Here is a 55113-nt window from a genome sequence, read left to right as displayed (position 1 = left end):
GTGTCGGTGCAGCAGGGGGAAGGCCCAGCCAAGGCCGCTGCCCAGCCGGCCACCGCACAGGAGAAGGCGTTCGGTTTCAATGCCCTGAGCCTGCCCAACCTGTTTGCGGCCCTGTTCAACGGCGACAAGCAGGCGGAGCTCAAGACGCTGGCCAGCAACCTCAAGCAGAACCTGACGGCCGATCTGCTCAACATGAAGGAGCAGACCTTCGACTTCCTGCGCAACAGTGGTCACCTGCAGGGGGATGGCGACATGCACGTCTCCCTTGGCAACTACAACTTCAACTGGGGGGGAGACGGCAAGGATCTGGGGGCTTACCTCGGCGACAACAACAACTTCTGGGGTGGTCGCGGGGACGATGTCTTCTATGCCACCGGTACCTCCAACATCTTCACCGGCGGTGCCGGTCAGGACACTGGCATCATGATGGGACGGGAGAACATGATGTTTGGCGGGCAGGGTGACGATGTCGCCGTGCTGGCCGGCCGTGTCAACCGCGCCTTCATGGGCGAGGGCAACGATCAGGCCTTCATCTTCGGTGAAGAGGGGATAGTGGAAGGGGGCGCTGGCCAGGATTATCTGGTCACCTCCGGCAACTACAACCAGATCGATGCCGGCGCGGATCAGGACTTTGCGGTGACCATAGGCCATCACAACCAGATCCGGCTGGGTGAGGGGGATGACGTTGCCATTGTGTTCGGCAACCACAACCGCCTGCTGGCGGAGCATGGCAACAATCAGGTCAAGCTGATGGGTTATCACGCCAGCATCCGGGGTGGTGACGGCCGGGATCGGCTGATCGCCGACCGGGTCGCCAAGTTCAGCCAGCTTGATGGCGGGGACGGCGATGATCTGCTGGTGCTGGGGGGTTATCAGAACCGCTTCAGTGGCGGCACCGGCGTCGACAGCTTCGTGTTCAGTGGCGAGGTGATAGAGAACCTGGTGCAGGACATCGGCAAGGAGGACTTCATCGTCTTCAACGACGTCAGCTGGCGGGATCTCTGGTTCAAGCGCAGCGGCTACGACTTGCAACTGCTGGTTAACCGTCACACCGACGGGGCGAGCGAGCAGGGCAAGTTCGAGCAGCTGGGCAGCGCCACCTTCAGCAACTACTTTGCCGACAACCGGGCCCAACTGGTCATAGGTCTTGGCGAGCAGCAGGCAGAGGGCGAACGCGCCTACACTGCGCTCTCTCACCATGCGGTCGACAGCCTGATCCAGGCCATGAGCAGCTTCGCCCCCGAAGCGGGCGACATGGGACTGATCAATCGCCTCGACAGTCAGGCCAACAGCCTAGTGCAGTCTGCCTGGGGGGATGTGATACAGGGTCGGGCGCACGTTGCCTGATCGACCTGAAACCAACCCAATGACATGCAAAACCTGCTCTTCGGAGCAGGTTTTTTTTAATGAGAAAACGCTGTGGTCATCTTGCTTGCTGCCTCTGCTCCTTCTCCTGGAGAAGAGCTGGTGATGCGTGACCATAGATGCAAACATACCCGTCAGTTAGCATTATGTTCATTCTCTTGGCTGTCACGACCTAACTCGTCACCAAATATCAGCCAAGTGGTGATGAACAAGGCGGCAATAATTGGTCCCAAGACAAAACCATTGATGCCAAATACAATGATGCCGCCTAGCGTTGATAGCAGGATTAAATAATCAGGCATTTTTGTGTCTCTGCCAACCAATATGGGTCTAAGTATATTGTCAACCAAACCAATGACTAGCGCACCAAAGGTAGTAAGAATGACTGCATCAATGATATTGCCAGAGGCAAATAGATAAATTGCTACAGGCCCCCAAATCAAACCTGCGCCTACGACAGGGATCATGGATAGCAATGTCATCACAACACCCCATATAATGGGACCTTGAATGCCTAAAGCGGCAAAAATTCCTCCACCCAGCACCCCTTGTAACACTGCGACTGCAAAGTTACCCTTTATCGTTGCTCTGGCCACTTCGGAGAATTTGGCAAGCATCAGCCTTTCTCGATTGTTACCTAGTGGCAGGGCATCAATAATGCGTTCCACTAAATGCTGACCATCTCTTATCATGAAAAATGCGACATAAAGCATGACACAAATATCAAGAACAAATGTGAATGCTCCTTGCCCTACAGTGAGTGCATGTTGTGCTATGTAGCGAGTTATAAAAACGGCAGCATTGGTTAACTGGTTTCTTACTTCATCATAGTCTATCCCCAGCGAGCTCATAATGTTTTGTAATGCAGGAAAGGACGACTTGATGGTATCCAGATACTCACCAAAGTTTATTTTTCCATCTTGCATTGTTTGATAAAGACTATTGATTTCGTTAACAAACGACCAGCCGATAAAAAGTACGGGTACGACAAGCCCAATGACACACAGGAGAAGGGTTAGCAGCGATGCCCAATTTTTTCCTAGTTTAAGTTTTTTACTGATTATCTCTTTTATTGGCAAGAACATCACGCCAATGATACAGGCCCAAAAGATAGCAGAAAAAAATGGTAGTAACATCCATACAAAAAAGCCACTAATAATGGCAAGTGTAAGTATGAATGATCTGTTTTCTAGTGATGCAATCATTTATGAATCCCTATTATTGCAAGCTAAAGACGAGCAGTAACGTACCTAAAGCTAAACGATAAGCAACAAATGGCAGCATACCTACACTCTCTATTACTTTCAAAAAATAATGAATGCAAAGATATGCTGAAACAAAACTTATCATAATGCCAATCAATAGCTCCCCCATTTCTATTTGGATTGGACTCATCAATAGCTGCCATCCTAAATACAAACCAGCAAGTGTAATTATTGGAATTGATAAGAGAAATGAAAATGTAGCAGCTGTTCTACGGTCAAAGCCCAGTAATAACGCCATTGTCATGGTAATTCCAGAACGGGATGTGCCTGGTATCAAGGCAACTGATTGTGCTAAACCAATCTTCAGTGCATCCTTGATGCTAATATCCTTTGTTTCTTTAGATAAAGTAGACTTACGATCCGCGTACCATAGCAGTAATCCGAAAATAATCGTGGTTATTGATATCACCAGAGTGGAGCGCGCACTGCTTTCAATCACCCCCTTTCCTAAAAGACCAATGAGTGCAGCCGGAATGGTTGCTAAAATTAATAGCCAGGCAAGACGGCCTTGCTCCGTTTTCTTGCCGGTCAATGACAGTCGCCAGCCAAGCAGGATGGCACTAATGTCGGTGCGAAAATAAATTACAACCGCAGACAGAGTACCCACATGCACCGCGACATCAAATGCCAACCCTTGATCTTGCCATCCGAAAATTTTGGCTGGCAATATTAAGTGAGCTGAACTGGAGATAGGTAGAAACTCTGTTAGCCCTTGAATCAAGGCAAGAAATGCTGATTGTAAAAAGTCCATTATATAAATATACCTCTATTTTTATGGCAAAATTTATCACTCTTCCCGCATGAATGCCAAGGCAACTTTTCTTGAAACAACCCATATTGTTCATGTTACATTCATATAGTGCCTGGGGGCGCTTCAGGGCAATCGGCACCCTCAATTAAACAAAAATTAAAAAAATAATATAAATCAAAGCAACCCATTGAAATAAAGGTGTTTTTTGCTCTGCTGGGTACTTAAATACCCATTGCATTTTGGCCCTGAAAGTCGTTAAAATCTTGTCAATTCAAACCATGCAAGGTCAATTTCAGTTTTATGAGTTTACTTATAGCATTTGCTGTATTGTCTATTGGTGTTTCCTTTATATGCTCCATCTTGGAGGCAGCACTCCTCTCGATCACCCCTAGTTACATAGCCCAACTGAAGCTATCAAATCCCAAGCTCTATGAGCGTATGCGCCTGTTAAAGGATAGGATAGATCAGCCATTGGCTGCGATTTTGACTCTTAATACAGTTGCTCACACCGTTGGCGCCACAGGCGTTGGTGCTCAAGTGACGATTGTCTTTGGGGATGGCTATCTGGGGATCGCATCTGCTGTTATGACTGTGTTGATTCTTGTGCTATCAGAAATAATGCCTAAGTCCATTGGTGCTCGCCATTGGCGCGCATTGGCGCCGGTATTGCCTGGATTGTTGAATGGGATGATTTTCTTGCTGAAACCCTTTATCTGGGTTTCTGATCAGATTATGAAAGTGTTTGGTGGTCACACCCCGGAACATGACATACGACAAGAGATCAAGGCGCTTTCTATTCTTGGTCGTGAGCTGAATAAACTTGATGAAGATGAGCAGCGTACTATTGCAAATATCCTGGACCTTCATGAAACCAGTGTACGGGACATTATGACTCCGCGCACTGTGTGCCAGATTGTTACTCCAGAGATGACAGTTGCTGATTTTGCCAATCATGCTCATGCCAGTCGCTTTTCTCGTTATCCTGTGATTGATAAAGATGAAAATCCGTTGGGATTGGTATTCCGTTATGATGTGATAAATGCAGACCACACAGAGACGGTATCAAGTCTAATGAAGCCGGTCACGATCGTGACCGACAAGGTCAATGTGGAAAGCGTCATGAGTCAGTTTATGCAAGAGAGACAGCACATGTTTCTTGTATATGACGAATACGGTACCTGGCTGGGATTGGTTACTATGGAAGATGTCATCGAAACTATTATTGGCAAGCCAATTATGGATGAAACCGATGAAATCCCCAACATGAGACGGTTTGCCAAGCGTCGCTGGCAACACAGAATGAAGAATATCACGGAAGATTAATGGTTTTTTGAAAGCCCAGAATATCTCACCAACTTGTATCATTTCATAGGTTATATGTTTTTTATGGAAAGAGTTTTTGAAAAACTGATGTATTCTTCACGTTGGATCATGGCACCGATTTACCTTGGTTTGAGTTTGGTGTTGCTGGCATTGGGTGTGAAATTTTTTCAGGAAATATTACACGTTCTGCCAAATATTTTGGAAATCCGTGAAGTTGACCTTGTGCTGGTGACCTTGTCGCTTATTGATATCGCATTGGTAGGCGGATTGATCGTAATGGTCATGTTCTCAGGATATGAAAACTTTGTTTCTCGACTGGATGTTGGTGACAGTGATGACAAGTTGGGATGGCTTGGGAAACTGGATGCTGGCTCCCTGAAAAACAAGGTTGCCGCCTCTATTGTGGCCATATCATCTATTCATCTTTTGAAGGTGTTCATGAATACCGAGAACATTCCAAATGATAAAATTAAATGGTATTTACTTATTCATATTACCTTTGTGTTGTCAGCATTTGCCATGGGGTACTTGGATAAAATAACCCGAGGAAAATAATGGTTGCTGCTGGGGGGATGAGATTTTGCACCCTTGTCGGGCCTGTTTTTGATCACTCATAGTTGGCTCGAGTGGATAAACAAAAAGCCAGTCAGGGTCACTGACTGGCTTTTTTATTGGCGCCTGCCGGGCAGGTGCCATCACGGACTGCGGACTTAGTCTATCAGGCTGGCCCAGAGGTCGTATTCGTCCGCTTCATCGATGCGGACCTTGACCAGATCGCCGGGCTTCAGATCGGTTTCACCATTCAGGTAGACCAGACCGTCAATCTCGGGGGCATCGGCGAAGGAGCGGCCGGTGGCACCCTCTTCGTCCACCTCGTCGATCAGCACCGTCATCTCTTTGCCGACCCGGCGAGCCAGCTTGCGGATGGAGACCTGCTGCTGCAGCTCCATGAAACGCTGGAAGCGCTCTTCCTGAACCTCTTCCGGTACCGGATCCGGCAGCTCGTTGGCTTTGGCGCCTTCGACCGGGCTGTATTTGAAGCAGCCGACCCTGTCCAGCTCCGCCTTGTCGATGAAGTCCAGCAGCATCTGGAACTCTTCTTCGGTCTCGCCAGGGAAGCCGACGATGAAGGTGGAGCGCAGGGTGATCTCGGGGCAGATCTCGCGCCACTTCTGGATCCGCTCCAAGGTGCGCTCAACGGTACCCGGGCGCTTCATCAACTTGAGGATGCGCGGGCTGGCGTGTTGCAACGGTATGTCGAGGTAGGGCAGCACCTTGCCATCGCGCATCAGCGGTATGACGTCATCCACGTGCGGGTAGGGGTAGACATAGTGCAGGCGTACCCAGATGTCGAGCTTGGCCAGCTCCTCGCACAGGGCGACCATGCTGGTCTTGACCGGCATGCCGTCGTAGAAACCGGTGCGGTGCTTGACGTCGACGCCGTAGGCGGAGGTGTCCTGGGAGATCACCAGTATCTCTTTGACGCCGGCTTCTTTAAGGCGCTTGGCCTCTGCCAGCACCTCGCCGATGGGGCGGCTCACCAGATCCCCGCGCATGGAGGGGATGATGCAGAAGGTGCAGCGGTGGTTGCAGCCTTCGGAAATCTTCAGATAGGCGTAGTGGCGTGGAGTCAGTTTGACGCCGTGGGCCGGCACCAGGCTGGTGAAGGGGTTATGGGTCGGTTTGGCCACGTATTTGTGGACGTGGCCCAGCACCTCTTCATAGGCGTGGGGGCCAGTGATCTCGAGCACCTTGGGGTGGATCTCGCGGATCTGGTTCTCTTTGGCGCCAAGGCAGCCGGTGACGATCACCTTGCCGTTTTCGGCGAGGGCTTCGCCGATCGCTTCCAGCGACTCTTGCACCGCGCTGTCGATAAAGCCGCAGGTGTTGACCACCACCAGCTCCGCATCGTCATAGCTGGGCACCACATCGTACCCTTCGGTACGCAGCTGGGTCAGGATGCGCTCGGAATCGACTAGGTTTTTGGGGCAACCCAAGGAGACGAATCCTACTTTGGGGGCCTGTTTTGTGTTGGACATCGCTCAATCACTCTTAGGTGGCTCTCTTATAAGGGCGCGGATTTTACCGGAATGGCTAACCAAAAACTATACAGCCAGCACGGTAGAACGGAACAATATCTCTGGCAGAGGCAGATTCCCCTATACAGTACCCAAGTACTGCGCCAGCCAGGCTACCCCTTTTGGGTACGTCTCGGCAGGGCCAGCCGAATCGTCGACCCGCTCACATCTTGTTGAGTTTTCAGTTAACGAGATGGGGGGCTGCTGATGGGCGTCACTATACTCCCAACAGGCACACCAGCAGGGAGGACGGGATGGAAAGCTCATTTGGCGAGAGAATGCAGCATGTGCATGCCACGCTCAGGCAGCGCTTTGACAAGTTGAGCCGGGTGGCCATCGCTATCTATGACCCGCATACGGACAGGCTCAAGACCTTTGCCCACAGCACAGAGGGGAGCTCTCCTCTGGTGCAGTACGAGGTCAAACTGAGCGAGGTGCCCTCCCTGCGCTATCTGGCGGAACATAAACAGCCCAGGGTGCTCGACAGTCTGGACTCCCTGCTGGGGTCGAGCTCGGAGCACAGCCGCAAGCTGCTGGCGGCGGGGTATGAGTCCAGCTACACGGAGCCGCTGCTGTTCAACAGCAAGTTGTTCGGTTTTCTGTTTTGCGATGCCAGGGAGCCCGGTTATTTCGATGCACCCATTCGCACCGAGCTGGCGACCTATGCCCAGATGCTGGCAGCCATCATAGCCGTTGAGTTTTTCTCCATTCAGACCCTGAGTGGCGCCCTCACCACGGCGCGGGAGTTCAGCCGTTATCGGGATGAGGAGACCGCCAACCACCTGCGCCGGATGTCGGCCTACTCCCGGCTGATCGCCCGCTCTGTGGCGACGCGCCATTCGCTGAGTGACGAGGAGGTGGAGTTTATCTACCTCTTCTCCGAGCTGCACGACATCGGCAAGATTGCGGTGCCCGATGCCATTCTGCTCAAGCCGGGCAAGCTGACACCTGAGGAGTTCGAAATCATGAAGATCCACCCCGGCAAGGGGCGGGAGATGATTGCCCTGATGATCAGCGAGTTTGGCCTCGATGGCATTCATCACACCGACATGTTGAAAAACATCATCGCCTGCCATCATGAGCGTTTTGACGGCACAGGTTATCCACAAGGGCTGGTGGGGGAAGACATTGCTCTGGAAGCCCGCATCGTTGCGGTGGCGGATGTGTTCGATGCCCTTACCAGCGAGCGTCCTTACAAACAGGCCTGGACGTTCGAGGCGGCTTTTCTCTACCTCGAAGATCATGCCGGCAGCCAGTTTGACCCCGTCTGTGTGGAAGCTGCGCTTCGCAACAAGGAGGCGTTTCGCACCATACATCAGCAGTATCAGGAGCCCGCAAACAGCCCGGTCGGCAGCGATCTTTCGAGACCTGGCCGCGGTTCAAGCCACTGATGTCAGTAATTTGCCCCAGTCTCGCCGGTTCTCACATTTCTTATTTGGGCCCTGGTTCGCTTATCTGGTAAAGGTGATCGGCGCAGGCGCTCGCGCAGCCACAGGGACGCACCGCTTTATCCGCGCGCTTTTGCGCCAGCCTGTACTGGCGCCACCAGAGCAGGCAGCCCATGGCGACGATCAGCACAAAGGCGGCCAGTATGGTGATCAGCAGCAGTGACATGAGTTTGCCTCCTTGGTGTTGTGGCACCCTGTGTTCCCTTCGCCGCAGCAGCCTCCCTGACAAGGGGGACGCTCAGCGCCGTCATGGCCATCGCGTTTGATGGCGTGGATGACGGGTTTGCCAGCATGGCGCTGTGACCTGCGGCCCTGGCTTGGCTCGGTCAGAGGTTGCAAATTGCCTTCAGCCAGCAGTGCCGGCCACGGCAGTCGCGCCGAGCGACACTGCACCACCTGCATGCCGCCGGTCAACAAGCGTCCCAGCATCCGCTCACCGATATTGCGTACTACTACCTGGTTGACCTGATGAGCCTTGAGGGTGACCAGCAGCGCCTGTTTGCCGCCACAACCCTCACCGGCTGCCGGGTTGGGCAGGGTGGCGAGCACAGTGCCCTCGGGGCTGACTATTTGCAGCTGTTCGGCGCGGGTAAAGTGACTGGCCAGTTGGCCCCGGGTCAGCATGACGGCGCGGTTGGCTGCTGGCGCCATCATCAGGCCATGTTCTGTATTCATAGGGATATGTCTCCACTGGTATCGGGGTCGCTCGCCTGCATCATCAAGGCTTTGCCCTGGCTCAGACAGTCCACCACCTTGTAGCGGGCTTTTTTAAGGATGTTGGCCAGGGTCTGACGAGAGACCCCCATCACGACGGCGGCCTCCTGTTGCTGCATGCCTTCCAGGTCCACCAGGCGCAGTGCCTCGAATTCGTCGGCAGCGAGGGCGACCTGTTCCAGCTGGTGCATGGGGCGGCCATTGGGTTTGAAGCAACTGTTGGCGGGGCGGCCACAGATCTGGCGGGCAATCTTGGGTCTGGGCATAAGCACTCCTATTTGGCATATGCCACTTATACGCCGGACAATCAGGGTATGCAAATGAATAAAACATGTGTTTTCATTGCATATCAGGGATGAAGGCCCTGTTACAGTGCGCTGGTCGCAAGATGGTTGGGTCTGGCTGTGCAACGATTCGTGCTCGTTCCCGGGAGGGACGAGCTGCTTGTCTCACGCATGTTAATCGTACGTATCTTGCTGAAATAATGAGTTATTGATGAAAATTCAAGGTGAATGACATGAACAAGGCGATGGCCACCAAGGTGTTTGAATCCCTCTCCTCCGGTATTCGGCTCGATGTCTGGCGTCTGCTGGTGAAAGCGGGCCTGGAGGGACGAGTGGCCGGGGAGCTTTCCAGCAGTCTCGATATCGCCCCCAACACGCTGTCATTTCACCTCAAGGCCATGTTGCACGCCGGCTTGCTGTCGGTGGAGCAAGAGGGTCGCTTCCTGCGTTATCGCGCCAACATCCCTCTCATGCTGGCATTGATAGGCTACCTTACGGAGGAGTGCTGCGCCGGTCACCCCGAGGCATGCGGCATGATGCGTGCCGAGTCCAGTTGTTCCCCTCATGTTCTGCCTGCCAACGCCTGCTGCGACAAAGGATAACGCCAGCGCCGTCATGGGGGAACTGACCCTTTCAACCAGGCTTGCCGGGCATCGCGGATACCGGATTGGGTGCTCAGGTGTTCATATGAGGTCAGGCCGTGCGTCATCCACTGACTGGTGTTGTGGGCCTCACACTTATCCGGCGGTCCCTTATTCTGCTACTGTGAGGGTCAGCTCATCACAGATGGTGGAGAACCCATGAAGATTCGATTCTTGGTATTGGCAACGACATTGGCGCTGGCCTCGACCCCCATCCTGGCCGATTGGGCCAAGGTAAAGGAGGCCGCCGCCGACCTCGGCACGGCTGTGAGCGACACCAGCAAGGAGGCGTGGCGGAGCGTGACCGATTTCTCCAAGGCGACCTGGGCGTCTGTCTCCCAGTGGGGGGCGGAGGCGTTCAATATTGCAGGGGCCTGGACCGACAAGAGCATAGCAACCGGCAAGGAGTGGCTGGTGGTAGCCGACAAGAAGCTCGACGAGATGCGTGAGCCCAAGACGGCGTCAGAAGCGCGACTCGCCCTCGATACCATGGCCGACACAGCCCTGGTGAGGCTGTTCAACGAACAACCCTCAGCCAAGTTGCTGTTTGACCAGGCGTATGGCTATGCGGTGTTCGATTCACGCAAGTTCTCCCTGATGTTGCAAACCAATCAGGGGGCTGGGGTGGCGATCAATCGCGGCAGCGACCAGCACACCTACATGAAAATGCTGGGCGCTGGCCTCTCGGCCGGCCTTGGCGGCAAGTTCTACCAGCAGGTGATCCTGTTTGAAGACAAGGCCAGGTTCGATGCCTTCGTGACCAAGGGCTGGGAGGCGACCTCAGAGGTGGGGGCGGTAGCGGGCAAGGAGAGCGCCGGGCTCACCGCCAAGTACAATGGCGGCATGGCCATCTATCAGATCGGCGAGACGGGGCTGCTGCTCGATGCCAGCATCTCGGGATCCAAGTACTGGGTGGACAAGGATCTGACTGAAAAAAGCCGATAATCGAGTCGTTATCAGCTGGTCACAGCAGGTAATGGTTTTGCCATGACCTATTCATGAAGGCCCGCATAGTGGGCCTTTTTCCGCTCTCTGGATTAGAGGGCCTGATAGACCCGTTTGCCTTTGAACATGGTCCACAGCACTTTGGTCTCCTTGATCTGTTCGCTCGCCACCTGCTCCAGATTGCGATCCAGCAATACCAGATCAGCACTCTTGCCTACGCTGATCGATCCTGTCTGTTTCTCCTGTCCAATCACCTTGGCGGCGTTGAGCGTGTAAGCCTGCAAGATAGCCTGGCGGCTGATCTGCTCGCTGGCGGGGGGCAGCAAGCCAAGTTCGCCCTGGCGGGTGATCGCGGTATATATCGCAAGGAAGGGGTTGGGGCTGGATACCGGCCAGTCACTGGCACCGGCGAGAATGGCGCCGCTTTGCAGCAGGCTGCCTGCCGGATAGAGACGGGACAGCAGGGCAGGGGGCACTTTCCCCTCCAGCAGCATGGTGGTCGCCACGTTTTTCCCGGCCCACAACAGTTGCATTGAGGCGGCCACATTGAGTGGTTTGAAGCGGGCAATGCTGGCCGGGCTCACCACTTCCAGATGGGTGATGCTGTGCAGCAGGTGGCGATCTTCATTGTGGGCCCGTGCATAGGCGATGGCATCGAGGGATTCACGGACGGCGCGATCGCCGATGGCGTGGAAATGAGCGATCAGTTGATGGGCGTCCGCCGTGCGGATCAGCTCGTTGAAGCGCTGCTTGTCCAGATCGTCTTTGCCGCTGTAACCGGGGCGGTTGAGATAAGGCTCGCTCAACTTGGCTGTCTGGGATGGAAACTCGATGACTCCATCTTGCAGGATCTTGATCCCCACCAGTTTGACATCTGGGGCATCTTGGAACTGCCGCTGGAGCGCCAGGACGTCATCAATGATGGCGGGCGATGCGTGGATCCCCACCAGTGCCAGCGCGGATACATGCCCGGTCAGCTTGCCTTCCCGGGAGAGCATGCTGTATGCCGGCAACAGGCCGGTGTCACGGCGATCCGGCTCGGCGTTGAAGATGGGCGCGAGGGGGCGAATATTGCTGATAGGGTCCATCCAGGCGGTAATGCCCACCTGATTAAGTTGCTTGGCAGCAGTCATGATGGCATTGGCAATCGTCTCGTCGCTGACGGGGGGCAGCGCCTTGAGGATGGCATCCCAGCCGCCTTCCGAGGCAAAGCCATTCAGCTTGCCGGATGGGGTGAGGTCAAAATTGCCTTTCAATGGGGCATAGCGACCGGCAAGGGACTCGCCATCAATGCCTGCTTTGCGCAGCATGGCCTGATTGGCCCAACCTGTGTGGGCATCCGATCCGGCCAACACTACGGGGATTTGCCGGTATTGCGGGCCATTGAACACCTGATCGAGCAGGGGTAACTGATGCCAGTAATCGAGCGAGACATTGCTGTATAGCTGCACGTCACCGAGTGTCAGACGGGGGTCATCCTGGCTGCTGGTCAGAAATTGTTGCAGTTGCTTAACCTGACTCATGGCATCGGGAAAGTTAACCGTCATGGCCTGAAATCCGGCAAAGGCCGCATGCACATGACTGTCGATGAGTCCCGGCATCAGATACTTTCCTTTCAGATCAATCTGGTTGGCATGGCTGCCGAGCCGGGCACTGACCTCCTGGTAACTGCCGACCGCCACGATCTTTTTACCTTCAATACCGACCGCCTCCGGGTGAGGGTTCGCCGGATCGCCGCTGTAGATGGTGCCGCCAAAGATCAGGGTCTGGCTCTGTGACTGGGCATTGGCTGCCATCGGAAGGCTCACCAGCAGGCTGGCAAGAAACAGCGTTTTGACATTCATGGGCATGACTCCGTCGCTTCGGCGCCCGAAGGCACCGAAGAGGGTGAATGGAAATGGGGTATCGGCTTATGGGTTGATAAGCGGGATACAGATATCAAACACGTAATGATCCCGGTCGGGGTCAGTGCCCGCATGGTATTGCTCGTAACACGGACGGTCGTCGCAGCTCAGCCCTTTGCTCACCAGCCAGCCAAACGCCATCTCCCAAGTGGTGACCAGTTGATCGCCGCGAGCGATAAACTGGCATACCGCATAGGGGCCAGCGGCGATGGTCTGGGTGGTTAACTGGCGCCCTGCGTGGATCTCGGGATCCAGCTCAATGCAGACGTCAGTACGGCAGCGCGTCTCATCGGTGATGTCAGGAATATCCCAATAGAGACTCAAGGTGCCTGCCGGTGTCATCGCCTCGTCTGACGCGAACAGTGCGAGTAAATCCCGATGGGCTTGCTCGCAGGTCTCCTTGCCATAAGGACCCATGCGGCGCATGTATGCAACGCGCCGGGCGGGCATCTGCTTGACGCTCGCCCCCTGCAGCAGACCCTGGTGTTCAGTGACCGGGTGCATGACCAGGCCATCATAGGTTTCAAAGGGAAGGGGATCGTTTCCAATCTTGCTTTTCCAGTTTCCCCCTTGTTGCTGGCGGTATTCCGAGGGGCTCATGGCGAAGTGCAGGCGAAAGGCTTTGGCGAAATTCTGGGAGCTGGAGAACCCGGCTGCGATCGCAAGGGTGGTGATATCGCTCTGCGGTGCGGCCAGCAAGCGACGGGCCGCACGTTCCATGCGCAGGCGCCGGGTAAAGCCGGCGATAGTCTCTCCGACCATCGTCTTGAAAATACGGTGAAAGTGAAAGGTGGAGATGGCGGCCGCCGTTGCGACCTCATCCAGACTGGGATTGTCATCCAGATGCTGGCTTATGTAGTCCATCGCCTTGAACACAGGTTTGCGATAATCCAGAGATGACTCCTTGCCAACCATCAAAAGTGGGCGTCAACACCGGATTTAATCAGAGCCATCAGTCCTTGTCGAATCCGCCCGCTCTGGTCTGGCCACGCATCCTCACGCCACTCCTAACGCATTGGCACTCTAATTGCTTGTTGGATGCCAGCGTCAATGATTTGTCTGGGGATGAGATATGGAAATTAGTGCAAGCAGCCTGATGCAAGAGATGCAGGCTCTCAAGGTTGAAGCTGGCGCCACGCCGCTGACTCAGCCCGGTCGTCAGGTCACCTCTGACTTTGGTCAGTTGCTGCAGCAGGCGCTCGGCAACGTCAACGAACTGCAAGGCGCCGCCAATGATCTGCGCACCCGTTTCGATATGGGTGACAAGTCAGTGGATCTGTCCGATGTGATGATCGCCGGCCAGAAATCCTCTATCGCCTTCGAGGCAACGGTGCAGGTGCGCAACAAGATGGTCGATGCCTACAAGACCATCATGAACATGCCGGTATAAGAGATTACTGAATATCATGCACATGTCAGCAATAAGGACATAAATCGTGGCTACTGACCAAAATGGCGAACTGCTGATCAACGAGGAGAGCTCCGCTGCCCTCGATGAGAACGAGCAAAAGAGTTCAGCTCTCGGCTTCCTGTCCAACACGGATGTGCTGCGGCAAATTACCCTGATCCTGGGGCTGGCCATCTGTCTGGCGATCGCCGTTTTCATCCTGTTGTGGGGCAAGGAGCCGGACATGCGTCCCCTTGGCACCTATAGCACCCAGGAGCTGGTCAAGACCCTTGACTACCTTGACGCCCAGAAGATCCCCTATGAGGTGGATGGCAAGAGCGTGCTGGTCAGCGCCGAAAAATATGCCGATATCCGCCTGCGCCTGACCCGCGCCGGCCTTGCCACCAATACCGATGCCAGCAACGATGGCGAGTCCATCCTGCTCAAGGATTCCAGCTTTGGCGTCAGCCAGCGGATGGAGACGGAGCGCCTCAAGTTAAGCCGCGAGCGCCAGCTGGCGAGCGCCATCGAGCAGTTCCAGAACGTGGCCAAGGCCCAGGTGCTGCTGGCCATTCCCAAGGACAACGTATTTGCCCGCAACGAGCGCAAACCCAGTGCGACCGTGGTGCTGAGCCTCAAGGGCAATGCCCTTGGTCAGGGGGAAGTGGATTCCATCGTCGACATGGTCGCCTCCGCCGTACATGGCCTGGAGCCGACCCGTGTCACTGTGACCGATCAGAACGGTCGCCTGCTCAATTCCGGTTCGCAAGATCCTGTCTCTGCCCAGACCCGCAAGGAGTTTGCGATGCAGCAGAAGCAGGAAGTGGAATACAAACAAAAAATTGACGCCATCCTGATACCCGTACTGGGCGCCGACAATTATACGGCGGAGGTTGACCTCTCTCTTGACTTCTCCCAGCAGGAGCAGACACGCAAGACCTATAACCCGGACCTGCCAGCCGTGCGTTCCGAGATGACGCTGGAAGAGAACAGTGCCAGCGGCAGCAACGGCGGTGTGCCGGGTGCTCTCACCAATCAGCCACCCGCAGCCTCGAATATTCCCGAGGAAGCCGCAGGCGGGGATGGCGGAGCCGCCTCTTCCTCCGGTCGTTCCCGCAAGGAAGCAACCCGCAACTTCGAACTGGATACCACCGTCAGTCATATTCGTCGCCAGATGGGGGGCATTCGCCGCATGACAGTCTCGGTAGCCGTGGATTACAAGTCCATCGCCGGTGCCGATGGCGCCGTCACCCGTGAGGCCCGTTCCCAGGCCGAACTCGATACCCTGCGTCGTCTGTTGAGCGGCGGGCTTGGCTTTGATGTGACCCGCGGTGATACTCTGGAAGTGGTCGCCATTCCGTTCAACCGGCCCGAGCTTGAAAATGTGGCCGACGCGCCCATCTACGAGCAACCCTGGTTCTGGCGTGCGGTGCGCATAGCAGCGTCAGTGCTGGTGATTATCGTATTGATTGTCACAGTGGTACGCCCCATGCTCAAGCGTCTGCTTTACCCGGATGCACGACCGGAAGGGGACCTGGATCTGGACAACAGCATAGTGCTGGGTGGGGATGACGAGCTCAGTCTGCTGGCCGCTCAGGCCGAGTCCGAGCCGGTATTCGGGGTACGTGACGGCCATTTGAAACTGCCGGATCTGCACCGTGACGAGGATTTGCTCAAGGCGGTACGTGCGCTGGTGGCGAACGAACCGGATCTGGCCGCACAGGTCATTAAAGAATGGGTAAGCAACAAAGATGCCTGAAGAAATTAAGACCCAAGTCACCGGTAATGACATTACCGAGGGACAGCGCCTGATCCTGGATCAGATGAGCGGGATGGAGATGGCGGCCGTATTGATGCTGAGCCTCAATGAAGAGGATGCTGCCCAGATCTTCCGTCACCTCGAGCCCAAGCAGGTACAGCGACTCGGTATGTCGATGGCCTCTATGTCTGACTTCAGCCACGATCGGGTGGCGGCGGTGCATCGTCAATTCATCGACGATATCCAGAAGTACACCAACATCGGCATCGGCAGCGAAGACTTCGTGCGCAAGGCGCTGGTGGCGGCACTTGGCGAAGACAAAGCCAGCAACCTGGTGGATCAAATCATATTGGGTTCAGGCTCCCGCGGCCTCGACTCCCTCAAGTGGATGGATGCACGCCAGGTGGCCAGCATCATCCTGAACGAACACCCGCAGATCCAGACAATCGTATTGTCCTATCTGGAGCCTGAGCAGTCGGCCGAGATCCTGAGCCAGTTCCCGGAGCAGGTGCGCCTGGATCTGGTGATGCGGATCGCCAACCTGGAAGAGGTGCAACCGGCGGCGTTGCAAGAGTTGAACGACATCATGGAGAAACAGTTCGCCGGTGCGGCGGGTGCCCAGGCAGCCAAGATGGGCGGCCTGAAGGCGGCAGCCAACATCATGAACTACCTGGATACCAACATCGAAGGCCAGCTAATGGACTCCATCCGCGAGTCGGACGAAGAGATGAGCCAGCAGATCCAGGATTTGATGTTCGTGTTCGAGAACCTCATCGATGTGGACGACCGCGGCATTCAGACCATGCTGCGGGAAGTGCCGGGCGAGCTGCTGCAACGGGCGCTCAAGGGCTCGGACGATCAGATGCGCGAGAAGATTTTCAAGAACATGTCCAAGCGGGCTGCCGAGATGTTGGCGGACGATCTGGAGGCCATGGGGCCAATCCGGGTCTCCGAGGTGGAAGCTGCCCAGAAAGAGATCCTCTCCATCGCCCGCCGTCTGGCGGATGCAGGCGAGATCATGCTGGGTGCCGGTGGTGGCGAGGAGTTCCTCTAAACCATGAACCATCAAGTGTTCGGTTTCGTTGGCCCGTATCTGACCGTGGCGAGGGGCGCATTTAAAGCATGAACAACAAGCTGCGTGGTTATGTTCGCCCTGACGGGGATGATACCCGGGTCGAGGCATGGGGTTGGCCGGAGATGGAAGTCGAGGCTGCGGTCGAGACCAATGCACTGGGTTATTCTCCCGACTGGTATCAGCAGGAAGAAGAAGTGCCGGTGGAAGAACCGGTTCCCGAACCCACCCCCAGCATAACGGCAGAAGAGCTGGAAGCCATCCGCCAGGCCGCCTGGGATGAAGGCATGGCCGAAGGTCAGGCCACCGGATTCGCCAAGGGACTGGAGGAGGGCAAGCTGGAAGGCTTGCAACAAGGCCACCAGGCCGGGCTCGAGCAGGGCAAGGAGGAGGGGCTGGCTCTGGCCCGCGAGCAGGTGGAACAGCAGATGGCCCATTGGCAGTCGCTGATCGACCGCCTTGCCAATCCTCTCCATGAGCTGGATCAGGCGGTGGAGCAGCAGCTCATCTCGCTGGTGATGCAACTGGCCCGCACCCTCATGCGGCATGAGGCAGAGACTTCGCCCCGTATCCTGCTGGAAGCGCTCAAGCAGGGGCTGGCCTTGTTGCCTGCCGCCGAGCAGGGCGTCACCCTGATGCTGCATCCCGATGACATTGCCCGGGTCGAGCAGGCGTTCGGGGTGGAAGAGTGCGCCAAGCGTCACTGGCGGTTGCAAAGCGATCCCACTCTCTCCCCCGGTGATCTGCAACTGGCGAACGAGCTTTCCAGCGTCGATTTGACCCTGCAGGGGCGTATCGATCAGCTGCTGCGCAGCTTCTTGCGAGACAATGCGTCTCGGGACTTGCCGAATAATTGACACCGGGCTGGCGCTAGCGGGCCCGGTTGACTTTTTCTCTCTCAGGAGGCCAGATGAGCGGCTCGTTACTCACTCGGTTGCAAGGGTATCGGGTCCGCGATACCGCGCCCAAGCCGCCCGTCGCCGGTAAATTGACCCGGGTGGTGGGACTCACGCTGGAGGCCATTGGCTGCCGCGCGGCCATCGGCGCCCTCTGTCGCATCGATACCCAGGATGGCGAGTTGGAGGCCGAGGTGGTGGGCTTTTCCGGCGACCGCCTGTTCCTGATGCCAAGTGAACAGCTCAAGGGAGTCATTCCTGGCGCCCGTGTGGTGCCCATGACCGAAGAGCACGGCATTCCGGTCGGCATGAACCTGCTCGGGCGGGTCATCGACGGCATAGGCCAGCCGCTGGACGGGCTTGGTCCCATCCTCTCGTCCCAGACGGTGCAATTTGCCCAGCACCGTATCAACCCGCTCTCCCGTCGCCCCATCCATCAGCCGATGGACGTAGGGGTGCGCGCCATCAATGCCGTGCTGACGGTAGGGCAGGGCCAGCGGATGGGACTGTTTGCCGGTTCCGGCGTCGGTAAATCCGTGTTGCTCGGCATGATGACACGCGGCTCGGTGGCGGATGTGGTGGTGGTGGGCCTCATCGGTGAACGGGGCCGGGAAGTGAAAGAGTTTATCGAAGACATATTGGGGGAGGAGGGGCGCGCCCGCTCCGTGGTGGTGGCGGCGCCTGCCGATGCCTCGCCCCTGATGCGTCTCAAGGGGTGCGAGACGGCGCTCGCCATCGCCGAGTATTTTCGCGATCAGGGCCTCAATGTGCTGCTGCTAATGGATTCGCTTACCCGTTACGCCCAGGCCCAGCGGGAAATCGCACTGGCGGTGGGCGAGCCGCCGGCGACCAAGGGCTATCCGCCATCGGTCTTTGCCAAATTACCGGCGCTGGTGGAGCGAGCGGGCAATGGTAGCGACGGTCAGGGCTCCATTACGGCGTTTTTCACCGTCTTGACCGAGGGGGATGACTTGCAGGATCCCATCGCCGATGCGGCGCGGGCCATCCTCGATGGCCACATAGTCCTGTCGCGGGAGCTGGCCGATGCAGGCCACTATCCGGCCATCGATATCGAAAAATCCATCAGTCGTGTCATGCCCATGGTCACCTCACCCGAACACATGGATTTGGCGCGCACCCTCAAGCAGTTTTACTCCCTCTATCAGCAGAACCGGGATCTCATCACCATAGGTGCTTACAGCCAGGGTTCTGATCCTCGCATCGACCGTGCCATCGTTCACAAACCCTATCTGGATCAGTTCTTGCAACAGGGTATGCGCGAGGTCATTCACTATGATGAGGGCCTGCAATCCCTGCAACTGGTGGCCATGCCACTGATGCGTTGACGATGTAGTAAGGGTGGAGCGCGCTCATGAGTAAAGGGTTGGTGATGTTGTCCGAGCGGTTGCTTGAGGCCGAACAGCAGGCAGGGTTGGCACTGGCCAAGGCCCAGCAGGATCTGAAAATCTTCATGGAGCAGCAGGAAGCGCTCAATCAGTACCGCCAGATTTACCATCAACAGTGGACCGACCGTGGCTTGCAGGGCATAGGCGCCCAGCAGAATGCCCAGTATCACGCTTTTATCAGCAAGCTCGAACAGGCGGCCACCCAGCAGTATGAAGGGGTGAGGCAAGTGCGTCAGGCGCTGGAGCTGCGACGGCAAGAGTGGCTGTCAGCCCAGCAGAGGCGAAAGGCGGTAGAGTTGTTGCTGGCCAAGCAGGCCGGGCGTGAGCAGCAGAAGGCTCAGCGTCAGGAGCAGAAGATGCTGGATGAGTACGCCATGCTGCGCCGTTTTCATCATTCTGGCCTGTAACTTGCTTTATTCTGACCATCCAGTGTGCGCCTCACCCCTCTCTTTCGCGTGAGGGCTGCACCCGAACCCGATTGCCGTCAGGGACCTTCATCATGATGCAGACACTGTTAACCAATACCCTCTCCGCTTCGGCTGCGCCCTCTGCCGATAAAAACGCGCCGCTCATCTCATCGTCCGATAAAGGTGATCAGTCCTCGCAGAGCGATCTGAAGGGGGGCTTTTCCGATGAGATGGTCAAGGCTCGGCAGGCGGATAAGGCAACAGGTGCCAGGCAGGGCAGCAAAGTGGCTGCCGGTGAGCAAGTCGCCTCCGATCCGCTCGTCAAGGAGACTGTCGTCACTGACAAGGGGGAAGGTCGCAAGCATGGTGATGCCAAATCTTTGGCGGATACCACAGGGGAGACGGCCGCCACGGACGACAAGGAGAAAAAAATGGATGAGGCTGAGAGCAGTGCCTCTCCCATTGATTTCTTGCAGCGTCTGCAAGACGCCCTCAAGCAGGATACCAGTCTCGTCTCCCCCGCCGTTCTCAACCTTGCCCCGGCTGTGGAAGGTGACGGCAATATGTTGCCGCAAGAAGATGAGGCCACCGTATCTGCCGATGCGCTGGCGCTTGACGGCAAACAAGGTGATGGCAAGCAGGCCGCGGCCGGTGAGGCCGCCTTGCTGGCGCAACAGGCAGCCAGCCTGCTCAAGGGGGCGGATGCAGGGGCCGCGCCTGCAAACGATGAAACGCCTGCTACCGAAACCGTGGATGGGGATACGTCCGCTGCCATGGGGGTTGAGCTGAAGGGTGATGAAAAGGGCAAAGACACGGCGAGTGCCGACAAGGGCGGCAAGGCCGCACTTTCCGATGCTGAACGGACCGCCTTGCTGAGCAAGGTGTTGCCGACCGAAGCGGTGGATAAAGCCCCTAAAGGCGAGGGGAACAATCCTGTCGAAGCTGATGGCAACCCCAAACCCGCCATCCCCCCTATGGGTCACAAGGAGGGGGCTGAAAAGCCATCTCCTCTGCACACCATGAATCAGGCCGTGCCTGCTCAGGCGGGCGCCACCAGGTCGTTTGAAGAGGGATTGGGCCGGGCCGACAGTGGCACCACAACCTCGACCGATGCCGCACAGACCCAGGCTGTCACTGAAGAGGGTGAGCAAGCCAAGGCTGCCCCTGCTGCCAAATCAGATAGCCAGGCTGTTGCATCCAGCATGGCGACAGCCGCTCAGACGACACCGGTTGCACACGCTGCCGAGCCCGTATTGACGGCGCCGCAACAGGCGCTGGCCAGCAGTGAATCACAAGGGCCGCAAGCATCATTGAACGCCTTGTCGGCCGGTCTCAAGCAGATGGAAGCCAGTGATGCGCCCAAGACCAAGGCGGATGTCAAACTGGATGTGAAGCAGAAGGTGGCCGAGCTTGGCAGAAACAGCACTCTGGGCACAGAGTCCACTACCCAGGACAACAACCACAGCCAGCAGGTGCAGCAGAACAGTCAGCCCCAGGCCGTGAACAATGACAGCAAGCCGACCACCGACATATCGGCGCGGCGGGATCCCCAGCATTTGGCTCACCTCAAGCTGGCCAGTCCGGAGACCCCTGTCCAGTTGCATCAGAAGGTCAACCTGATGCTGACGGACAAGTTGCAGCAGGCGGAGATCCAGCTCGATCCTCTGGGGCTTGGCAAGATGAAAATCCAGATCCAGATGGGGGCCGACAACCAAGCCAACGTGCACTTTGTGGTGCAGCATGGGCAGACCCGCGAAATGCTGGAGCAAGCCATGCCCCGCCTGCGTGATATGCTGGCCGGACAGGGCATCCAGCTTGGTCAGACTTTGGTACAACAACAGCCACAGCAGCAGTCTCAGGGACAGTCCGCTTTTTCCGGCCAGGGCCAGTCAGGTCAAAATGGCAGCGGATCGTTTTCCGAAACAGGCCAAACTGAGGCGGAGGTCACGGCGGCAGGCAGTCGTTTGTCGATGGAATCGACAAACGACGCCGGAATTGATTTCTATGCTTGATGCCAGCCTGAGTAAGTTTATGATATCGAACAAGTTTGAGACTAGGGTGGACAAGGGATGGCAGATGACAACGAACTGACGCTTAAAGATCCGGCGGCAGGCAAGAAAAAGAAGCTGATCATAATCATCGCCCTGGCCGTGATAGTGCTGGCGGGCGGCGGTGCTGGTGCTTGGTTCATGCTTTCCGGCTCCGACAAGCCGGTGGCTGACGCTGCGGCCGAAGGGGCAGATGCCAAGCCGAAAGACGCGGCACCGAAACCTTCGCTCTATGTGGGCATGCCGCGTCCCTTCGTGTTCAACGTCTCGGGCGCACAGCGGGATCGACTGGTGCAGATCAAGGTGCAGTTGATGGTGCGTGGCACCGCCGACGAGAACCTGGCCAAGCAAAATATCCCCTTGATTGAAGGCACCTTGCTGCGGATCTTCAGTGCCGCCACCAGCGAGCAGCTGATGACTTTCGAAGGCAAGGAGAAGCTGCGCAAGGATTCACTGGAAGAGTGCCGTCGGGTGCTGGGTGACCTGGTCTCTTCCCCCGTTATCGAACAAGTGCTGTTTACCGGCTTTGTAATGCAATAAGGGTGAAGCGTGAGCGATCTGTTAAGTCAGGACGAAATTGATGCCCTCTTGCACGGTGTCGATGATGTCGAAGAGGAAGAGATAGGCGCAGCGGGGGATCCCGGTGTTGCCCAGTTTGACTTCTCCTCCCAGGACCGCATCGTCCGTGGCCGCATGCCGACCCTGGAGCTGGTGAACGAGCGCTTTGCCCGTCACATGCGGATCAGCCTGTTCAACATGATGCGCCGCACCGCCGAGGTTTCCATCAACGGCGTGCAGATGCTCAAATTCGGCGAATATGTACATACACTGTTCGTACCGACCAGCCTGAACATGGTGCGTTTCCGTCCGCTCAAGGGCACGGCACTCATCACCATGGAGGCCCGACTGGTCTTCATCCTGGTGGAAAACTTCTTTGGCGGCGATGGTCGCTACCACGCCAAGATCGAGGGTCGCGAGTTCACACCCACCGAGCGCCGCATCATACAGATGCTGCTCAAGCTGGTGTTCGAGGATTACAAGGACGCCTGGGCCCCCGTCATGGACGTGGGCTTCGAATACCTCGACTCCGAGGTGAACCCTGCCATGGCCAACATCGTCAGTCCCACCGAGGTGATAGTGGTGAGCTCGTTCCACATCGAGCTCGATGGGGGCGGCGGTGACTTTCACGTGGCCATGCCTTACTCCATGCTGGAGCCCATCCGCGAACTGCTGGATGCCGGTGTGCAGAGCGACAAGGGTGACACGGACGTACGCTGGAGCAAGGCGCTGCGCGACGAGATCATGGACGTCAAGGTCGAGCTCAGAGCCAAACTGCTGGAGACGGACCTGACACTGCGCGAGCTGATGGAGCTCAAGCCCGGTGACATAATCCCGGTGGAGATGCCTGAGAACCTGCTGGTCTATGTGGAAGATTTGCCCACCTTCCATGCCAAGATGGGGCGGACCAAGGATAACGTGGCGCTCAAGATTACCGACAAACTCAAGCGCCCGGAAGGGGTCAAGACAGAGATGCATCTGGTGACCCGGGGCGGCATACGTATCGATGGTGAGGCCGAGCTGGAAGAGCTCGAGCGCAGCATCGAAGATCAACAGCGATAATCGACAGTCTGTCATGACAGATGGTCACGAATGAGCATAAGGAAGCAAGATGAGCGGAACTGATGAAGAGGATCTGATGGCGGACGCCTGGGCAGCCGCACTGGAAGAGCAGGTGATTGCCGAAGCCAAACCCGCTCCCCTTGAGGAACTCACCGATGACGCCCCCATCAGTGCCGAGGAGCGGCGCAAACTCGACACCATTCTGGATATTCCGGTCACCATCGCCATGGAAGTGGGCCGCAGCCAGATCAGCATCCGCAACTTGCTGCAACTGAACCAGGGATCTGTGGTGGAGCTGGATCGGGTGGCGGGTGAGCCGCTGGACGTGCTGGTCAACGGCACCCTGATCGCCCACGGCGAGGTGGTGGTAGTGAACGACAAGTTCGGTATCCGTCTGACCGATGTCATCAGCCAGATTGAAAGGATCAAGAAACTCAAATGACCTGCACCATTGCGCTGACCGATGTCATCATCACTCAGGCCGAAAGGATCCAGAAACTCACATGATCCGCGCGCTCCCGTTACTCTTGTTGTCTTGCCCTGTACTGGCCAATCCGGGGGCGGGAGCCAATCCTCCCAGCCTCACCTCCTGGTTGCTCTCCAGCCTGATGGTGATCGGCCTCATCCTGGTGCTGGGCTTTCTGCTCAAGAAGAGCAAGATAGCCAACGCCATGGGGGGCGGTCAGATGCGTGTCATCGCCAGCCTGCCGGTGGGTTATAAAGAGAAGCTGCTGGTGGTCAAGGTGGGTGAACAGCAGTTGTTGATCGGGGTGACACCGCAGCAGGTCAATTTTCTCTATCGCCTGGATACGCCGCTGGACGAGAGCCAGCCCCAGGCGTTTTCCCAGCAACTTGGCAAACTGATGGGCAAACATGAAAAAAGCTGACGGCTTGAGGTTACCAATGGGGCTGCTGGTCGGCCTGTTATCAACGCTGGCGCTGTTCTCGCCGCTGGCGTTGGCCCAGGATGGCATGTCGGCCGTGACCATCAAGACTCTGGCGGATGGCAGTCAGGAATACAGCCTGACCCTGCAAGTGCTGGCGCTGATGACGGCGCTCTCTTTCTTGCCTGCGGTTGTCATCATGATGACCTCGTTTACCCGCATCATCATAGTGCTTGGCATATTGCGCCAGGCGATCGGTTTGCAGCAGAGCCCCTCCAACCAGGTGTTGATCGGCATTGCCCTCTTCATGTCGTTTTTCATCATGTCCCCCGTGCTGGATCGCATCAACGACGAGGCGCTGCAACCCTATCTGGCCGAGACCATTCAGGCCAGGGAGGCGCTGGAGAGGGCCGAACTGCCCATCCATCAGTTCATGCTCTCCCAGACCCGGATCAAGGATCTCAATACCTTCATGGAAATCGCCGACGTGCAGGTGGATAAACCCGCCGAGGTGCCACTGCGCGTGCTGATCCCGGCGTTTGTGACCAGCGAGTTGAAGACGGCATTCCAGATAGGCTTCATGTTGTTTTTGCCCTTCCTGGTGATCGATCTGGTGGTGGCCAGTATCCTGATGGCCATGGGTATGATGATGCTGTCACCCATGCTGGTTTCCCTGCCATTCAAGTTGATGCTGTTCGTCATGGTGGATGGCTGGAACCTGATACTGGGCTCTCTGGCCAACAGTTTCGGCCTGGGCGCCGGTGGTTAAGTCGGACAAACGCAAGGAGCAAGGAGCATGAGTCCGGAAACCTTTGTCGACGTATTCCGTGAGGCACTCTGGCTGGTGACTATCATGGTGTGCGCCGTGATTTTACCGAGTTTGATGATAGGTCTGGTGGTGGCCATCTTTCAGGCCGCTACCTCCATCAACGAACAGACCTTGAGCTTCCTGCCGCGTCTCATCGTCACCCTGTTTGCACTGGGGGCGGGGGCGCACTGGGGCTTGCAGAGCCTGATGGATTTCTTCCTGCTGATGGTGAGTCAAATTCCCCAGGTGGTGGGATGATGCACTCCACGACGCGGCCAGGATTGCCGTCTGACAACCCACTGCTGCTGGTATGTCTGCAGGCTTCCGAGGCGGCAGTATGACCTATACAACCGCTCTTATCATGGAGTGGTTGTCTTCCATCCTCTGGCCGTTGGCGCGGGTGAGCGGTCTCTTGATGGTGATGGCGGTGTTTGGCAGCCGCCTGACGCCAGCCCGGATCCGCATCGGGCTGGCGCTGGCACTGACCTTCATGATCGCCCCCTTGTTGCCTCCCATGCCCAAGGTTGAGCTGTTCTCCGTCGGCAGTTTTCTGGTATTGACCCAGCAGCTGCTCATCGGCATTGCCCTTGGCCTCATGACCCAGTTTCTGATGGAGAGTTTCGTGATGGCCGGTCAGGTCATCGCCATGCAGACCAGTCTGGGTTTTGCGACCCTGGTGGACCCCATGAATGGCCAGTCGGCCCCTGTGGTCGGTCAGTTCTACCTGATGCTGGCCACCCTGGTGTTTCTGGCGGTGGATGGTCACCTCATCATGTTGCGCATGGTAGTGCTGAGTTTCGAGACCTTGCCGGTCTCAGATACCGGACTCACCCTGCCTGCCATCCGCAGTCTGATCGGTTTTTTGGGGGTCATGTACCAGGCCTCTCTGGTGATGGCGCTGTCGGCCATAGTCGCGCTGCTGCTCATCAACTTTGCGTTCGGTGTCATGACCCGGGCGGCACCCCAGCTCAACATCTTCAGTATCGGTTTTGCGGTCAGCATGATGTCCGGCCTCTTCATCCTCTGGCTCACCATAGGCGGTTTTCTCGGTCACTTCGATTCCATGTGGGAGCGGGTGCAGGAGACCAGCTGCGAGCTGATTAATGTCCAATGCTTCGGTGATCAGAATGGTTGATTGCGCGTGGCTTGATACCGAACAGCTTCACTTCCTCTGGAGGCTAGTGCCGCTGAGCCGCGTCCGGCGTTGCGGAGGTCAGCAAGATGGCTGATACCGATCAGGAACGTACCGAACAACCCACGGGCAAACGACTGCAACAGGCCCGGGAAAAAGGGCAGATTGCACGTTCCAAGGAGCTGGGTACCGCCAGCGTCCTGTTGTCGACTGTTTTCGGTCTGCTGATGATCAAGGAGAGTCTGGCTGGCGCCATGGTCAAGATCCTCACCATTGGCTTTACCCTGGACCGGGATCAGGCTTTCGATCCCAACGCCATGGGCGCCATGTTGCCGGCCTTGCTAAGGGAGCTTGTCTATCCGCTTGGCTTGCTGTTCATGCTAGTGGCCATAGCAGCTTTCATCGGCAATACCCTGCTGGGGGGGATGAACTTCTCCTCCGAGGCCATGATGCCAAAGTGGAGCAAGCTGAGCCCGCTCAGCGGCATCAAGCGGATGTTCGGGGTGCAATCCCTGATCGAACTGGTCAAGTCCATTGCCAAGGTGGTCTTCATCAGTTTGTTTGCCTGGTGGATGTTGTCGAGCCAGTTCAACCATCTGCTCAATCTCTCCATGGAGGGGTTTCCCGGTGGCATCATAGATGCGCTGGACCTGCTGCTGTGGATGTTGATCATCCTCTGTTGTGCCCTCATCCCCATAGTGGCCATAGATGTACCCTTCCAGACCTGGAACCACACACGTCAGCTCAAGATGACCAAGCAGGAAGTGAAAGACGAGTTCAAGGACAGCGAAGGTAAACCCGAGGTGAAGGGACGGATACGGCAGTTGCAGATGCAGATGGCGATGCGACGCATGATGGGAGATGTGCCAAAGGCTGACGTCATCATCACCAACCCGACCCACTACTCGGTGGCACTCAAATACGACATTGCCAAGCCGGGGGCCGCGCCCAAGGTAGTCGCCAAGGGCACAGACGAAATCGCAATGAAGATCAGGGAGATAGCCAGGGAGTACGAGATCCCCATCATGCCGTCCCCGGCACTCACCCGCGCCATCTTCCACTCCACCGAGATTGGGCACGAAATCCCGGAGGGCCTGTTTGCCGCCGTGGCCCAGGTGCTGGCTTATGTTTATCAGCTCAAGAAGTTCCGTCGTGGCAGTGGTCGGCGCCCCAATCCGATCGCCCGTGATCTGCCCATTCCGCCTGAATTTCGCAAATGACAAACTTCTGACGCAGTCAAAATAAAATCATTTAAAATCAATGCATTGAATTGTTGGCTTGATGTTTGCTTTAATCTGGCACCAGCGGTTTAAGATTGAGAAAAACGATGAAATTCCAGGCATCATTGGGCCGATTGAAAGAGCACAGGGGATTGCTGACCAAGGGGGTGGGGACACCGCTGCTGGTGCTTGGCTCCCTTGGCATGGTCGTGCTGCCCATACCGCCAATGCTGCTGGATGTCCTCTTTTCCTTCAATATTGCCCTCTCCATCGTGGTCTTGCTGGTGGCCATCTATACCCGCCGTCCCCTTGAGTTCGCCGCCTTCCCGACCGTCCTGTTGATTGCAACCCTGCTGCGGCTGGCGCTCAACGTGGCGTCAACCCGGGTGGTCTTGCTGGAAGGCCATAATGGCAGCGCGGCGGCCGGTCATGTGATCGAGGCCTTCGGTAACGTGGTGATCGGCGGCAACTATGCGGTCGGTATCATCGTCTTCACGATCCTGATGATCATCAACTTCGTGGTGGTCACCAAGGGTGCTGGGCGGATCGCAGAGGTAAGCGCCCGTTTCACCCTGGATGCCATGCCCGGCAAACAGATGGCCATCGACGCGGACTTGAACGCTGGCCTCATCAACCAGGAAGATGCCAAAAAACGTCGGCAAGATGTGACTCAGGAAGCCGACTTCTACGGTTCCATGGATGGTGCCTCCAAATTTGTGAAGGGGGATGCGATAGCAGGCATCATGATCCTCTTCATCAACATCATCGGCGGCTTCATCATTGGCATGATGCAGCATCAGCTCACATTCGGTGAGTCGGCTGAAATATATACCCTGCTCGCCATCGGTGACGGTCTGGTTGCCCAGATACCCTCCCTGCTGCTCTCCATCGCGGCCGCCATTATCGTTACCCGCCAGAACACGGATCAGGACATGGGCACGGCGGTGCTGGGTCAGTTGTTTGACAATCCCAAGGCGCTGATTATTTCGGCAGGTATTCTGCTGTTGATGGGGATAGTGCCAGGCATGCCGCACTTTGCCTTCCTGAGCCTGGGAGCCATTTCGGCCACCGGTGCCTGGTGGCTGCTGCGCCGTGAGAAGCGTGCTGCGGCCAAGGCCGCCAAGGGCGAGCTGATGCCTGCTACCTCAGAGCAGCCTCATGAGCAGAAAGAGCTGAGCTGGGACGATGTGATGCCGGTGGATATTATCGGGTTGGAGGTGGGCTATCAGCTCATCCCTCTGGTGGATCGCAATCAGGGCGGGGAACTGCTCAACCGGATCAAAGGGGTGCGCAAGAAACTTTCCCAGGAGCTCGGCTTTCTGGTCCCTGCCGTCCACATTCGGGACAATCTGGATCTGGCGCCCAATCAATACCGCATCACCTTGATGGGGGTCAGTACCGGCGAGGCCAATGTTTACCATGATAAAGAGATGGCCATCAACCCGGGCCAAGTGTTCGGCCAGATCCAGGGCATTGCCACCCGTGATCCCGCCTTCGGGCTGGAGGCGGTGTGGGTCGCCAAGGAGCAGGTCTCCCAGGCGCAGACCCTGGGTTACACAGTGGTGGATACCGCCACCGTGGTCGCTACTCACTTGAGCCAGATCCTCTCCAACCATGCTGCCTTGCTGCTGGGGCATGACGAGGTGCAGCAACTGCTCGACATGATAGGGAAGCACCAGAGCAAACTGGTGGAAGGATTGGTTCCCGAGGTCATCAGCATGGGTAACCTGGTGAAGGTATTGCAGAATTTGCTCAATGAAGGCGTGCCAATCCGCGATATGCGCACTATCCTGCAGACCCTGGTGGAATATGCCCCGCGTAGCCCTGACCCGGAAGTGCTCACGGCCGCCTGCCGTATCGCCCTGCGCCGCCTGATAGTGCAGGAGATTGCCGGCCCGGATCCCGAGTTACCGGTGATCACATTGTCGCCAGAATTGGAACGTATATTGCATCAATCCCTGCAGGCAGGGGGTGGTGATGGCGCCGGCATAGAGCCGGGCCTGGCGGAGCGGATGCAGCGCTCGCTGGTGGAAGCCACTCAACGACAAGAACTGGAAGGCCAACCGGCCGTGCTTCTGACATCAGGGATACTGCGCAATACCCTGGCTAAATTTGTCAAGAATGCCATTCCTGGATTACGCGTTCTGTCTTATCAGGAAGTGCCTGATGACAAGCAAATCCGCATCGTCAGTGCGGTAGGACAGAACTAGTTAGCGGAGATGACGGGTGAAGATTAAGCGGTTTTTTGCCAAGGATATGAGAACGGCGCTGGCTGAGGTCAAGGAGACTCTCGGGCCCGATGCCGTCATCATGTCCAACAAGAAAGTCACCGGAGGGGTGGAGATAGTCGCTGCTGTCGATTATCAATCCCAGGTTCCGGGACCCAAAGATGCGCCGGTTCGCCGTCAGTTGAACGATGAGAGCGTCAATATCTCGTCTGCCGGGCGGCAGATGACGCGCCCTGTGCCCACCCCGGCCAAGGAACAGAACGAACACTATGCCGATACCCTGGCCGCGCTGCTGGCACGCCAGCAGAAGCTGAATCCATCCAACCCGGCTGGTCTCAACGGCGGGGCACCGATGGCGGCTGCCGGATCCGCGCCTCGCACCCTGGCCGAACAGGGCCAGTGGGGTGCGGCGCCCGAGCCCGCCAAGCCCAAAGCCAGAGTGGCGACCCCAGGTCGTGCTCCCCAGCCTGCGCCGCGAGAGCAGGAGATGGAAGGGATGCGCAAGGAGATGGCCAGCATTCGCAAGCTGCTTGAGCACCAGATCTCCGGACTGATGTGGCAGGAAGTGGAACGCCGTGAACCTATGCGGGCCCTGCTCATCAAGGAACTCAAGAAGATAGGCTTTGACGATGCGTTTGCCGATCAGCTGGCGGGCCTTATCCCTGAGGATATGTCCATCCATCAGGCCATGGCCCAGTTGGCCGAGGTGCTGACCGCCCAGCTCAAGATCAGCGAAGATGACATTTTACGACAGGGTGGGGCCGTTGCTCTGCTCGGACCGACCGGGGTGGGCAAAACCACCACCATCGCCAAATTGGCGGCGCGGTTTGCCATGAAGTATGGCGCCGAGCAGGTGGCGCTCATCACCACGGACAACTACCGGATTGGTGCCCATGAACAGTTGCAGACCTATGGTCGCATCATGGGGTGTCCGGTTCGGCAGGTCAGGGATGCAGAAGAGCTGGCCAATGCCCTCTATCAGTTCCGCCATCGTCGGCTGGTACTCATCGATACCGCAGGGGTCGGGCAGCGGGATATACGGCTGACCGAACAGCTCGATACCCTGGTCAAGAATGCCAAGGTTCGCATCCGCAGCTACCTGGTGATGTCAGCCACTTCCCAGCGTCGGGTGATGCAGGAGGCGGTGGACCATTTCCGGCGTATTCCATTAAGCGGCTGCATACTTACCAAATTGGATGAGAGTCTGAATCTGGGCGAAGTGATTAACGTGTGTATCCAGAATGCATTGCCTATCAGCTATATCACTGATGGACAAAGGGTTCCGGAAGATATTCAAGTTGCCAATGCGGCGCAGCTCGTCGGGGCTGCCATGGGCTCGCTGGAGCAGGAAACAGAAGAACCCTATTTCTGGGGGGCAGGCTTTGGCGAGGCCGAAGATTCGGAGTTTTATGAGTAACATACATATGGATCAGGCGAGTGGTCTGCGCAAAATGCGTCAAAACAATCGAGTAAAAGTGATCGCCGTTTCCGGTGGCAAGGGTGGCGTGGGCAAGACCAACGTGACCCTGAACGTGGCCGGTGCCATGGCTGCCCAAGGCAAACGGGTGATGGTGCTGGACGCCGACCTTGGCCTTGCTAACGTTGACGTCATGCTGGGGCTGCGGGTACACCGCAACCTCTCCCATGTGCTGGCCGGCGAGTGCACCATAGACGACATCATAGTCGAGGGGCCTTACGGCATGATGATAGTGCCGGCGACATCCGGCACCCAGTCCATGGTGGAGCTCTCCCCGGTGCAGCATGCCGAACTTATCCGCGCCTTCAGCGAGATGAAGACTCAGGTCGACATCCTGATGGTGGATACGGCGGCGGGCATTTCCGAGATGGTGCTGAGTTTCACTCGCGCCGCTCAGGACATCATGATAGTGGTGTGCGACGAGCCAACCTCCATCACGGATGCCTACGCCCTCATCAAGATCCTCTCCAAGGATCACGGTGTTTTTCGCTTCAAGGTGGTGGCCAATATGGTGCGCAGCCTGCGCGAAGGGCAGGAGCTCTATGCCAAGCTGACCCGGGTAACCGACCGGTTTCTGGACACCTCGCTGGAGCTGGTGGCCTGCGTGCCTTACGACACCAACCTGCGGGCTGCCGTGCGCAAGCAGAAGCTGATCGTCGAAGCCTTCCCCAAGTCGCCTGCAGCGCTGGCGTTTCGCGCCCTCGCCAACAAGGCGGCAAGCTGGCCCATTCCTAACCAACCCGGCGGGCATCTCGAATTTTTCCTGGAAAATTTGCTGCAAAAGCCGGTCATAGCACAGGAAGGTTCCCGTGAATAAAGCCCAAGCGTACTTGCGTCATCAGGATTCCTATGTGCTGGTCGAGCGTCATGCTCCACTGGTGAAGCGGATTGCCCAGCATTTATTGGCTCGCCTGCCAAGCAGTGTCTTGCTGGATGACCTGATCCAGGCAGGTATGATTGGGCTACTCGAAGCTTCCCGCAACTTTGACGGCAGCAAGGGCGCCAGCTTTGAAACCTACGCCGGGATCCGCATCCGTGGCTCCATGCTCGATGAGATACGGCGGGGCGACTGGGTGCCGCGTTCCGTGCACCGCAACAGCCGTGCCATCGCCGAAGCCATCGAAAATGTTGAACAAGCGCACGGCCGTGATGCCCGCGATACCGAGGTGGCGGTCCAGATGGGAGTCAGTCTCGGCGAGTATCACACCATGCTGCAGGATGTCTCCTGCGGCAAGATAATCGGCATCGAGGACCTGGGAGTCAGCGAGGATGTGATTGGTCATCCCGACGATGCTGGAAGCAACAGTGGTTTTGACGAACTGGCAGCCGAGCGTTTTCAAGGTGCTCTGGCCGAACACATTGGACGCTTGCCGGAACGGGAAGCGTTGGTACTCTCCCTTTACTACGATGAAGAACTGAACTTGCGTGAAATAGGCGAGGTATTGAACGTAAGCGAGTCTCGTGTGAGCCAGATACACAGTCAGGCAATGCACAGATTACGCGCTCGTTTAAGAGATTGGCATGTATAAGTGTTTGTACTAGCTACACTGAAACAAAACTCTAAGGCATAATCCGCAAAACAAAACCTGCGATCTGCATCATGTAAGTGAGCCGCTATGGCGGCTATTTAGGAGGGAATTTTGGACAAGAACATGAAAATCCTCATTGTTGACGATTTTTCAACGATGCGCCGGATTATCAAGAACTTGCTGCGTGACTTGGGATTTAACAATACCCACGAAGCAGATGACGGCAACACGGCCTTGCCAATGTTGAAAAATGGTGATTATCAGTTCGTGGTCACCGACTGGAACATGCCCGGTATGCAAGGTATCGACTTGCTCAAGGCAATTCGCGTCGATGACAAACTCAAGCATCTGCCGGTGCTGATGGTAACGGCTGAAGCCAAGCGCGAACAGATCATTGAAGCCGCCCAAGCGGGCGTCAATGGCTATATCGTCAAGCCTTTCACCGCTGCAACGCTCAAAGAGAAACTCGACAAAATCTTTGAACGAATCGGCTAAGGAGCAGCAGGGATGAAGGCCAAAACGAGTGCAATGATTTCGCTCGATCAGGCAAGGATGCTTGTTGCCCATCTTGAGCAAGGCGAATTTGAACAGGCCGATACCATCATTGCTGATGCATGTGCCCCCAATGCCGCCGCTCTCTTTGACAAAGTGGGTCAACTGACCCGACAACTGCACGATTCCCTACAGGATTTCCGGCTGGATCCGCGGATCCCCGACCTGGCGACCCATGATATTCCCGATGCCCGGGAGCGTCTCAGCTACGTTATCGATATGACTGACAAGGCAGCCAACCGCACCATGGATGCGGTGGAAGCCAGCCTGCCGATTGCTGACCGGCTCAATGACAACATTCAGCTGGTTCTGCCTAACTGGAATGCCCTGATGAGCAGGGACATGAATGTCGGACAATTTAAGTCTTTATGTCACCAACTGGATGATTTTATTAAGGCTTCTGAATCTGATGCCGATAAATTACGGCAACTGCTGACAGAAATCCTGATGGCGCAAGATTTTCAGGATTTGACCGGCCAGATGATCCGCAAGGTCATCAAGCTGGTTCAGGAAGTTGAAACAAAATTAATAGAAATGCTGACTATGTTTGGTGAGGCTGCGGCTGAGCATTCATCTCAACGCCTTCCTGTAAGCGGGATTGAAGCCGAAGGCCCCATCATGAACCCTGAGACGCGTTCCGATGTGGTCAATGGTCAGGATGATGTGGACGATCTGCTGTCTAGCCTGGGATTCTAATGGAGTGACGCATGGCCTTCGAAGTTGATGAAGACATACTGCAAGACTTTTTGGTCGAAGCATCCGAAATATTGGAACAGTTGTCCGAACAACTGGTCGACTTGGAAAAGCGACCCGATGACAAGAATCTGTTGAATGCCATATTTCGAGGCTTTCATACCGTTAAAGGCGGCGCCGGTTTTCTCTCTCTGGGAGAATTGGTAGACGTCTGTCACGGTGCCGAAAACGTGTTCGACATCTTGCGCAATGGCAAGCGAACCGTCACTGCCGAGTTGATGGATGTCATTTTGCAGGCACTGGACGCCATCAATGTGATGTTCGCCCAGGTGCAGAATCGCGAACCACCAAGCCCTGCATCCGCCGAAATCCTGCATGATCTGCATGAGCTCTGCAAGCCCGAGGGGCAAGAGCAGCTGCTGACTGCCTCCGCTGGCAATAATGCCCCTGCCCAGGGGGAAGAACCGGTTGAGACTGCTGCCGTGGCTTCCGAACCCGAGACGGTTGCTGCACCATTGCCCGTCAATGGTGGCGGCTCCATCGATGAAATCTCTGCCGATGAGTTCGAGCGTTTGCTCGATGAATTGCATGGTGCTGGCGGGGCGCCGACCCCGGTTGCCAATTCCATATTGACCGGCACCGGTGACATTACCGACGACGAGTTCGAAGCCTTGCTCGATCAGTTGCATGGTCAGGGTCAGCATAGTGGCGCCCTCGAGGTCAACCCCTTGACGTCGGTACAAAAAGAAGTCGACGAACTTATCGATGACGATGAGTTCGAGCGTCTGCTTGATGAGCTGCATGGTCGTGGCCAGGGACCGAAAACCAGTATCACGCCACCTGCAGCACCGGTAGCAGCCGCCCCAACACCAGCCGCCCCAACACCAGCAGCTCCGGTGAGCACTGCTCCCGCGGCCAAGCCGACGCCTGCGCCGGCACCAAAACCCACCGCCGCGCCGGCTGCTGCCGCAAAACCGGCACCAGCCCCCGTCAAACAACCGTCAGCACCGGCAGAAAATGCAGTGCAAAGCGATACCACGGTTCGGGTAGATACCAAGACATTGGACGTCATCATGAACATGGTGGGTGAGCTGGTGCTGGTTCGTAATCGTCTGGTGAGCCTCGGCATCGCCAGCAACGATGAAGACATGTCAAAAGCGGTTGCCAATCTGGACGTGGTGACGGCCGATCTGCAAGGCGCGGTAATGAAAACCCGCATGCAGCCCATCAAAAAAGTATTTGGTCGCTTCCCGCGCGTCGTGCGCGATCTGGCCCGCACTCTCAAGAAAGACATTGAGCTGGTGATGGTCGGGGAAGAGACTGACCTGGATAAAAACCTGGTCGAGGCCCTGGCCGATCCGCTGGTTCACTTGGTGCGCAACTCCTGTGACCATGGGGTCGAGATGCCGGATGTTCGTGAAAAAGCGGGCAAGCCACGTCAGGGCACCATTACCCTGAGTGCCTCCCAGCAGGGTGACCACATCCTGCTTTGTATCGAGGATGATGGTGCCGGCATGGATCCGGAGAAGCTCAAGTCCATCGCCATCAGTCGTGGTGTGCTGGATGCAGACAGCGCGGCTCGTATGAGTGACAACGATGCCTACAACCTGATTTTTGCGCCTGGTTTCTCTACCAAATCAGAGATATCCGATATCTCAGGCCGTGGTGTAGGTATGGATGTGGTGAAAACCAGTATTGTGAGCCTGAATGGCTCCGTCTATATCGATTCAACCTGGGGTAAAGGGACCCGCCTCGAGATCAAGGTGCCTTTGACGCTGGCTATCTTGCCGACGCTGATGGTGGAAGTGGGTGAACAGACGTTTGCCTTGCCGCTGGGGTGTGTGAACGAGATTTTCCATCTGGACCTCAAAAAGGCCAACGTGGTGGATGGTCAGCTCACTATCATAGTGCGTGACAAGGCCATTCCGCTCTTTTACCTGCATAAGTGGCTGGTGAAAGGGACGAACAAGAAATCACGGCAGGATACGGGCCATGTGGTCATAGTGCAGATTGGCACCCAGCAGATAGGTTTTGTCGTGGATAACCTGATTGGCCAGGAAGAGGTGGTGATCAAGCCGCTGGACAACCTGTTGCAAGGAACCCCAGGCATGGCCGGGGCCACCATCACCAGTGATGGTGGTATCGCACTCATTCTGGATGTGCCGAGTCTGCTCAAAGCGTATGCGCGTAGACATTGATAGCTCAGGCCCAAGGAGTTAGAAAAATAACAATGGCAGTCAAGGTACTAGTTGTCGACGATTCGAGCTTCTTCCGCCGCCGGGTCAGTGAAATCATCAATCAGGATCCCATGCTGACGGTGATAGACACGGCCCAGAATGGACGGGAGGCAGTAGACAAAGCGCTGGCTCTGCGGCCTGATGTGATCACCATGGACATAGAGATGCCCGTGATGGATGGCATCAGCGCCGTACGCGAGATCATGGCCAAGTGTCCCACTCCGATCCTGATGTTCTCCTCTCTGACCCATGAAGGGGCCAAGGCCACGCTCGATGCGCTGGATGCCGGTGCCCTCGACTTTCTGCCCAAGAAATTTGAAGACATTGCCCGTGACAAGGACGAGGCGATCCGGCTGTTGCAACAGCGGGTCAAGGATATTTCGCGCAAGCGCTTCCTGATGGCGGCGCCGGCTCGAGCCAAAGCGCCGGAACCTGCGGCTCGCATCCCATTGGGCAGCTCGCTGTCACGTCCTGGTGATCGTCAGGCCGAGCCACAGCGGAGTGTGCCGGCGGCGGCATTCAAGCGCAGTGGCAAGACTTATCAGTTGGTGGCTATCGGTACCTCCACCGGCGGGCCGGTTGCATTGCAAAATGTGTTGACCAAGCTGCCCGCTGATTTTCCTCACCCTATATTGCTTATCCAGCATATGCCGGCGACCTTTACCGCCGCCTTTGCCGCTCGTCTCAATGGCCTGTGCCAGATCGGGGTCAAAGAGGCGGAAGATGGTGATGTACTCAAACCCGGTCATGCCTATCTGGCGCCCGGTGGCAAGCAGATGCTGCTGGAAGGGCGTGGTGTCGGTGCCCGTATCCGGATTGTTGAGGGTAACGACAAGGTCAACTACAAGCCTTGTGTCGATATTACCTTTGCTTCAGCGGCCAAAACCTATGCCGACAAGGTGCTTGCCATCGTGTTGACCGGCATGGGGGCCGATGGCCGGGATGGCGCTCGCCTGCTCAAGGAACAGGGCTCTACTATCTGGGCTCAGGATGAAGCGTCTTGTGTCGTATATGGTATGCCGCAAGCCGTTGCCAAGGCGGGTATCGCCACTGAATCACTGCCGCTGGATCGGGTGGCACAGCGTATTCTGGTTGAGCTGGGTCGCTAAAGATGGGTATGTTCGGCCTGATCCTGGCGTTGGGAGCCATTGCCATTGCCCAGTTGTGGCATGGCGGAACCCTGCTCACCCTGCTCGATGGCCCCGCCTTTGTCATCGTAGTGGGTGGCACCTGGGGTGCGGTCATTTTGCAGACACCCCGCAAATATCTGCTTGAAGCAATCAGGCAGTTGCGCTGGATGTTGATCCCTCCTGCCTGGGATCTGCTCAATCAAGCCGAGCGGCTGCAGGGATGGGCTGTGTTTGCCCGCCAGCAGGGACTGTTGGCGCTGGAGAATCAGGCCGATCAGGAGAGTGACGAGTTCACCCGTCAGGGCCTCACCATGATAGTGGACGGGGTATCGATAGAGGATATCCGCATGTTGCTGGAAGCGGACATCGATATCGAGCAGGAGCGCAACGAGCACTCCGCCAGGGTCTTTGAGGCCATGGGGGGATATAGTCCGACCATTGGCATCATAGGTGCAGTGATAGGTCTGATCCAGGCCATGTTCAATCTGGAAGATCCCGCTGCTCTTGGGGCTGGAATTGCCGTTGCCTTTGTTGCCACCATCTATGGGGTCGGCTTTGCCAACCTCTTTTATCTACCGATTGCCAATCGTCTGCGCGCCTTTCACTATCATTACGCCCTGTTTCAGGAGATGACGCTGGAAGGTTTGATGGCGATTGCTCACGGCGAAAATGGCCCGCAGGTTGAACGGCGGTTGAAGGCTTATCTGAAAGGAGAGTAGCCATGCGCAAGCGCTATCGTTTGCACCTGCAAGGTCGAGAGCACCTCGATCGATGGCTGGTTTCCTATGCCGACTATATGACGCTGATCTTTGCCTTGTTCGTGGTGCTCTACTCGGTGGCGCTGGTCAACAAGGACAAGTATCGCGCCGTCATTAATGGCATGACTCAGGCTTTCAGCGTCATGCCGCCACGCAGCGATGGCTTGCTGGAAGGGCAGGGGACATCCCTGTTGAACGGCGAGGTCTCTGCCACATCTGCAGTGCTGGAGAGTGCCAGACAAGACTCCCCTTCGATTGCTCCCATCTCTGGTGTCCCCATCAAGCAAGATGGTACGACTCTTGCGACGATAGATACCCAATTGCAGGAAAACATGGGCTCACTGGTGGAGGCGGGGGTAGTCAAGCTCACGCTGGATGACAACTGGTTGACGGTAGAGCTGAGCTCTGGACTCTTGTTTGGCAGTGGCAGTGCCTTTATGAGTACTAATGCCGAGCCTGTGCTCAATACTCTTTCAAGTATTCTCAAACCGGTCGATAACTATGTGAGAGTGCGAGGCTACACAGATAACCAGCAGATAAATAATGAAATTTTCCGTTCCAACTGGACGTTGTCAGCGGCAAGAGCGGAGGCCGTGCTCACGGCTCTCATCGCCAAGGGGGTTGCCCCCCAGCGGCTTGCTTACGAGGCCTACGGCGAGTTTTCTCCCTTTACCGGGAATGACAGCGAACAGGGACGTTTACAGAATCGCAAGGTGGTGGTCGCTATTTCCAAGTTCGCCTGGGTGCCACCCGCCCCCGCTCCCGTCAAGCCTGTGACGGTGGAGCCGGTTCCCGCAGTGCAACAGGCAGTCGAGGCAGGCGAGGTCAAGGTGATCACTCTGCCAGGTGGTGGCATACGTATAACAACAAGGCAGGATTGATACAGTGATTGTTTGGACGGTTGCCAACCAAAAAGGTGGGGTCGGTAAAACCACCACAGTGGTCTCGTTAGCCGGTATTCTGGCTCAGCGCGGACAGCGGGTGCTATTGATTGACACTGACCCCCATGCTTCCCTGACTGCATATCTCGACTTTGATTCAGACCGGCTGGACGGCACTCTCTATGAGTTGTTTCAGGCTGCCAAACCTACTGCCGAGCTGGTCAATAAACTGACGCTGAGAACCAAATTCGAAAATATTCATCTTCTGCCGGCTTCCATCACATTGGCCACCCTGGATCGGGTGATGGGCAACCGGGAAGGGATGGGATTGGTGATCAAGCGTGCCCTGCTGCGTATTCAGGAGCAGTATGACTATGTGCTCATCGATTGCCCGCCGGTGTTGGGAGTCATGATGGTCAACGCCCTGGCTGCCTGTGATCGGATCCTGGTACCGGTACAAACCGAATTCCTGGCGCTCAAGGGGCTGGAGCGGATGATGAAAACTTTCGAAATCATGCAACGCTCCAAGCGGGAGAAGTTCCGCTTCACCGTGATCCCCACCATGTTTGACAAGCGAACCCGCGCCTCCCTGATGACCCTGAAGTCCATCAAGGAACAACATGGCGATGCCGTATGGAACGCCGTCATCCCCATCGATACCAAGTTTCGGGATGCCAGCTTGCTCCACATTCCCCCTTCTATTTATTCGCCGAGCAGCCGCGGCACTTATGCCTATGAGACTTTGCTCAACTATCTTGATGCCCAGGAGCGTCAACGTGCTCATGAGGTGACATCATGAGAGACACTACTCAAGTGAGGGCAATGGATGATTACTTCCATTCCCTGTTGCTGGATGAGGTCCTGCAGACGGAGCCGTCAGAAGCGCTCGAACCTGCGCCCGTGATCCTGTTGCAACGCCAGCCTCTGGCTGCTCCCGAGGTAGTCGTTCAACCCTATCTGGAAGCGGATGAACGGCTCGAACAGCTGAGCGAATTGCTCGCCCAGGTGGGTCAGGTGCAGTTTGAAATGGATGCCCTGAGCCATGAAGAGGTCGTCAGCGAGCCCTTGCAGATCGAGGCTGAAGATGCCTTGTTGCCGGTTGAGCCTGTCTGGCCAGAGGAGATGCCGGCCCCGGCTGTGGCAGAACCGTCAACGCTGGTGATGACAGAAACGACGGTAGAGCTGGCGCCTCAAGAAGAGGTGGCACCATCGACCTGGGAAAACATCGATACCGGCAAGGAATTTCAGGCGCTGTTCTTCGAAGTTGCCGGCGTCACCTTTGCAGTGCCCCTGACCGAGCTCGGCGGAATCCATCAGATGGGCGAAGTCTCGTCGCTGTTTGGTCAGCCCGACTGGTATCGTGGCATCATGACTTCCCGCGAGCAGAAGATGAACGTGGTGGATACCGCGCAGTGGGTGATGCCGGGTCAGCATCTGGAGATACCGGATTACAAGTATCTGATCATGTTGGGTGAATCTCCCTGGGGGCTCGCCTGCCATCATCTGAAAGGCACAGAGTTATTGCATCGTGATCAGGTCAAATGGCGCCATCAGGAGGGCAAACGCCCCTGGCTGGCTGGCATGGTCAAGGAGAAGATGTGCGCCCTGCTGCATGTCAGGGAATTGCTCCTGTTGCTGGAGCGCGGGGTCAACATAGAAGGTCGCTGATAACTTCTGCACTTGTGCTGTTTTATTGCTAGTTTTACCAGTAGACGTTTTCATAAAAGGAATAAAAACATGACAGAAAAGCGCAATATTGCACAGAATCTGGCCGAAGATGAAGTGCTGCAATGGGTCACCTTCCAGCTGGAAAATGAAACCTACGGCATCAACGTGATGCAGGTGCAGGAGGTGTTGCGCTACACCGAAATCGCCCCTGTGCCGGGTGCGCCCGAGTATGTGCTGGGTATCATCAACCTGCGCGGCAATGTGGTGACCGTCATCGACACCCGTTCCCGTTTCGGCCTGCCTTCCGGCGATGTAAGCGAGAACTCGCGCATCGTCATCATCGAGGCGGAGAAGCAGGTGATCGGTATCATGGTCGACAGCGTGGCTGAGGTGGTCTATCTGCGTTCCTCCGAGATTGATGCCGCCCCTGCGGTGGGTACCGAAGAGAGCGCCAAGTTCATTCAGGGTGTCAGCAACCGTGATGGTCAACTGCTGATCCTGGTCGATCTGAACAAGCTGCTCTCCGATGAAGAGTGGGAAGATATTGGCTCCCTCTGATAGAAAGGTGATGTTTTGATTATTGAAATAGCTGCCTTGGGGGTGTCCTTGTTGGCGTTGGTGCTGGCCCTGTACGGGGTGATCAGCAGCCGACGTGGCCAACGAGAGTCCGAGGCCAGGGTGGAGACGCTGCAAGGCCAGCTCGAGAGTCTGCGCAAGCAGATGATGGAACTGCACACGGGGGCCATCGGCATGGGCCAGCGTTTGCAGTCGGTCGAAGGGGCCATGCAGCAGGTCAACGATCGCCAGCAGGAGCTGACCCTGCAGGATCCGGAACGCCGCCTTTACAGCCGTGCCGCCAAGATGGTCGAGCTGGGTGCCGACCTCGACGAGGTCATGAATGAGTGCGAATTGCCAAAGGCCGAGGCTGAACTCTTGATTTCATTGCGAAAAGGCCGCTCATAAATCATCGGGAAGGCGCTCGCCTTCCTGATTTTCATCTCCCGCTTTGCGCGCCGAAAAGGCGGGATCTTCCCCACAAATCCTGCTGATAATTGGCATCTTTGAAAAGACGCATTCTAATACTGTGTTAATATGCAGGCCGCCTCTTTTCATCTGATTACATCCTCATGCTGCTTCAAGTTAACAATCTGAGCTGCGTGCGTGAAGATCGCACTCTGTTTGAACACCTCTCCTTTGCGGTGGCTCCCGGCGATCTGGTGCAGATTGAAGGTCCCAACGGTGTGGGCAAGACCAGCCTGTTGCGCCTCTTGACGGGGCTATCCCAGCCGTTTGCCGGTGAAATATGCTGGAATGGCGAAAATATCCGCCACTGTCGCGATGAATATCATGCCAACCTGCTCTATCTGGGCCATCAGCCCGGTGTCAAGGCGGCGCTGACACCGCTCGAAAATCTCGCCTTCTATCAGAAACTGCATCATCCGACCCAAACCGGGGGGGATTTGTGGCGAGTGCTGGCCCAGGTCGGGCTTGCCGGTTTCGAGGACAATCCCAGCGGGCAACTCTCCGCCGGTCAGCAGCGCCGGGTGGCACTGGCAAGGCTTTGGCTCAGTGATAAACCGGCGCTCTGGATCCTGGATGAGCCCTTTACCGCCATCGACAAGCAGGGGGTCAAGGTACTGGAACGCCTCTTCCTGGCCCACGCCGAGCGGGGAGGCATGGTGATCCTCACCACCCACCAGGACATGACTCTGATGCAGGGACGGTTAAAGACCCTGTCGCTGACCCCTTTGCTGCAGGAGTAGCTTGATGTTGCGCGCCGTAATCCAGCTTATTCACCGCGAGTTGCTGATGGCTCTGCGCCAGCGCTCCGACATTTTAAACCCGCTCTGGTTTTTCCTGATCGTCATTACCCTGTTTCCCCTCGGCATAGGCCCCGAACCCAAGCTGTTGGCCCGCATTGCCCCCGGTATCATCTGGGTGGCCGCCTTGCTGGCGGCCATGCTCTCCCTTGAGCGGCTGTTTCGGGATGATTTCAGCGATGGGGCGCTGGAGCAGATGATGCTGATGCCTCATCCCCTCGGGCTGCTGGCGCTGGCAAAAGTGATCGCTCACTGGTTGCTGACCGGGCTGCCACTGCTGCTGATCTCACCGCTGCTTGCCATCCTGTTGTCGCTGGACATGAACTCCTATCTGGCCGTGGTCGCGACCCTGGCGCTGGGAACCCCTGTGCTGAGCCTGCTCGGGGCCGTCGGCGTTGCCCTGACGGTGGGGCTGCGCAAGGGCGGCGTCTTGCTGAGCCTGCTGATCCTGCCGCTCTATATTCCGGTACTCATATTTGCCACCTCTGCCATCGATGCGGCGGGGATGGGCTTGCCCTATGCTGGCCAGCTCGCTATTTTGGCCGCCATGCTGGTGGGGGCTTTGACCCTGACTCCGCTGGCGGTATCGGCGGCGCTCAGGGTCAGCCTGAACTGACGATGGACATGAGCACAGGGCTCCTGATGGGTCATTGTGGAAAAATAATGTTGCGATGGATCAAGAAGAGGGTCGCTTATTGCTTTCGGGGTATTTGATGTCACCCCGAGGTCAGTATGGTAGGCCTCGCCAAACAATTAATAACAAAAGGTTTTGTGAGCTATGTGGAAATGGTTGCACCCTTACGCTAAACCCGAGCGAGCCTATGGGCTGGCAGGGACCTTGCTGCCCTGGTTTGCCGTGACAAGTCTGTTGTCATTTATCATCGGCACTGTCTGGGGGCTGGCCTTTGCACCGGCCGACTATCAGCAGGGCGACTCCTTCCGGATCATCTATATCCATGTGCCCTCCGCCATTCTCTCCATGGGGGCCTACTCCACCATGGCAGTGGCCGCTTTTATCGGGCTGGTGTGGCAACTGCGAATGGCCGACATGACGGTGGCGGCCATTGCGCCGGTCGGCGCCGTGTTCACCTTTATTGCACTGTTCACCGGTGCTGCCTGGGGCAAACCCATGTGGGGCACCTGGTGGGTATGGGATGCGCGCCTCACTTCCGAGCTGATCCTGCTGTTTCTTTACCTGGGGGTGATTGCGCTCTACAACGCTTTCAGCGACAAGGTGGTGGCTGGCCGCGCCGCTGGCATTCTTGCACTGGTGGGGGTGATCAACCTGCCCATCATTCACTACTCGGTGGAGTGGTGGAACACCTTGCACCAGGGCGCCAGCATCACCAAGTTTGACAAACCCTCCATTTCCCCCGAGATGCTGTGGCCGCTGCTCATCATGATACTGGCGTTTGCCGCCTTCCTCGGAGCCCTGACCCTGATGCGTTTTCGTAACGAGCTCTTGATGCGGGAGTGGCATCGCCCCTGGGTCAAAGATATTGCCGAGCAGGAGAAGTAAGCATGCACTTTGCCTCTTTCAGTGACTTCATGGCGATGGGCGGTTACGCCTTCTATGTCTGGCTCTCTTTTGGTCTGACCCTGATCTGCCTGGTTGGCATCGTCATTTCCACCCGTATAAAAACCCGCAGCCTGCTTGGCGAGTTGCGCAGCAAACAGGCGCGAGAGGCCCGCCGCAAGGCGGCCCAGCAGATGGAGAACACCCTATGAACCCGAGACGCAAAAAACGCCTCACCATCATACTGGCGATCAGTGCCGGTTTGGCCGCCGTGATCGGCCTGGTGCTCTACGCCCTCAGCCAGAACATCGATCTCTTCTACACCCCGAGTGAGCTGGTAGAAGGCAAGGGACCGGACAAGCTCAAGCCCGAAGAGGGGCAGCGCCTGCGTATTGGTGGGCTGGTGGTACCGGGTTCCGTGCAGCGGGATCAGCAGAGCCTCAAGGTAGCCTTCAAGCTGGTGGATAATGGCGGACATCTGGTGACCGTCGAGTTTGACGGCATACTGCCGGACTTGTTCCGGGAAGGGCAGGGCATAGTGGCCCAGGGGACTCTCAAGAACGCCACTACGGTGGAGGCGTTCGAGGTGCTGGCCAAGCACGATGAAAACTACATGCCGCCGGAAGTGGCCGAGGCCACCAATGGTATGCATTTCAAGCCGGAATATACCGAGGCGCAGTTGAAAGGAGCCAAACAATGAGTCTGGCTATCTGCTCACCGTTTTCATCGTTTCTCACCCGCGCACAGGTGTGTGCTGTAACTCAACCTGAAGGAACTCTGAAATGATCCCGGAATTAGGGCAGTTTTCACTGATCCTGGCCTTTGCCACCGCCATCTTGCTGGGGGTTTATCCCTTACTTGGCGCTCAGTGGGGGCGCCTTGGCATGATGTCGACCGCCCGCCCGCTGGCTTATGCCCAGTTTTTGCTGTTGTTGCTGTCGTTTCTGTGCCTGACCTGGGCTTTTATCGACCACGACTTTACCGTGCAGTATGTGGCCACCAACTCCAATACCCTCTTGCCACTGGCGTATCGGATCTCTGCCGTCTGGGGGGCCCATGAGGGCTCCTTGCTGCTTTGGGTACTGACGCTGGCAGGCTGGACGGCGGCGGTGGCCCTGTTCAGTCGCAGTTTGCCGCTCGATGCGGTGGCGCGGGTGCTCGGGGTGCTGGGATTGATCTCCATCGGGTTTACCGCCTTCGTGCTGTTTACCTCCGATCCCTTCACCCGGACTCTGCCTTACTTCCCGGTGGATGGCCGCGATCTCAACCCCTTGTTGCAGGATCCGGGTCTTATCTTCCATCCGCCCATGCTCTACATGGGGTATGTGGGCTTCTCGGTCGCCTTTGCCTTTGCCATCGCTTCCCTGATGACGGGGCGTCTCGACGCCACCTGGGCGCGCTGGTCACGCCCCTGGACCATGGCGGCCTGGGTCTTCCTGACCTTGGGCATAGTGCTTGGCTCCTGGTGGGCTTATTACGAGCTCGGCTGGGGTGGCTGGTGGTTCTGGGATCCGGTAGAAAACGCCTCCTTCATGCCCTGGTTGGCAGGCACTGCCCTGCTGCACTCGCTGGCGGTAAGCGAGAAGCGGGCCACTTTCAAGGCATGGACAGTGCTGCTGGCACTATCCGCCTTCTCCCTGAGCCTGCTCGGCACCTTCCTGGTGCGTTCCGGCGTATTGGTGTCGGTGCATGCATTTGCCTCTGATCCGACTCGTGGCCTGTTTATTCTGGGTTTCCTGCTGGCGGTGATCGGTAGTTCGCTCCTGCTGTTCGCCTTCAAGGGCTCGCAGGTGAAGAGTCACGGCAAGCATGAGCTGTGGAGTCGCGAGACCCTGCTGCTCGGCAACAACATCATGCTGGTGGCGGGTCTGCTGACCGTGTTGCTCGGCACCCTGTTGCCGCTGGTGCACAAGGAGCTGGGGCTTGGCAGCATCTCCATCGGTACTCCCTTCTTCAACCACATCTACAGCTGGCTGATCATTCCGTTTGCCCTGCTGATGGGGGTTGGCCCGCTGTTTCGCTGGCGCCGTCAGGGGCTGGGCGAACTCAAGGGCAAGGTGATCCTCGCCCTGGTTCTGAGTCTGGTCGCCGCCATCTTGCTGCCACTGTGGCTGGCCGAGGCGTTCAAACCCTGGGCTGCTGTGGGAATTGGTCTGGGGGCCTGGATCATCATCACCAGCATCCAGGAGACCTGGGTACGCGCCACCCACAAGTACCCCTTTGCTACCGGGGTGCGCAAGCTGGGCAACAGCCATTGGGCCATGATCCTGGGTCACGCGGGCCTGGCCGTCAGCATCATAGGTATCGCCTGTACCCAGAACTACAGCATCGAAAAAGATCTGCGCATGCAGGCCGGCGATCGGGTGCAGTTTGCCGATTACGAGTTTGTTTTCACCGGCATTCGGGAAAAGAACGGCCCCAACTACGACGGCTTCAAAGGTGTGCTGGAAGTACACCAGGATGACAAGCAGGTGGCCCTGCTCAAACCCGAGAAACGGATGTACACAGTGAGCCGGATGCCGATGACGGAAGCGGCGATTGACGCCGGTTTTACCCGGGATCTCTATGCGGCGCTCGGCGAGCAGCTGGACAACGGCGCCTGGGCGGTACGGATTTATTACAAACCCTTCGTGCGCTGGATCTGGTTCGGTGGCGTCTTCATGGCCATTGGCGGCGTGCTGGCCATGCTGGACAAGCGTTACCGTTTTGGCCGTCGTGAAGAGGAGGCCAAGGTATGAACAAGAAAACCTGGCTGTTTCTGATCCCCTTCATTATTTTTCTGTTGGGGGCCGTGTTCCTGTTCAAAGGGCTCTATTCCGACCCGACCAAGCTCGAGTCAGTGATGGTGGACAAGGAAGTGCCCGTGTTCACCTTGCAGGACATCTACGACCTGAACAAGCAGCATGATCGCAGCATCCTCAAGGGGCGCCCCATGCTGCTAAACGTCTGGGCTACCTGGTGCCCGACCTGCTACGGCGAACACACCTACCTCAAGCAACTGGCGGAGCAGGGCATCCCCATCGTCGGCATGAACTACAAGGATGAGCGGGACAAGGCCATCCGCTGGTTGACCGAGCTTGGCAATCCCTATCAGGTCAATCTTTATGACCCGGATGGCATGCTGGGGCTGGATTTGGGAGTCTATGGGGCACCCGAGACCTTCTTTATCGACAGTCAGGGTATCATTCGCTATCGCCATGTGGGGGATGTGAATCCACAAGTCTGGGCCACTACCCTCAAGCCCATCTTCGAGTCCATGAAATGAGAAGGCGCCTGATGAAAACACTGATTGCCTCCCTGCTGTTGCTGGCGGGATTGGGTGGCGCAGGACCGGCCCTGGCTGCGATTGATGTCTATACCTTTGACACTCCCGCGCAAGAGCAGACTTTTCGCGAGCTGACCCGCGAGCTGCGCTGCCCCAAGTGTCAGAACCAGGACATTGCCGATTCCAATGCAGGGCTTGCCAAGGACTTGCGGGACAAGACCTACCAGATGGTACGTGAGGGCAAGGAGAAGCAGGAAGTGGTGGACTACATGGTTGCCCGCTATGGCAACTTCATTTTGTATAACCCGCCGCTGATGGCGTCGACCCTGATCCTCTGGCTCGGCCCGCTGCTGGTCATCGTCATTGGCGCCGTCACTGTGGTGGTGCGCAGTCGCCGTCGTCCCGTCATGGCCAAACAGGCGGATGGCGCCCTGAGCGCACAGGAGCAGGATCGTCTGGCTGCCCTGCTCAAAGAGGAAGAGAAACAATGACCGCATTTTTGATTGTGATCGCGGCCTTGCTGGTGTTGGTGAGTCTGACCCTGGCGATGCCGCTGTGGCGTGGTGAGGGCAAGCAGAGCATCAGCCGTTCGGCTCTCAACAAGCAGCTTTATCGTCAGCGTTTGCTGGAAATCGGCGAAGAGCGCGAGCAAGGAATATTGGCGGAGGAGCCGGAATCCCTGGTCGAGCTGCAACGCAGCCTGCTGGATGACATCCCTGATGTGGAGCAGAGCGCCCGTGGCGGCAAGAGCCTGATCTGGATCCCGGGTGTGCTGGTGCTGGTGGTGGTGAGTCTGGGGCTCTATTACAAGCTGGGCGCCTGGCAGGAAGTCCAGCGCTGGCAGGATGCCAGCAGTCGACTGGGTGAGCTGAGCAACCGCATTCTGGTCGAACGGGATGCCCAGGTGACCGAGCAGGACCTGCTGGACTTCATGCTGGCGTTGCGCACCCGTCTGAAAGACGAGCCGAATGATTACCGTGGCTGGCTGCTGCTGGGTCGTTTGTCGCTGGATGGCAATGATCCTGACATGGCCCGCGAGGCCCTTGAACGCGCCTATGTTCTGGCTCCGCAGAAGACCATGGTAGCCGTGCCCTACGCCCAGGCCTTGATGATGACGGGGGATGATGCCCAGGCCGGTCAACTGCTGAGCAGCGCCATTGCGCTGGATCCGGCCAATATAGAGGCCAGATCCGTCTATGCCTTTATGGCGCTGCAAAAAGAGGACTTCAAGACAGCGCTGATGCGCTGGCGCGAGATGCTGCCGCTGATGGAGAAGGGCTCGACCCGCTACGCCATGGTGGAGCGCTCCATCGACTATGCCGAGCAGCAGTTGAAACAGCGTGGCATAGCGGTGACGACCCCTGGTGCAGCCAACAAGAGTGATGAGCAGGGGCAACAGCTGGAGGTGAAGAAAGGGGAGTTTCCGATCCATGTCACCCTGGCTGCCGGCATTCAGATGCCGGAAGATGCTCATCTGTTCGTTTTTGCCGTGGTGCCCAATGGGCCGCCCATGCCCATCGCCGTGAAGCGCATCGCAGGACCCACTTTGCCTGTTACCCTTTCCCTGGGGGATGGTGATGCCATGATGGAGGGCAGCAAGCTTTCCGCCTATCCGCAACTGCAGTTCAAGGCACGGCTTTCTCGCGGCGGCAACGTCATGAACAAGGAAGGGGCGTTCGAAGGGGTATCGACATCTGTCCCGACGGATGCAATTCCTTCAGCGCCGATTGACATCCGTATCGATCACGCCCTCTAATACCCCTTTGCCCCGCCCCTCTATGGGGCGGGTGCCTATAATTCGGATTAATCACAATAAAAAACTAGGACTTCCATATGTATGTGCGTTCAGTGGCATTGATGGCGGCATTGTTGTTGGGAGGCTGTGCGGGTGGCCCACCCAAGCCGGGCCCCGAGAGTCTTGATCTCAATGAAGCACCGGGTCGGCCCGAGGCGACCAGCACTGCCAGCGATGGTCGCGACCCCTTCCAGGGGGCAAACCGGGCCATGTGGGTGGTCAACTACGATGTGCTGGAGCCCTATGTGGCCCGCCCCGTTGTGCATGGCTATGCCCGCTATATTCCGCAAGGCATGAAGGATGGCATCGAGAACCTGGTTGAGAACTTCAACGAGCCGAGCAGCATGGTCAACCACCTGATCACCGGTGACTTGCAAGGCGCGGGAACCAACCTCGGCCGCTTTACCCTCAACACCACTATCGGTTTGCTGGGTATCTTCGATGTGGCCAAGCATGCCGGGCTCGAACGCGACAAGCTGGAACTCAATACAGTACTGGGTCGTGCCGATATCGGCGATGGTGCCTATCTGATGGTGCCCGTCTACGGTCCTACCACGACGCGCAAGCTGGTGGGGGATACCATAGATACCATCTACTTCCCCTATGCCCTGTTGACGCTGCCGCTGCGAGTCACCCACTGGATGCTGGATGGATTGGGTACCCGATCCAAGCTGATCGATCAGGAGAGGATCATCGACAACGCGCTCGATCCTTATGCCCTGACCAAGGATTTCTATCTGCAGCACAACCAGAACAAAGTGACCGGTCGTCAGACCGAGTTCAAGCAGACGCCGGCGGAGAAAGCCGACGATGCCAATCTGGATGACTATCTGGACGAGATAGACCAGTGATGCCACTGGCTGTCGATAACAGGCGCCTTCGGGCGCCTTTTTCATATCCGCTGCCGGCTCATTTCTGCCATAAAAAAACGCCCCGCAGTGCGGGGCGTTTTGGCAAGAAGCGGCTATCAGGCAGCCAGGTTCTTGGCCACGAATTCCCAGTTCACCAGGTTCCAGAAGGTTTCCATGTACTTCGGACGCAGGTTGCGGAAATCGATGTAGTAGGCGTGTTCCCACAGGTCGACGGTCAGCAGCGGTGTAGTACCGGTTTCGGTCAGCGGGCAACCGGCGTTGGAAGTGTTGACGATGGCCAGGGAGCCGTCGGCTTTCTTCACCAGCCAAGTCCAGCTGGAACCGAAGTTGCCGATGGCAGACTTGGTGAAGGCATCCTTGAACTCGGCGAAGGAGCCAAACGCCTTGTTGATGGCATCAGCCAGGGCGCCGGTCGGCTCGTTGCCACCGTTCGGGGAGAGGCAGTGCCAGTAGAAGGTGTGGTTCCAGATCTGGGCGGCGTTGTTGAAGATGCCGCCAGTGGAGGTCTTGATGATCTCTTCCAGAGACTTGCCTTCAAACTCGGTACCTGGCACCAGGTTGTTCAGGTTGACCACGTAGGTGTTGTGGTGCTTGCCGTGATGATATTCCAGAGTTTCCTGGGAGATGTGCGGTTCCAGGGCATTGATTGCGTAGGGCAGAGCGGGAAGTTCGAAAGCCATTTTCTACTCTCCATTGGCTGGCCGTGCGAAGGCGACGGTTGCAAGACATTGCGTACTCTTTTCTATTTTGAAAAGAATTGTTCTTGAAATGATGGGGCCAGATGGCCCAAAGCCCGTCGATTGTACCAGCATCAAAGATGGGCTAACAACTCTTGATTCTCGCCATGATCCGGATCAAGCTACGGCGTATTGATTCATCACTTCTTGCATCCAGGACGGTTTGTCAGTTTGTGGTCTGCAAGGATTGCAGTAGAATGGCCGCCGAAATCGCTCTAGTGAGGCACCTATGGAAACTATTGAAAAGATCAAACAGCAGCTGGCTGACAATCCCATCATCCTGTACATGAAGGGTTCCCCCAAGCTACCCAGCTGCGGTTTCTCTGCCCAGGCCTCCCAGGCTCTGATGTCCTGTGGCGAGCCGTTTGCTTATGTCGACATACTGCAAAATCCGGACATCCGTGCCGAGTTGCCTAAGTTCGCCAACTGGCCCACCTTCCCGCAACTGTGGGTAGAGGGTGAGCTGGTCGGTGGCTGCGATATCCTGATCGAGATGTTCCAGGCCGGCGAGCTACAGACCCTGATCAAGGAAACTGCCGCCAAGCACAAGCAGGATGACGTTGCTGCCGAATAAGGTCGCATCTGCATCATGCAAAAAGGGGAGCCAATGGCTCCCCTTTTTTTATCACGGCAGACGGGATCAGCTGATGCGCTCGATGCGAGCCATATAGAAGCCGTCAAAGCCGGTCGCGGACGGGCTGACTGTGTGGTCATCCCGCAGACGATAGTTGTCGTTGGCAGCCAGGAATTTGTCTACTTGCTGACGGTTCTCCTGGGGCAGGATGGAGCAGGTTGCATAGACCAGCAGACCCCCCACCTTCACCATCTGGCTGTAACGCTGCAGTATCTCCTCTTGCAAGGCAACCAGCACCGGCAGTCGCTCGGCGGTGTCGCGCCATTTGGCATCCGGATTGCGCTTGAGCACGCCAAGACCGGAGCAGGGCACGTCCAGCAGTACGCGATCGGCAGTGCCTTTGAGGCGCTTGACCGTCTTGCTGCTCTCGATGACGCGGGTTTCCACGTTGTGGGCACCGGCACGGCGGGCGCGCTGCTTGAGGTTTTCCAGCTTCCACTCTTCCACATCCATGGCCAGCAGACGGCCCTTGCCTTCCATCATGGCGGCGATGTGCAGGGTCTTGCCGCCGGCACCGGCGCAGGCGTCGATGACCCGCATGCCAGGGGTGACTTCCAGCGCCGCTGCAACCAGCTGGGAGCCTGCGTCCTGCTGCTCGAACCAGCCATCGGCAAACGCCTTGGTGCGAAACAGGGCGGCATCAGAGGTGACCTGCAGGGCGGTAGCGACCCCTTCAACCGGAATGGTGTTGACCTGCTCCTTGGCCAGTGCGGCTTGCAGCTGCTCCCGCGTGCATTTGAGGGTGTTGACCCTCAGGTAACGCTTGGGCATCCAGGCCAGGGCGGCGCGCTCTGCAGGCCAGGCCTCGCCCAACTGCTCGCTGCCCAGCTTTTCCAGCCAGGCAGGGCAACCATCCATCAGCACCGGATTTTTCTTCGCTTCTGTCAGGCGGCGACGGAATGCTTCTTCGTTGAAGCGATCCAGGGTTGGATGGTTGGACTGAACTATCTTGTGGAAGGCGTGCCAACTGTGCAGCAGCGGCCAGACGTTTTTTTCGGCCTGACGCACCTGAATACCGGTCAGGGCGCAGTAGAGGCTGAGGCGACGCAGCAGGTCGCCGGTGACCAGGGCAATCCTTGCCTGTTCTTGTGGCTTGATTTCGATGCCGGAGAAGTGGCGTGCATAGGCTCTGTCCAGGGTGAGACCCTGGCCTAATACATCGTCAACTATGGCAACGACCAGATCCCCGGAACGGGGCAACAGTGGGGACTTGAGCATGAGATTAACCTTGGCCAGATAAAGATGAACCGCCTCCCTATCGAGCGCGGTTCTAAAACTGATAAATCCGCGCAATGATAGGGGTTAGACAGGGTTGGCGCAACACTCCCCATTCGGGGAATGCATAGACGATGGCGTTGGACTAATCGGACCAGCAGGAAAATAATGCCAGCTAGAGTTCAGGTGAGTGCATTTAAAAGGACTGAAAAGATGCAGCTGATGAAATATTCGCCCCTGGCGCTGGTTGTGGCCAGCCTGATGAGCTCTGGCGGCCTTGCGGCCAAGGAGTGGAGCACGGTGGCGGCGCGCGCCACGGCGGCCGACGGTTATGATGTGCGGGCGAACCAGTTTCGGGTGGCCAAGGTGCCCCTCGATTACTTTGCCGGCCTGCAGGCCGGGGGGCGCCAGCTGGCCCTGCCCCTGCCCGACGGAGGGGAAGTGACCTTCGCGCTGCAGGCCTATGACCTGCTGCCCGCCGATCTTGCCGCCAAGTACCCCGATATCCTGACCTTCAAGGGCCATAATCCGGCGGCGCCGGTGGAGACGGGCCGTTTCGATCTCGGTCCGCAAGGCTTCCACGCCATGTTCAGCCATCAGGGCAAGATGGTGTTCGTCGATCCGCTGCCCAATGCCGAAGGCTATGCCGTCTACTACCAGCAGGATGCCTACAGCCGGCTGGAAGAGGAGGCCGACAAGGTGATCGGCCGTGACGCCAACACCCTGGCCCGCAAGGTGCAGGTGGATGGCAACGAGCGCAAGCGCTATACCATCGCCATCTCGGCGACCGGCGAGTATACCCAGTTCCACGGTGGCTCCAAGGCGCTGACCATGGGGGCGATTGCCATCCTGCTCAATCGGGTGAACGAGGTATATCAGCGTGACGTGGGGGCCGAGTTCCAGCTGGCCAGCGGCAATGACGCCATCATCTTTACCGATCCTGCCAGTGACCCCTTCACCAATAGTGACAGTGATGCCAATCTCAACAGCGCCGTACAGGCCAATGCACAGAGCTTGCCCGATAGTGCTCTGGGTGAATTCGATATTGGCCATGTGCTTAATACCAAAGGTGGCGGCTTGGCAAGCCTGGGGGGTCTCTGTACCGTGCGTAAGTCGGACGGCATGACAGGTTCATCCACTCCGGTGGGAGATGCCTTCTTTATCGACTATGTGGCCCACGAAATCGGCCACCAGTTCGGTGCCGATCACACCTTCAACGGTACCACCAACAGTTGTGGCGGTGGCAACCGGGTAGCCAATCAGGCCTGGGAACCGGGCAGCGGCACTTCCATCATGGCCTATGCCGGTATCTGTGGGGATGAAAACATCCAGCGGCAAGGTGATCCCTATTTCCACAGCAAATCCATCGAGCAGATGCGTGCGCACATGGCCACTGTGCCGACCTGTGGCACCACACTGAGCCTCAGCAACAACGCGCCTCAGGCCGCAGCAGGTGCCAATTACGCCATTCCTGCCAATACCCCCTTCGTGCTCAGAGGGGCAGGGGCGGATCTGGACAAGGATCCCCTGACCTACACCTGGGAGCAGATCGATCTGGGCACAGAGTCCAGCAGCGACCTCGACATGATCGATGATGGTACCCGCCCGCTGTTCCGGTTCGTCTCGCCCACCAGCTCGCCAGAGCGGATCCTGCCCAGCTTGCCCTCCCTGCTGACCGGTACCCTGGCCAAGGGCGAGGCCTGGCCCACCACCAACCGGGAGCTCAACTTCCGTCTCACTGTGCGTGATGGCCAGGGCGGCGTCGCCAGCGATGACATGAAGGTGCAGGTGGTCAACACCGGCAGCGCCTTCCGCCTGACCAGCCCATTGGGCGTGACGGTGACGTCGGGGGCGAGCCAGGCCGTCAGCTGGGATGTGGCAGGCACCAATGCTGCGCCAATCAACTGCAGCAAGGTAAACCTGTTCGTGACTCAGAATGAGGGGGCAAACTGGTCGACCCTGGCCACCAGCCAGCCCAACAGTGGCTCGGCCACCGTGACTCTGCCGACCAACCTCACCAGCAGCGTCAGGCTGAAGGTGGCCTGTAGCGACAACATCTTCTTCGCCATCAGCCCGCTCAAGTTGCCGGTCGCGCAAAGTGGCGGCAGCTCGGGTGGTGGTGGCGGTGGTGCTCTTGGCTTCTGGGCACTGGCGCTGGCCCTGCTCGGCTGGCAACGGAGGCGGGCATGAGAGCCACCGGCTTGCTGCTGCTTGCTCTGCTTGGCGGGTGTCAGGCGGATGCCGAGACGCTGGAGCAGACGGTCAGCGCCAGCCTTGCCAGGCAGGATTACCGGCTGATAGTGCGGGCCGGGCGCGGCGAAGTGGCGCCCGGCATTGCGGCAAGTGAGCAAGAAGCCGCCAAGGCGCGTTGTGGCGTGCGCTACCTCGATGGACTGGGGGATGTCATCAGACCCGGTCAGGAAGAGGCTCAGGCCAGGCTGAGGGCCTATGTGGCCAAGTATAACCAGCGCATGCTGGCCCATTGTCCACCGGCTGCCAGCAAGCAATAAGCCCGCAGCCGGGTGTGGGCAGAAAAGGGGAGGCGCAAGCCTCCCTTTCTTTTTTGGTGCTGGGATTTGGCCGCCCCGAGGCTTGTACCCATGGCGTGCTCGTCGCACAATGCCAGCACGCATGGCCGCATCGGCGGCAAAAAGAGAGAAGGAAAATCAAGATGATGGATGTTGCTGATCTGCGCCGTGAATACTCCCGTGGCGGGCTGCACCGGGCCGATCTGCCGAGCGATCCGCTG

The 55113-nt window shown here is 57.2% G+C and carries 60 protein-coding genes (2 of these 60 only partly in view); 49 read left to right on the top strand and 11 right to left on the bottom strand.

Translation table 11 applies throughout. From position 1 onward, the window contains the following. Positions 1 to 1347: the final stretch of an MARTX multifunctional-autoprocessing repeats-in-toxin holotoxin RtxA gene (rtxA, locus tag AACX78_RS16475; protein WP_159166838.1), read on the top strand. It extends 11580 nt beyond the left edge of the window; only the last 1347 of its 12927 coding nucleotides appear in the window; its start codon lies off the left edge, out of view; its stop codon occupies positions 1345 to 1347. A gap of 152 nt (positions 1348 to 1499) precedes the next feature. Here the strand turns inward: rtxA and AACX78_RS16470 are convergent, their stop codons facing one another. Together AACX78_RS16470 and AACX78_RS16465 are read right to left on the bottom strand one after the other, a co-directional pair. After that, positions 1500 to 2570, bottom strand: coding sequence for an AI-2E family transporter (locus AACX78_RS16470; RefSeq protein ID WP_159166837.1), 1071 nt, complete (start codon positions 2568 to 2570; stop codon positions 1500 to 1502). Between the two features lie 13 nt (positions 2571 to 2583). Next, positions 2584 to 3381 (bottom strand): undecaprenyl-diphosphate phosphatase, encoded by a 798-nt coding sequence (locus AACX78_RS16465; RefSeq protein ID WP_159166836.1) that lies wholly within the window; start codon positions 3379 to 3381, stop codon positions 2584 to 2586. Between the two features lie 300 nt (positions 3382 to 3681). On the opposite strand from AACX78_RS16465, the gene AACX78_RS16460 reads away from it, so the two are divergent. Beyond that, on the top strand, positions 3682 to 4704 hold the full coding sequence (locus tag AACX78_RS16460) for a CNNM domain-containing protein (protein ID WP_059112912.1): 1023 nt from the start codon (positions 3682 to 3684) through the stop codon (positions 4702 to 4704). A 63-nt stretch (positions 4705 to 4767) separates the two neighbouring features. Continuing rightward, positions 4768 to 5259, top strand: a complete 492-nt coding sequence (locus tag AACX78_RS16455) for a TIGR00645 family protein (RefSeq protein WP_021138427.1) — start codon at positions 4768 to 4770, stop codon at positions 5257 to 5259. Positions 5260 to 5414: 155 nt separating this feature from the next. Here AACX78_RS16455 and rimO read toward each other — a convergent pair whose 3' ends face one another. Then, positions 5415 to 6743 carry a 30S ribosomal protein S12 methylthiotransferase RimO gene (gene rimO / locus AACX78_RS16450; protein WP_021138428.1) on the bottom strand — a complete coding sequence of 443 codons (1329 nt, stop codon included), beginning with the start codon at positions 6741 to 6743 and terminating at the stop codon, positions 5415 to 5417. A 293-nt stretch (positions 6744 to 7036) separates the two neighbouring features. Between rimO and AACX78_RS16445 the strand changes: the two genes are divergently transcribed. Next, positions 7037 to 8173 (top strand): HD-GYP domain-containing protein, encoded by a 1137-nt coding sequence (locus AACX78_RS16445; RefSeq protein ID WP_159166835.1) that lies wholly within the window; start codon positions 7037 to 7039, stop codon positions 8171 to 8173. A 40-nt stretch (positions 8174 to 8213) separates the two neighbouring features. On the opposite strand, the gene AACX78_RS16440 is transcribed toward AACX78_RS16445, so the two are convergent. The 3 genes from AACX78_RS16440 to AACX78_RS16430 are packed head-to-tail and all read right to left on the bottom strand — an operon-like array spanning position 8214 to position 9210. Beyond that, positions 8214 to 8396 (bottom strand): hypothetical protein, encoded by a 183-nt coding sequence (locus tag AACX78_RS16440; RefSeq protein ID WP_159166834.1) that lies wholly within the window; start codon positions 8394 to 8396, stop codon positions 8214 to 8216. Further along, the gene (locus AACX78_RS16435) at positions 8381 to 8905 is read right to left on the bottom strand and encodes a NifB/NifX family molybdenum-iron cluster-binding protein (RefSeq protein WP_021138431.1); all 525 of its coding nucleotides are present in this window, start codon (positions 8903 to 8905) and stop codon (positions 8381 to 8383) included. The genes AACX78_RS16440 and AACX78_RS16435 overlap by 16 nt, the downstream gene beginning before the upstream one ends. Then, positions 8902 to 9210: a DUF134 domain-containing protein gene (locus AACX78_RS16430; protein ID WP_059112917.1), complete on the bottom strand. Its 309-nt coding sequence runs from the start codon at positions 9208 to 9210 to the stop codon at positions 8902 to 8904. Before AACX78_RS16430 ends, AACX78_RS16435 begins: the two co-directional genes overlap by 4 nt. Positions 9211 to 9461: 251 nt before the next feature. On the opposite strand from AACX78_RS16430, the gene AACX78_RS16425 reads away from it, so the two are divergent. Then, positions 9462 to 9830, top strand: a complete 369-nt coding sequence (locus AACX78_RS16425) for an ArsR/SmtB family transcription factor (RefSeq protein ID WP_021138432.1) — start codon at positions 9462 to 9464, stop codon at positions 9828 to 9830. Between the two features lie 198 nt (positions 9831 to 10028). Continuing rightward, complete coding sequence (gene befA, locus AACX78_RS16420) at positions 10029 to 10814, top strand: beta cell expansion factor BefA (RefSeq protein ID WP_159166833.1); 786 nt, start codon at positions 10029 to 10031, stop codon at positions 10812 to 10814. 92 nt (positions 10815 to 10906) lie between these two features. On the opposite strand, the gene AACX78_RS16415 is transcribed toward befA, so the two are convergent. After that, complete coding sequence (locus AACX78_RS16415) at positions 10907 to 12658, bottom strand: amidohydrolase (RefSeq protein ID WP_159166832.1); 1752 nt, start codon at positions 12656 to 12658, stop codon at positions 10907 to 10909. 66 nt (positions 12659 to 12724) lie between these two features. Next, on the bottom strand, positions 12725 to 13633 hold the full coding sequence (locus AACX78_RS16410) for an AraC family transcriptional regulator (RefSeq protein WP_159166831.1): 909 nt from the start codon (positions 13631 to 13633) through the stop codon (positions 12725 to 12727). A 157-nt stretch (positions 13634 to 13790) separates the two neighbouring features. Between AACX78_RS16410 and fliE the strand changes: the two genes are divergently transcribed. From fliE to AACX78_RS16265, 29 genes are all read left to right on the top strand, one after another. Next, positions 13791 to 14108: a flagellar hook-basal body complex protein FliE gene (gene fliE / locus AACX78_RS16405; RefSeq protein ID WP_011898507.1), complete on the top strand. Its 318-nt coding sequence runs from the start codon at positions 13791 to 13793 to the stop codon at positions 14106 to 14108. Positions 14109 to 14154: 46 nt separating this feature from the next. Continuing rightward, positions 14155 to 15864, top strand: coding sequence for a flagellar basal-body MS-ring/collar protein FliF (gene fliF, locus AACX78_RS16400; protein ID WP_005319335.1), 1710 nt, complete (start codon positions 14155 to 14157; stop codon positions 15862 to 15864). After that, positions 15857 to 16918, top strand: a complete 1062-nt coding sequence (gene fliG / locus AACX78_RS16395) for a flagellar motor switch protein FliG (RefSeq protein WP_017412370.1) — start codon at positions 15857 to 15859, stop codon at positions 16916 to 16918. Before fliF ends, fliG begins: the two co-directional genes overlap by 8 nt. A gap of 68 nt (positions 16919 to 16986) precedes the next feature. Further along, complete coding sequence (fliH, locus tag AACX78_RS16390) at positions 16987 to 17793, top strand: flagellar assembly protein FliH (protein WP_159166830.1); 807 nt, start codon at positions 16987 to 16989, stop codon at positions 17791 to 17793. A 53-nt stretch (positions 17794 to 17846) separates the two neighbouring features. Next, positions 17847 to 19178, top strand: a complete 1332-nt coding sequence (fliI, locus tag AACX78_RS16385) for a flagellar protein export ATPase FliI (RefSeq protein WP_005319328.1) — start codon at positions 17847 to 17849, stop codon at positions 19176 to 19178. Between the two features lie 26 nt (positions 19179 to 19204). Continuing rightward, positions 19205 to 19645 (top strand): flagellar export protein FliJ, encoded by a 441-nt coding sequence (gene fliJ / locus AACX78_RS16380; protein WP_005319326.1) that lies wholly within the window; start codon positions 19205 to 19207, stop codon positions 19643 to 19645. Positions 19646 to 19737: 92 nt separating this feature from the next. Beyond that, positions 19738 to 21657, top strand: a complete 1920-nt coding sequence (locus AACX78_RS16375) for a flagellar hook-length control protein FliK (RefSeq protein ID WP_159166829.1) — start codon at positions 19738 to 19740, stop codon at positions 21655 to 21657. Between the two features lie 57 nt (positions 21658 to 21714). Continuing rightward, positions 21715 to 22233 carry a flagellar basal body-associated protein FliL gene (gene fliL / locus AACX78_RS16370; protein WP_059112921.1) on the top strand — a complete coding sequence of 173 codons (519 nt, stop codon included), beginning with the start codon at positions 21715 to 21717 and terminating at the stop codon, positions 22231 to 22233. Between the two features lie 9 nt (positions 22234 to 22242). Further along, complete coding sequence (gene fliM, locus AACX78_RS16365; protein WP_005319319.1) at positions 22243 to 23313, top strand: flagellar motor switch protein FliM; 1071 nt, start codon at positions 22243 to 22245, stop codon at positions 23311 to 23313. A gap of 49 nt (positions 23314 to 23362) precedes the next feature. Then, complete coding sequence (gene fliN, locus AACX78_RS16360) at positions 23363 to 23755, top strand: flagellar motor switch protein FliN (protein ID WP_017412373.1); 393 nt, start codon at positions 23363 to 23365, stop codon at positions 23753 to 23755. A gap of 61 nt (positions 23756 to 23816) precedes the next feature. Next, positions 23817 to 24200: a flagellar biosynthetic protein FliO gene (fliO, locus tag AACX78_RS16355; RefSeq protein WP_005319315.1), complete on the top strand. Its 384-nt coding sequence runs from the start codon at positions 23817 to 23819 to the stop codon at positions 24198 to 24200. Beyond that, on the top strand, positions 24187 to 24966 hold the full coding sequence (gene fliP, locus AACX78_RS16350) for a flagellar type III secretion system pore protein FliP (protein WP_034523503.1): 780 nt from the start codon (positions 24187 to 24189) through the stop codon (positions 24964 to 24966). Before fliO ends, fliP begins: the two co-directional genes overlap by 14 nt. 27 nt (positions 24967 to 24993) lie before the next feature. Continuing rightward, positions 24994 to 25263, top strand: a complete 270-nt coding sequence (gene fliQ / locus AACX78_RS16345; protein WP_021138440.1) for a flagellar biosynthesis protein FliQ — start codon at positions 24994 to 24996, stop codon at positions 25261 to 25263. Positions 25264 to 25342: 79 nt separating this feature from the next. Beyond that, positions 25343 to 26140 (top strand): flagellar biosynthetic protein FliR, encoded by a 798-nt coding sequence (gene fliR / locus AACX78_RS16340; RefSeq protein WP_059112922.1) that lies wholly within the window; start codon positions 25343 to 25345, stop codon positions 26138 to 26140. 86 nt (positions 26141 to 26226) lie between these two features. Further along, the gene (flhB, locus tag AACX78_RS16335) at positions 26227 to 27357 is read left to right on the top strand and encodes a flagellar biosynthesis protein FlhB (RefSeq protein WP_159166828.1); all 1131 of its coding nucleotides are present in this window, start codon (positions 26227 to 26229) and stop codon (positions 27355 to 27357) included. Positions 27358 to 27464: 107 nt separating this feature from the next. Beyond that, complete coding sequence (gene flhA, locus AACX78_RS16330; RefSeq protein WP_021138443.1) at positions 27465 to 29567, top strand: flagellar biosynthesis protein FlhA; 2103 nt, start codon at positions 27465 to 27467, stop codon at positions 29565 to 29567. A 16-nt stretch (positions 29568 to 29583) separates the two neighbouring features. Continuing rightward, positions 29584 to 31002 carry a flagellar biosynthesis protein FlhF gene (gene flhF, locus AACX78_RS16325; protein WP_021138444.1) on the top strand — a complete coding sequence of 473 codons (1419 nt, stop codon included), beginning with the start codon at positions 29584 to 29586 and terminating at the stop codon, positions 31000 to 31002. Continuing rightward, positions 30995 to 31879 (top strand): MinD/ParA family protein, encoded by an 885-nt coding sequence (locus AACX78_RS16320; protein ID WP_034523505.1) that lies wholly within the window; start codon positions 30995 to 30997, stop codon positions 31877 to 31879. Before flhF ends, AACX78_RS16320 begins: the two co-directional genes overlap by 8 nt. Next, positions 31872 to 32591, top strand: a complete 720-nt coding sequence (locus tag AACX78_RS16315) for an RNA polymerase sigma factor FliA (RefSeq protein ID WP_021138445.1) — start codon at positions 31872 to 31874, stop codon at positions 32589 to 32591. Before AACX78_RS16320 ends, AACX78_RS16315 begins: the two co-directional genes overlap by 8 nt. 123 nt (positions 32592 to 32714) lie before the next feature. Continuing rightward, positions 32715 to 33086: a chemotaxis response regulator CheY gene (cheY, locus tag AACX78_RS16310; RefSeq protein WP_425267348.1), complete on the top strand. Its 372-nt coding sequence runs from the start codon at positions 32715 to 32717 to the stop codon at positions 33084 to 33086. Between the two features lie 12 nt (positions 33087 to 33098). Beyond that, positions 33099 to 33839, top strand: a complete 741-nt coding sequence (locus AACX78_RS16305) for a protein phosphatase CheZ (protein ID WP_005319293.1) — start codon at positions 33099 to 33101, stop codon at positions 33837 to 33839. Between the two features lie 11 nt (positions 33840 to 33850). Then, the gene (locus tag AACX78_RS16300) at positions 33851 to 36034 is read left to right on the top strand and encodes a chemotaxis protein CheA (RefSeq protein ID WP_159166827.1); all 2184 of its coding nucleotides are present in this window, start codon (positions 33851 to 33853) and stop codon (positions 36032 to 36034) included. 32 nt (positions 36035 to 36066) lie between these two features. Continuing rightward, positions 36067 to 37182 (top strand): protein-glutamate methylesterase/protein-glutamine glutaminase, encoded by a 1116-nt coding sequence (locus tag AACX78_RS16295; RefSeq protein ID WP_159166826.1) that lies wholly within the window; start codon positions 36067 to 36069, stop codon positions 37180 to 37182. A 2-nt stretch (positions 37183 to 37184) separates the two neighbouring features. After that, positions 37185 to 37922 (top strand): flagellar motor protein, encoded by a 738-nt coding sequence (locus tag AACX78_RS16290; protein ID WP_034524367.1) that lies wholly within the window; start codon positions 37185 to 37187, stop codon positions 37920 to 37922. Positions 37923 to 37924: 2 nt separating this feature from the next. Beyond that, complete coding sequence (locus tag AACX78_RS16285) at positions 37925 to 38842, top strand: flagellar motor protein MotB (protein WP_159166825.1); 918 nt, start codon at positions 37925 to 37927, stop codon at positions 38840 to 38842. Positions 38843 to 38846: 4 nt separating this feature from the next. Then, a complete protein-coding gene (locus AACX78_RS16280) occupies positions 38847 to 39641 on the top strand; it encodes a ParA family protein (RefSeq protein WP_059112927.1) in 795 nt (264 codons plus the stop codon). Beyond that, positions 39638 to 40510, top strand: coding sequence for a chemotaxis protein CheW (locus AACX78_RS16275; RefSeq protein WP_059112928.1), 873 nt, complete (start codon positions 39638 to 39640; stop codon positions 40508 to 40510). The genes AACX78_RS16280 and AACX78_RS16275 overlap by 4 nt, the downstream gene beginning before the upstream one ends. Before the next feature lie 69 nt (positions 40511 to 40579). Then, positions 40580 to 41068, top strand: coding sequence for a chemotaxis protein CheW (locus tag AACX78_RS16270; RefSeq protein WP_005298836.1), 489 nt, complete (start codon positions 40580 to 40582; stop codon positions 41066 to 41068). Between the two features lie 18 nt (positions 41069 to 41086). Continuing rightward, complete coding sequence (locus AACX78_RS16265) at positions 41087 to 41473, top strand: DUF2802 domain-containing protein (protein WP_043134707.1); 387 nt, start codon at positions 41087 to 41089, stop codon at positions 41471 to 41473. On the opposite strand, the gene AACX78_RS16260 is transcribed toward AACX78_RS16265, so the two are convergent. Further along, positions 41468 to 41623, bottom strand: coding sequence for a hypothetical protein (locus tag AACX78_RS16260; RefSeq protein WP_155601922.1), 156 nt, complete (start codon positions 41621 to 41623; stop codon positions 41468 to 41470). The two genes, AACX78_RS16265 and AACX78_RS16260, sit on opposite strands and share 6 nt — an antisense overlap. 14 nt (positions 41624 to 41637) lie before the next feature. On the opposite strand from AACX78_RS16260, the gene ccmA reads away from it, so the two are divergent. The 10 genes from ccmA to AACX78_RS16210 all read left to right on the top strand — a co-directional run bounded on the left by ccmA (position 41638) and on the right by AACX78_RS16210 (position 49757). Next, the gene (ccmA, locus tag AACX78_RS16255; protein ID WP_159166824.1) at positions 41638 to 42273 is read left to right on the top strand and encodes a cytochrome c biogenesis heme-transporting ATPase CcmA; all 636 of its coding nucleotides are present in this window, start codon (positions 41638 to 41640) and stop codon (positions 42271 to 42273) included. A gap of 4 nt (positions 42274 to 42277) precedes the next feature. Next, positions 42278 to 42946 carry a heme exporter protein CcmB gene (gene ccmB / locus AACX78_RS16250; protein ID WP_021140844.1) on the top strand — a complete coding sequence of 223 codons (669 nt, stop codon included), beginning with the start codon at positions 42278 to 42280 and terminating at the stop codon, positions 42944 to 42946. A gap of 162 nt (positions 42947 to 43108) precedes the next feature. Continuing rightward, positions 43109 to 43849 (top strand): heme ABC transporter permease, encoded by a 741-nt coding sequence (locus AACX78_RS16245; RefSeq protein ID WP_021140845.1) that lies wholly within the window; start codon positions 43109 to 43111, stop codon positions 43847 to 43849. 2 nt (positions 43850 to 43851) lie between these two features. After that, complete coding sequence (gene ccmD, locus AACX78_RS16240) at positions 43852 to 44058, top strand: heme exporter protein CcmD (RefSeq protein WP_005319258.1); 207 nt, start codon at positions 43852 to 43854, stop codon at positions 44056 to 44058. Continuing rightward, entirely contained in the window at positions 44055 to 44546 is a 492-nt protein-coding gene (gene ccmE, locus AACX78_RS16235) for a cytochrome c maturation protein CcmE (RefSeq protein ID WP_159166823.1), read from the top strand. The genes ccmD and ccmE overlap by 4 nt, the downstream gene beginning before the upstream one ends. Before the next feature lie 82 nt (positions 44547 to 44628). After that, positions 44629 to 46584 (top strand): heme lyase CcmF/NrfE family subunit, encoded by a 1956-nt coding sequence (locus AACX78_RS16230; protein WP_159166822.1) that lies wholly within the window; start codon positions 44629 to 44631, stop codon positions 46582 to 46584. After that, a complete protein-coding gene (locus AACX78_RS16225; RefSeq protein ID WP_005319248.1) occupies positions 46581 to 47111 on the top strand; it encodes a DsbE family thiol:disulfide interchange protein in 531 nt (176 codons plus the stop codon). The genes AACX78_RS16230 and AACX78_RS16225 overlap by 4 nt, the downstream gene beginning before the upstream one ends. Positions 47112 to 47122: 11 nt before the next feature. Next, positions 47123 to 47602, top strand: coding sequence for a cytochrome c-type biogenesis protein (locus tag AACX78_RS16220; protein ID WP_111587494.1), 480 nt, complete (start codon positions 47123 to 47125; stop codon positions 47600 to 47602). Beyond that, positions 47599 to 48867: a c-type cytochrome biogenesis protein CcmI gene (gene ccmI, locus AACX78_RS16215; protein WP_159166821.1), complete on the top strand. Its 1269-nt coding sequence runs from the start codon at positions 47599 to 47601 to the stop codon at positions 48865 to 48867. The genes AACX78_RS16220 and ccmI overlap by 4 nt, the downstream gene beginning before the upstream one ends. A gap of 77 nt (positions 48868 to 48944) precedes the next feature. After that, positions 48945 to 49757 (top strand): MlaA family lipoprotein, encoded by an 813-nt coding sequence (locus AACX78_RS16210; protein ID WP_181455187.1) that lies wholly within the window; start codon positions 48945 to 48947, stop codon positions 49755 to 49757. A 116-nt stretch (positions 49758 to 49873) separates the two neighbouring features. Here the strand turns inward: AACX78_RS16210 and sodB are convergent, their stop codons facing one another. Then, entirely contained in the window at positions 49874 to 50458 is a 585-nt protein-coding gene (sodB, locus tag AACX78_RS16205; RefSeq protein ID WP_159166820.1) for a superoxide dismutase [Fe], read from the bottom strand. A 286-nt stretch (positions 50459 to 50744) separates the two neighbouring features. On the opposite strand from sodB, the gene AACX78_RS16200 reads away from it, so the two are divergent. Further along, positions 50745 to 51089, top strand: a complete 345-nt coding sequence (locus AACX78_RS16200; protein WP_005319230.1) for a Grx4 family monothiol glutaredoxin — start codon at positions 50745 to 50747, stop codon at positions 51087 to 51089. Positions 51090 to 51155: 66 nt separating this feature from the next. Here AACX78_RS16200 and AACX78_RS16195 read toward each other — a convergent pair whose 3' ends face one another. Continuing rightward, positions 51156 to 52367 (bottom strand): RsmB/NOP family class I SAM-dependent RNA methyltransferase, encoded by a 1212-nt coding sequence (locus AACX78_RS16195; RefSeq protein ID WP_058395689.1) that lies wholly within the window; start codon positions 52365 to 52367, stop codon positions 51156 to 51158. A 210-nt stretch (positions 52368 to 52577) separates the two neighbouring features. Here AACX78_RS16195 and AACX78_RS16190 point away from each other — a divergent pair, with 210 nt between their 5' ends. The 3 genes from AACX78_RS16190 to pdxH all read left to right on the top strand — a co-directional run. After that, positions 52578 to 54554 (top strand): reprolysin-like metallopeptidase, encoded by a 1977-nt coding sequence (locus AACX78_RS16190; RefSeq protein WP_201302881.1) that lies wholly within the window; start codon positions 52578 to 52580, stop codon positions 54552 to 54554. Next, positions 54551 to 54874 carry a hypothetical protein gene (locus AACX78_RS16185; RefSeq protein WP_159166819.1) on the top strand — a complete coding sequence of 108 codons (324 nt, stop codon included), beginning with the start codon at positions 54551 to 54553 and terminating at the stop codon, positions 54872 to 54874. The genes AACX78_RS16190 and AACX78_RS16185 overlap by 4 nt, the downstream gene beginning before the upstream one ends. A 161-nt stretch (positions 54875 to 55035) precedes the next feature. Then, positions 55036 to 55113, top strand: partial view of a pyridoxamine 5'-phosphate oxidase gene (gene pdxH / locus AACX78_RS16180; protein WP_159166818.1) — the start only. Its footprint extends 561 nt past the window's final position; 78 of the gene's 639 nt are visible here — the first part of the coding sequence; its start codon is at positions 55036 to 55038; the stop codon falls past the right edge of the window.

The organism is Aeromonas sp. 9A (assembly GCF_963900955.1).
GTDB lineage: Bacteria > Pseudomonadota > Gammaproteobacteria > Enterobacterales > Aeromonadaceae > Aeromonas > Aeromonas salmonicida.
Note: the sequence above shows the minus strand (reverse complement) of the source record. Positions and strands in the feature narration are given on the sequence as shown.

What these genes read in the sequence shown, in the direction of transcription:
- AACX78_RS16470 (WP_159166837.1), bottom strand. Translation starts at nt 2,570, where the DNA reads ATGATTGCATCACTAGAAAACAGATCATTCATACTTACACTTGCCATT.
- AACX78_RS16465 (WP_159166836.1), bottom strand. Translation starts at nt 3,381, where the DNA reads ATGGACTTTTTACAATCAGCATTTCTTGCCTTGATTCAAGGGCTAACA.
- AACX78_RS16460 (WP_059112912.1), top strand. Translation starts at nt 3,682, where the DNA reads ATGAGTTTACTTATAGCATTTGCTGTATTGTCTATTGGTGTTTCCTTT.
- AACX78_RS16455 (WP_021138427.1), top strand. Translation starts at nt 4,768, where the DNA reads ATGGAAAGAGTTTTTGAAAAACTGATGTATTCTTCACGTTGGATCATG.
- rimO (WP_021138428.1), bottom strand. Translation starts at nt 6,743, where the DNA reads ATGTCCAACACAAAACAGGCCCCCAAAGTAGGATTCGTCTCCTTGGGT.
- AACX78_RS16445 (WP_159166835.1), top strand. Translation starts at nt 7,037, where the DNA reads ATGGAAAGCTCATTTGGCGAGAGAATGCAGCATGTGCATGCCACGCTC.
- AACX78_RS16440 (WP_159166834.1), bottom strand. Translation starts at nt 8,396, where the DNA reads ATGTCACTGCTGCTGATCACCATACTGGCCGCCTTTGTGCTGATCGTC.
- AACX78_RS16435 (WP_021138431.1), bottom strand. Translation starts at nt 8,905, where the DNA reads ATGAATACAGAACATGGCCTGATGATGGCGCCAGCAGCCAACCGCGCC.
- AACX78_RS16430 (WP_059112917.1), bottom strand. Translation starts at nt 9,210, where the DNA reads ATGCCCAGACCCAAGATTGCCCGCCAGATCTGTGGCCGCCCCGCCAAC.
- AACX78_RS16425 (WP_021138432.1), top strand. Translation starts at nt 9,462, where the DNA reads ATGAACAAGGCGATGGCCACCAAGGTGTTTGAATCCCTCTCCTCCGGT.
- befA (WP_159166833.1), top strand. Translation starts at nt 10,029, where the DNA reads ATGAAGATTCGATTCTTGGTATTGGCAACGACATTGGCGCTGGCCTCG.
- AACX78_RS16415 (WP_159166832.1), bottom strand. Translation starts at nt 12,658, where the DNA reads ATGAATGTCAAAACGCTGTTTCTTGCCAGCCTGCTGGTGAGCCTTCCG.
- AACX78_RS16410 (WP_159166831.1), bottom strand. Translation starts at nt 13,633, where the DNA reads ATGGTTGGCAAGGAGTCATCTCTGGATTATCGCAAACCTGTGTTCAAG.
- fliE (WP_011898507.1), top strand. Translation starts at nt 13,791, where the DNA reads ATGGAAATTAGTGCAAGCAGCCTGATGCAAGAGATGCAGGCTCTCAAG.
- fliG (WP_017412370.1), top strand. Translation starts at nt 15,857, where the DNA reads ATGCCTGAAGAAATTAAGACCCAAGTCACCGGTAATGACATTACCGAG.
- fliH (WP_159166830.1), top strand. Translation starts at nt 16,987, where the DNA reads ATGAACAACAAGCTGCGTGGTTATGTTCGCCCTGACGGGGATGATACC.
- fliI (WP_005319328.1), top strand. Translation starts at nt 17,847, where the DNA reads ATGAGCGGCTCGTTACTCACTCGGTTGCAAGGGTATCGGGTCCGCGAT.
- fliJ (WP_005319326.1), top strand. Translation starts at nt 19,205, where the DNA reads ATGAGTAAAGGGTTGGTGATGTTGTCCGAGCGGTTGCTTGAGGCCGAA.
- AACX78_RS16375 (WP_159166829.1), top strand. Translation starts at nt 19,738, where the DNA reads ATGATGCAGACACTGTTAACCAATACCCTCTCCGCTTCGGCTGCGCCC.
- fliL (WP_059112921.1), top strand. Translation starts at nt 21,715, where the DNA reads ATGGCAGATGACAACGAACTGACGCTTAAAGATCCGGCGGCAGGCAAG.
- fliN (WP_017412373.1), top strand. Translation starts at nt 23,363, where the DNA reads ATGAGCGGAACTGATGAAGAGGATCTGATGGCGGACGCCTGGGCAGCC.
- fliO (WP_005319315.1), top strand. Translation starts at nt 23,817, where the DNA reads ATGATCCGCGCGCTCCCGTTACTCTTGTTGTCTTGCCCTGTACTGGCC.
- fliP (WP_034523503.1), top strand. Translation starts at nt 24,187, where the DNA reads ATGAAAAAAGCTGACGGCTTGAGGTTACCAATGGGGCTGCTGGTCGGC.
- fliQ (WP_021138440.1), top strand. Translation starts at nt 24,994, where the DNA reads ATGAGTCCGGAAACCTTTGTCGACGTATTCCGTGAGGCACTCTGGCTG.
- fliR (WP_059112922.1), top strand. Translation starts at nt 25,343, where the DNA reads ATGACCTATACAACCGCTCTTATCATGGAGTGGTTGTCTTCCATCCTC.
- flhB (WP_159166828.1), top strand. Translation starts at nt 26,227, where the DNA reads ATGGCTGATACCGATCAGGAACGTACCGAACAACCCACGGGCAAACGA.
- flhA (WP_021138443.1), top strand. Translation starts at nt 27,465, where the DNA reads ATGAAATTCCAGGCATCATTGGGCCGATTGAAAGAGCACAGGGGATTG.
- AACX78_RS16320 (WP_034523505.1), top strand. Translation starts at nt 30,995, where the DNA reads ATGAGTAACATACATATGGATCAGGCGAGTGGTCTGCGCAAAATGCGT.
- cheY (WP_425267348.1), top strand. Translation starts at nt 32,715, where the DNA reads ATGAAAATCCTCATTGTTGACGATTTTTCAACGATGCGCCGGATTATC.
- AACX78_RS16305 (WP_005319293.1), top strand. Translation starts at nt 33,099, where the DNA reads ATGAAGGCCAAAACGAGTGCAATGATTTCGCTCGATCAGGCAAGGATG.
- AACX78_RS16300 (WP_159166827.1), top strand. Translation starts at nt 33,851, where the DNA reads ATGGCCTTCGAAGTTGATGAAGACATACTGCAAGACTTTTTGGTCGAA.
- AACX78_RS16295 (WP_159166826.1), top strand. Translation starts at nt 36,067, where the DNA reads ATGGCAGTCAAGGTACTAGTTGTCGACGATTCGAGCTTCTTCCGCCGC.
- AACX78_RS16290 (WP_034524367.1), top strand. Translation starts at nt 37,185, where the DNA reads ATGGGTATGTTCGGCCTGATCCTGGCGTTGGGAGCCATTGCCATTGCC.
- AACX78_RS16285 (WP_159166825.1), top strand. Translation starts at nt 37,925, where the DNA reads ATGCGCAAGCGCTATCGTTTGCACCTGCAAGGTCGAGAGCACCTCGAT.
- AACX78_RS16275 (WP_059112928.1), top strand. Translation starts at nt 39,638, where the DNA reads ATGAGAGACACTACTCAAGTGAGGGCAATGGATGATTACTTCCATTCC.
- AACX78_RS16270 (WP_005298836.1), top strand. Translation starts at nt 40,580, where the DNA reads ATGACAGAAAAGCGCAATATTGCACAGAATCTGGCCGAAGATGAAGTG.
- AACX78_RS16260 (WP_155601922.1), bottom strand. Translation starts at nt 41,623, where the DNA reads ATGAAAAGAGGCGGCCTGCATATTAACACAGTATTAGAATGCGTCTTT.
- ccmA (WP_159166824.1), top strand. Translation starts at nt 41,638, where the DNA reads ATGCTGCTTCAAGTTAACAATCTGAGCTGCGTGCGTGAAGATCGCACT.
- ccmB (WP_021140844.1), top strand. Translation starts at nt 42,278, where the DNA reads ATGTTGCGCGCCGTAATCCAGCTTATTCACCGCGAGTTGCTGATGGCT.
- AACX78_RS16245 (WP_021140845.1), top strand. Translation starts at nt 43,109, where the DNA reads ATGTGGAAATGGTTGCACCCTTACGCTAAACCCGAGCGAGCCTATGGG.
- ccmD (WP_005319258.1), top strand. Translation starts at nt 43,852, where the DNA reads ATGCACTTTGCCTCTTTCAGTGACTTCATGGCGATGGGCGGTTACGCC.
- ccmE (WP_159166823.1), top strand. Translation starts at nt 44,055, where the DNA reads ATGAACCCGAGACGCAAAAAACGCCTCACCATCATACTGGCGATCAGT.
- AACX78_RS16230 (WP_159166822.1), top strand. Translation starts at nt 44,629, where the DNA reads ATGATCCCGGAATTAGGGCAGTTTTCACTGATCCTGGCCTTTGCCACC.
- AACX78_RS16225 (WP_005319248.1), top strand. Translation starts at nt 46,581, where the DNA reads ATGAACAAGAAAACCTGGCTGTTTCTGATCCCCTTCATTATTTTTCTG.
- AACX78_RS16220 (WP_111587494.1), top strand. Translation starts at nt 47,123, where the DNA reads ATGAAAACACTGATTGCCTCCCTGCTGTTGCTGGCGGGATTGGGTGGC.
- ccmI (WP_159166821.1), top strand. Translation starts at nt 47,599, where the DNA reads ATGACCGCATTTTTGATTGTGATCGCGGCCTTGCTGGTGTTGGTGAGT.
- AACX78_RS16210 (WP_181455187.1), top strand. Translation starts at nt 48,945, where the DNA reads ATGTATGTGCGTTCAGTGGCATTGATGGCGGCATTGTTGTTGGGAGGC.
- sodB (WP_159166820.1), bottom strand. Translation starts at nt 50,458, where the DNA reads ATGGCTTTCGAACTTCCCGCTCTGCCCTACGCAATCAATGCCCTGGAA.
- AACX78_RS16200 (WP_005319230.1), top strand. Translation starts at nt 50,745, where the DNA reads ATGGAAACTATTGAAAAGATCAAACAGCAGCTGGCTGACAATCCCATC.
- AACX78_RS16195 (WP_058395689.1), bottom strand. Translation starts at nt 52,367, where the DNA reads ATGCTCAAGTCCCCACTGTTGCCCCGTTCCGGGGATCTGGTCGTTGCC.
- AACX78_RS16190 (WP_201302881.1), top strand. Translation starts at nt 52,578, where the DNA reads ATGCAGCTGATGAAATATTCGCCCCTGGCGCTGGTTGTGGCCAGCCTG.
- AACX78_RS16185 (WP_159166819.1), top strand. Translation starts at nt 54,551, where the DNA reads ATGAGAGCCACCGGCTTGCTGCTGCTTGCTCTGCTTGGCGGGTGTCAG.